The sequence below is a fragment of the Anaerolineaceae bacterium oral taxon 439 genome (assembly GCA_001717545.1).
Lineage (GTDB): Bacteria > Chloroflexota > Anaerolineae > Anaerolineales > Anaerolineaceae > Flexilinea.
On record CP017039.1, the window covers coordinates 1,093,235 to 1,150,905 of the forward strand.

Consider the following 57,671-nt stretch of genomic DNA (forward strand, 5'->3'; position numbering starts at 1 on the left):
GGGCGGCTGCGTCGGAATCTCCGTCGGCATTCGGGTTGGAAGCTGCGTCGGGATTTCAACCGGCGCTTCGCTGAGCTGGATCGGGCTGGCGGTCGGGATTTCGACAGGCGCCGGATCGGAAAGCGCGGCCTTCGGGGCGGCGGCGGATTCGGATTGGATCGTACGGACGAGCGCGAGCGCTTCGGCTTCGACCGCGGCGTTCTCCTCGTTTTCCAGCAGCGAACAGGCGGATAGACAGAGAATCAGCGCCGCGATAAACGCGCGGCGGAGAAATTGAACTCGTTTCATTGGATGGTCAGGTGCAGTTTTTATGCCCTGCCGCTTCGGGCGTGGATCGAGGTTGAGCTGGGATCGTCCTGAAAGAAATTGAACGATGAAAACAGGATTGGGTATAATACGGGACATGGAAATACGGTTTCAGGGTTATTCGGTTGAGCTGATCGATCGGGACGAGGAGCTTCCCGCGATCGTCGACTGGGCGGAGCGTCAGGATTCGATCGCAATCGATACGGAATCGAATAGTCTTTTCGTTTATTTCGAGAAGGTCTGCCTGGTTCAGCTCAGCGCCGGAGGGCGGAACGTCCTTCTGGATCCGGTCCGGCTGGAGACGCTCGAACCGTTTCGGGATCTTTTCGCGTCGGAACGGATAGAAAAAATTTTTCATGCCGGCGAGTACGATATTCTCGGAATGAAACGCGATTTTGGCTTCGAATTCGCGAACGTTTTCGATACGATGATCGCCGCGCGAATTTTGGGTTATAAGGAAATCGGGCTGGGCTCGCTCCTGGGAAACGCGTTCGGGATCGCGCTGAATAAGAAGTATCAGAAAGCGAATTGGGGGAAGCGGCCGCTTAGCGAAAAGATGATCGAATATGCGGCGGGCGACACGATGCACCTTCGGCGGCTCCGCGATCTTTTAGCGGGCGAGCTTTCGGCGCGGGATCTGAGCGAGCTGGCGAAAGAAGACTTTCTGCATCTCTGCGAAACGCGCTGCGGCTCGAATCGTCCGAACGAGGCGACCTGGTGGCGCGTTGCGAAAACGCCGAACGAGCTGACCAGGCGGGAAGCGATCCGGCTTCAGGCGCTGGTCTCCTGGCGCGAGCTGATCGCGGAGCGGGAGGATCTTCCGACGTATTGGATCGCGCGGAACGAGGTCCTGACCGAACTGGCGATTCATCGTCCGCTGACGATCGCCGAGCTCCGGAAGATTCGCGGCGTGGGGGAGACCCTGATCCGGAAACACGCGAAATCGCTCCTCCGGACGCTTCGTGCGCCGCTCGATACGGCCGATCTCGTTTATCCTGAAGCGCGGCCGCTCCCGAGCCCGTCGGTTCTCAACCGGCGGCAGACGCTGCGCGACTGGCGGAAGGGCGTCGGACTGAAATACGACGTGCCGTCGGACGTGATTTTACCGAAGGACGTCATGGAACGGATTATCGCGGCCGCGCCGGAAACGCGGCTTGAGCTGGACGCGCTGATGAGCGATTATCCCTGGCGGCGCGATCGGTTCAGCGAAGAAATTTTTGCCGAGCTGCGCCGGGAGAACGTGGATTCATGGGCGCGGACGGAGCTTGAAAGCGAGGTGCGGATATGAGTTGGGTTTGGATCGCCGGCGCGGGCGCGATTGCCGCGTATTTCTGGGCCTGGGCCGTCTTTTTTAATCGGGCGCGGGAGGAGCCGGAGCCGAGGCTGCGGACGGTTCTGACGGAAGCTTTGGCGTTTTACACGAAAATGACGTTTGTTTTTAAGCCGATGGTTAAGCCTGGCCTCGGCGTTTCGTTCGTTCGCGTCGTTCCGGTCCGCGAGAATCGGTCGCTGCTTTCGGAAGGGCGCGATCGGGAGCCGGCTCAAGCCTCGGAGAAGGCGGCCGATTCGGCGAAGGACGCGCCGGGGGATCATCCATCGGCATAAGCGCGGGCGGGGCTGTCAGGTGTTTTCGCGGAACGTCTCCGGCGAGCGGTGGGAGACCGTATAATTCAGGTTAAGATGATTTTCGGGAGGAAACCGGATTTCGGGCTTGCAGAGAATAGGAGAGATCGTATCGCTGAAACTCCTTAAGCCGAACCGGAGCGTCGCCTGATCCTGTCGATCGCAGAACGGCCTGAAACCGGCCCAGTAGAGCGATCCGGGCCGGCCCGTTACAGCGGAAGCGAACTGCGCAGAGCGCGGCGGAGCGATCCGCCGAATTGAGGTGGTACCGCGGAAGAGAATCGACTTTCGTCCTCAGGTCAGGATGAAAGTTTTTATTTTAAGTCAGGGAGAATAGAGCTATGAGTTGTCCGGAATTACCGAAGACCTACGATTTTAAAGAAACGGAAGAGAAGCTTTATCGCGACTGGAACGACGCCGGTTATTTTCAGCCGTGGAACGATCCAAAAAAGGCAGGCTTCGATCCGTCGGTACCGCCTTACGTTATTTCGATTCCGCCGGCGAACGTAACCGGCGAGCTGCATCTCGGCCACGCGATGTTCGTGTCTATGGAGGACCTGATGATCCGGTATCACCGGATGAAAGGGATTCCGACGCTTTGGGTTCCGGGAACGGACCATGCCGGGATCGCGACGCAGATGGTCGTCGAACGCGAACTGAGTAAGACGGGCGTGACGCGGCAGGGGCTGGGACGTGAAAAGTTTGTTGAGAAGGTTTGGGAATGGAAGGATTTTTATTCGAACCGGATCGGGGAACAGGTCCGCCGGTTGGGCGCGTCCTGCGACTGGACGCGCGAACGGTTCACGCTTGACGAGGGGCTGTCGCGCGCGGTTTCTGAGCTGTTTATCCGGCTGTATGAAGACGGGCTGATGTACCGCGGACCGCGGATGGTGAACTGGTCGCCGAAGCTGGGGACGGCGGTTTCCGATCTTGAGGTTGAATACAGCGAGGAACCGGGCTTCTTATATTACTTTAAATACATGCTCGCGGACGGAAGCGGCGAATATCTTCCGGTCGCGACGACGCGTCCGGAAACGATTTTGGGCGACACGGCGGTCGCGGTTCATCCCGAGGACCCCCGTTACCAGAAATATGTCGGCAGGAACGTCCTCGTCCCGATCGTCGGGCGCGAAATCCCGGTGATTGCCGACGAATATGTCGACCGGGAATTCGGGACCGGCGCGCTGAAAATTACGCCGGCGCACGATCCGAACGACTATAAAATCGGCCAGACGCATGGTCTCGAAAGTATTACGATCCTGGATACCGAGGCGAAGATCAACGCTTTCGGAGCGCCTTATACCGGGCTGGATCGGTTTGACGCGCGGAAACGGCTCTGGGCGGACATGAAGGAGGCCGGGCTCGTCCTTAAGGAGGAGAATTACACGCTGAACGTTCCCCGTTCACAGCGTTCCGGCGAAATTATTGAGCCGATGATCTCGACGCAGTGGTTCGTCCGGATGGAGCCTTTGGCCGAACCGGCGATCGAAGCGGTCCGCAGCGGGAAAATCAGGATTATTCCGGAACGGTTCACGAAGGTTTACCTGAACTGGCTGGAAAATATTCAGGACTGGTGCGTCTCGCGTCAGCTCTGGTGGGGTCATCGGATTCCGGTCTGGTATTGTTCGGACTGCGGCGAGACGATCGTCAGCCGAACGGAACCGCGGGCTTGTCCGAAATGTGCCGGAATGGCGCTGAAGCGGGACGAGGACGTTTTAGATACCTGGTTCTCGTCCGGGCTATGGCCATTTTCGACGCTGGGCTGGCCCGAGGAAACGCCGGATTACCGTTATTTCTATCCGACGACGATGATGGAGACCGGGTACGATATCCTGTTTTTCTGGGTGGCGCGGATGATCATGACGGGACTTTACCTGACCGGGAAGGTCCCGTTTACCGAGGTCTACCTGCATGGGCTCGTACGCGACGAACACGGCAGAAAGATGAGCAAGACGAAGGGCAACGTTATCGATCCGCTGACGGTCATGGACGAGCTCGGGACCGACGCGCTCCGTTTTACGCTCCTGGTCGGATCGACGGCGGGGAACGATACGAATCTGAGCGTGAAAAAGGTCGAATCCAACCGCAATTTCGCGAATAAGCTCTGGAACGCGGGCCGATTCGTGCTGTCGACGTTCGAACGGACGCCGCGCGAGCTGAAAGCGGACGAGCCGGCGGAGCTGACGCGCGCGGACCGCTGGATCCTATCGCGGACGGAAACGCTCGTCGCCGACGTCAACCGCTTATTCGAAGGTCATTCTTACGGCGAGGCGGGGAGGCAGATTTACGACTTCTTCTGGGGAGAGTATGCGGACTGGTATCTGGAGATCGCGAAGATCCAGCAGGCGCAAGGCGGAAACAGGGCGTTCCTGACGACGCGGACGCTGATCCGGGTATTGGATACCTGTTTGCGCCTGCTGCACCCGTTTACGCCGTTCGTGACGGAAGCGCTCTGGCGGCGGCTGAAAGCGGCGGCGGCGGATTTTTCCCCGGCTTTCGCCCCGGCGCAGGGCTGGGAAGAATCGCTGATGATTGCGAAATGGCCCGAAGTGGGGGCGGTTTTCGCGGAGCCGGACGAGGACGCGATCGCGGGGCTGACGCTCGTTCAGGAGGTCATCCGGGCGATCCGGAATATCCGGACGGAAAAGAACGTAAAGGCGGGGCAGAAGCTCCCGGCGCTGATCGCGGCGGGCGAGGATCGGGCGCTGTTCGAGGAAATGCGCGCCGTTCTCGCCGCGTTAGCGTCGCTTGACGCGGGAGCGCTGACGATTGTCGACAAGTCCGAGGACGCGGCTTCGGAAGGAACGCTTTCGACCGCCGCTTCCGGGGTTGGGATTTATCTTCGCGTTGCGGAGGAGATCGATCCGACGGCGGAGCGGGAGCGGCTCGAAAAGGAACTGACCGATACGGCGGCGAGGATCGACCGGCTTGAAAAGCTGCTGAATTCGCCGTTCGCGGAAAAAGCGCCCGCCGCTGTCGTCGGGAAGGAGCGGGAGAAGCTCGATATATACCGCGAAACCGCGGCAAGGCTGCGTTCGCAGCTGGATTCTCTCGGATAAAAAGCGGGAAGCGGCGGGAAAAGGTAAACTCCCGCCGCTTCTTTTGACAGCCAGGCTATTGCAGCACGAATTCGCTTCCGCGGACTTCGAGCTTTTGAATCTGCATGACGCGAAGAACGAGGCGGAAATAGTCGGTTCCCTCGCGCGGAACCATGTCGAGCGTTCCCACGACCCGAACCCAGTCGTTGTCGATTAAATCGTCGCCGCTGTAGTCGATTTCGAATCCGGCGGACCCATCGTTCCCGCAGCATCCCGGTCCATAGCGCATGACGTATTGTTCGACGACGATCCTTCCCTGGAACGGATATTCGGACCGCTTGTAAAGCCCTTCGAGCGAGATGATCTTGCCGATGTAGTCCGGGGCGTTAACGTATATGTCGTTGCATTGCGCAATGAACATTTTTTCGCCGATCTGGATATCGACGCCGGCGACCGGCGTTTCGGTCGGGTAGACTTCGTGACGGACGGTCGGGACGCCGGAAAAGGGCGTTTCGCTCGGCCGGACCGGAATCGCCATCGGCGTCGGCGTTTCGGTTGGGAACTCCGACGTCGGCGTCGCAGTGAAATCGACGAAAGAAACCGGCGCCGACTTATCGGCGCAGCCGGTCAGGAGCATCCCTGACAGGATGCTCATCACGAGGAGCAGCTTAAAGCCGCGAATACGGATCATAATCCCCTCCGATCTCAGGATCCTCGCCGGAGCTTTCCGGCAAGGGCAAACAGGGCGAAAAACGCCAGCTGCATCGTAACGACGGAAGCGCCGGCCGGCGTCGCGGCGAAATACGAGAGCGACAGCCCGGCGATAAAGCTGACGATCGCCAACAGCGCAGCGCAGACGATTACGGCGCGGAACGACTTGAAAACGCGCATTGCGGTCAGCGCCGGCAGGATCAGCAGGCTCGAAATCAGCAGCGCGCCCATCATCCGCATTCCCAGAACGACGGTAATCGCGGTCAGCCCCGCGATCAGCATATTATAGCCGTCGACGCGCAGCCCGGTCGTGCGGGCGAAAGCTTCGTCGAACGTGATCAGGAAGATCCGGTTATAGAAGACGACGTAGAGGATCAGGACGGAAACCGACAGTACGATTGAAAACGTTACGTCGCTTTTACTCATCGCTAAAATTGTCCCGAACATGTAGTTACAGACGTCGGTCGTCATTCCGGTCGACGCCGAGATAATCAGGACGCCGATCGCCAGTGATCCCGTCGAGATCAGCGCGATCGCTGCGTCGCCTTTAATTTTCGCGCTTTCGTTCAGCCGGAGCAGGAGAAACGCGATCAGGACCGTCGCCGGAATCGAAACGCGGAGCGGATCGAGATCGAGCGCCGTCGCCAGCGCCAGCGCCGCGAATCCGACATGCGACAGGCCGTCCCCGATCATCGCGTAACGCTTAAGAACCAGGCTGACCCCTAAGAGAGCGGCGCAGAGCGCGACCAGGATCCCGACGATAAACGCCCGGACCATGAACGGAAACGACAGCATTTGTATAACGTTCCCGAAAAAGGCCTCGATCATAGCTGCGTCCCTTCCCGGTAAAAACGCCCGAGCGGCGTCTCGACATATTCAGCCGTCGGCCCGAAAAAGAGGGGACGGTTATTCAGGTGCAGGATGTGGGACGCGCCGACCACGGCGTTATGAATATCATGTGAGATCATGACGATCGTGATCCGTTCTTCCGCGTTGACCGTCTGGATAATTTCGTATAGCTCCTTGGTGACGAGCGGGTCGAGACTGGCTCCCGGTTCGTCGAGAACAAGGAGCTTTTCGGTGGCGCAGAATGCGCGCGCGAGCAGGACGCGCTGCTGCTGGCCGCCGGAGAGTTCCCCGTAGGGACGGCGTTTCAGCGCGTCGAGCCTGAAACGGCTGAGCGCGCTTTCCGCGCGGCGGCGTTCGTTCGCGCCGAAGAACGGGCGCTTCCCGAGTCGGGACATGCAGCCGGAGCGGACGATTTCGAAGACGGACGCCGGGAAGCTGCGCTGAATTTCGGTTTGCTGCGGGAGGTAGCCGATTTCGGTCGGGCGCAGTCCGTCTCCGAATTCGATTTCACCCTGCGCCGGGGTTTTCAATCCGACGAGCGCTTTAACGAGCGTGCTTTTTCCGGAACCGTTTTCCCCAACGATACAAAGATAATCACCGGGATTGACCGAAAAGGTCAACCCGGTGACGACTGGTCGGCGATCATACGCTAAGGTTACGTCGCGACAGGAAATATATGCCATTTCTGAATTGCGTCTCTTTCTGATTCCTGAGCGCTTTTTTAAATTCCCTGACAGGGGACCCGTTTTTAATAAAGCGCCTCTTTCAACACGATCAGGTTCTTTTTCATTAAATCATAGTAGGTGACGCCGGATTCAAAATCCTGTTTTGAAACGTTATGTGCGGAATGAATTTCGCGCGTCTTCGCGCCTGTCGCTTCGGCGATTGCGTTGGCGATTTTCTGATTCGAGAATTCGATGTAGAAGACGATCGGAATCTGATGCTCCTTGACTTCGTCGATCAGGAACGCGATCGTTCCGGCACTGGCTTCCGTATCGGTCGAGCAGCCGGTAAAAGCGGCGAAGTAATTCAGCCCGTACGCGTCGGCAAGGTACCTGAGTGGGAAGCGGTCGCCGACGATGATCGTTTTCCGGACGGCGCCGGCGACGAGGTCCTTGTACTCTTTATCGAGGTCGGCTAATTTCGCGGCGTAAGCTCCCGCGTTGGCGGCGTAGACGTCCGCGTTCGCGGGATCGAGCTCGCTGAGGGTTTTGCCCAGCTTGTTGACGATAATCATCGCGTTTCTGGGAGACGTCCAGACGTGTTCGTCGAGCTCGATTTCATGGTCATGGTCATGGTCGTCATGGGTATCGTGGTCGTGGTCGTCATGCCTATCGTGGTCGTGGTCGTCATGGGTATCGTGGTCGTGGTCGTCATGCCTATCGTGGTCGTCATGGTCGTCATGTGCGTCGTGGTCACGGTCGTCGTGCACGTCATGGTCGTCATGGTCGTCGTGGTCATGGTCGTCGTGCGCGTCGTGGTCGTCATGGTCATGGTCGTGTTCCATGCCCTCGACGATCTCTTCCGGAACCGCGTCGACCATCTCGATCATGCGGACCGTTTTCGGGGCGGATTCGCCGAACGATTCGAGGATCCGTTCAACCCATTCTTCGTTTTCACCGCCGGTCGCTACGAAAAGCCCGGCCTGCTGGATTTCGATCATGTCCTTCGGCGTAGGCTCGAACGAATGGCTTTCGGCGCCCGGAGGAAGGAGCATTTTAACCTGGACCAGGTCGCCGCCGACGGCGCGGACGAAATCGTAACCGGGAAAGTTCGTCGTTACGACTTTAATCGGGTCCGCGGCGAGCGCAGCCGAGGCGAAGGCCAGCGCCGCAGCCAGCGCGAGAAAAACAATCGTGAATTTTTTGCTGTCTTTATTAAACATGTTCTTTGTCTTACCTTTCTTACAGATCAGATTTGGATTTGTGATTCAAGCTGAACGTCGACGCGGTTTCCCGGCGTCGATATCCAGGGCCGAACCGCTAACCCGTTGATTGATTTCCGCCGGTCTTTGTCCCGGCGCAGTTTTCACAGACGCCGGAAAAAACGCGTTCGGCGCAGGACAGGCGGAAGTGATGTTCCGAACGGAGATGCGCTTCGAAGGAGGAAAGCGCGCTGCAATCCAGCCGCTCGACCTTGCCGCAGGCGCTGCATTTCAGTTCAATCTGGCCGGCGGATCTGGCGCGGTCCGGGTCGAACCGGAACCGGGTCAGCTTTTGCGCGTCGTCGAAAAAGCTGACGATCCGTTTTTCTTCGGCGAGCCTCTTCAGCATCCGGTAAACGGTCGTGCGGCTGACTTTTTCGCCGTTCGCGAGGAGCGCTTCATGCAGCGATTCGACGTCGAACGTCTTCTCCGGATTCGCTGCGAGAAAATTCAGGATGACGGCCCGTTGTCGGGTCCGGTAGGTTAAATCTTTCATGCGCTCCTTTCGGGCTGTGCCTTCGGCTCTCGTTTTCCGATATGAAATTGAAATTCAATTTCATATCGGGAGGTATTGTACCGGAAATTGAAAATTTGTCAACCGGGCTGATCTGGAAACGCGCGGCAGGCCTGCCTCCGTATCACTTGAATTTTTCGCCGTGAACGGTCGGGCGCACGGGCGCGATTATAATTTTTCTGATGACGAAGAGATTTTTATTTGCCGCATGCTTAGTTTGTTTCTTCTTAGCCGGATGCGCTCCGGAGCCGACGGCGACGCCGACGTTAAGCGCGACGCCGGAGAATACGGCGACGCCTGAACCGACGCTGACGCCGACGCCGCTGCCGTCGGTCGCGGTCGTCAACGGGATTTATATTCCTGAAGAGGACCTGGCCCGCGAGACGGAGAACCTTATTCGCGCCGCGAGCGATTTGGGAACGGGCGCGCCGGAAGACGCGCGGAGCGAAGCCCTCGACGGACTTATCGATCAGGCGCTGCTGATCGCTTACGCGCGGGACAGCGGGTATGTTTCCGATCCGGAGGCGATCGACGCGCGGATCCTGACGCTCGTTACGGCGATTGGCGGAGAGGGCGCGTTTCAGGACTGGCAGTGGCGGAACGGGTATACGGCGGAAAGCTTCCGCCGCGCGCTGGACGCTGAGCTGGCGGTCGCGTTCGCGCGGGAGAAACTGATCACGGAGGCCCTTCCGCAGGTTGAACAGATTCATGCCTATCAGATCCTGACCGATTCGAAATCGGCGGCGCAGGGGTATCTCGATAAACTCGCGCTGGGATTCGATTTTGTTTCGCTGGCGCGAACGGAGGACACGATCAGCGGCGGCGATCTGGATTGGATCGCGCGCGGAGTTCTCGTTTACCCTGAGCTCGAAGACGCGCTTTTCGCGCTCGGAACGGGAGAGACGACGCCGATTCTGGAAACGGAGCTGGGCTTTCATCTTTTGTACGCCGCTGAACGGTCGACCGATCGCCCCCTGTCGCAGCAGGTCCGTGAAACGGTGGAGCGACTGATTCTTTCGAATTGGCTGGAAGCGGCCCGCGGAAGCGCGGATCTTCAGCGGCTCGATTAGAGGCCCGGCGCTGCGATGGCTGAGCCGAGGTTTGATCCGGATTTATTGAATCGACGGGCGGAACGGCGCGCGAAACGGCGCCGCGGCCGGTTCTGGCATTTTTTTTCGATCGTTTTGGGCATTCTTGGCGTGGCTTTCCTGGTCCGGCTGATTACGGCATCGGTATCGCGGACGCGGAACGCGGGTTCGCCGTTGGCGACCGCGACCGCGGCTGAGCCGCAGTTTAAAGCCTATCAGACGCTGTATGAAGCGCTGTTCGTGACGCCGACGCGGACGGCGACCGCAACTTTGACGGCGACCGTCCCAACAGCGACAGAATCGCCGCTTCCAACGGAAACGGGAACGCCGACGCCGACGATGACGGCGACCGCGACGGCCCGGATCGGAACGAAAGCCCCTGACGGCGGGAAGCCGCGCCCGGCGGCGGAAACCCCGTCCTCGCTGACGCCGGAGGACGATTATCCGTTTAAAGTTCTCGGAGAACCGGGAGCGATTAACGCGAACATGATCTATCAGAATTCGAACTGCTCCTGGATGGGCGTCGCCGGGCTGGTTACTGACTTGAAGGGCGATCCGCTGGTCGGGTATTTCGTCCAGGTTGGCGGATTCGCGGACGGCGAGGTTCGCGAGACGATGAGCGGGCTGTTCGAGATTTACGGTCCGTCGGGATATGAAATTACGCTGGCGCGTCCGGTTCAGCGGATCGAAGGTCCGCTCTGGATCCAGCTTTATAATTCGGACCGGGAGCCGGTCTCCAAGCGGGTCTTTTTTGAGCCGAGCGAGAGCTGCGAGCGGAGCCTGATCCTGATCAATTTTCAGAAGGATTGAGAGGTCCGGCTCAGGGAGCCGGGACGGAGGTTGAATCATGAATCATCAGATACCAGGGAGCATAAAGCCGTTCGGGCGGAAAACCGTCGTTTTCGCGACGGCTGCATTCGCGTTCCTGATTGCCGGCTGCGGCATCCGGCAGGCGCAGGACGATCAATTAGCGACGCAGGTCGCCGTCGCCTCGACAGAAATCAATCAGACGATTGTCGCTGATTGGACGCTGACGCCGACGGAAACGCCGGTCCCGACCGAGACGGCGACGCCGACGATCACCGAAATCGCAGGGACGGCGACGCCGGACGAACGGCCGCTGGCTGAAAACTGGCAGAGCTGGCCCATCGTTCCGGAAATTTCCGATACCGCGAAGCGGATTTTCCGTCAGGGCGTCGACGAATTCGGGACGAATCCGCGCGTCTTCTCGAAGATTGGCGACTGCCAGTCGGTCCCGAACGTATTTTTAGGGATTTACGGGATGGGTTATGAAGGGATGCTGAGCGCTGAAGACGCGTATTTGCAGACCGCGATCGACTATTTCCATGACGCGTTCCTGATGGAGAGTCTGGCGGTTCATGATGGGATGAGCGTCGGATCGGCGCTGACGACGACCTGGTCGGATCCGAAACGCTGTGAAAAAGGGGAAAATCCGATTCTCTGCGAAATCCGGCTGCATAATCCTTCGATCATGTTTGTGAACCTGGGGACGAACTGGGTCGACGGCCTGGGAATGGACGTGTATTACGAGTATCTGGCGGAGATCGTGGATATCCTGATCAGCCATGGCGTGCTGCCGATCCTGACGAGCAAGGCGGACGACGTCGAGGGTGGGAACTGGATTAATCGCGTCACTGCGCAGGTCGCCCGGGACTATGATATTCCGTTTTATAACTTCTGGGCGGTTGCGCAGCTGTTAGTCAATCAGGGCCTTTCGCAGGAAAATCATATCTACCTGACGGTCGGCGCGTGGGATTACCGGAATTATCATGCGCTGCGCGTTTTAAACAAGGTCGGCGAGGCGATGGGCCTGTTTACTCCCGGGGCTACGCTTGCGCCGGCAGAGGACCCTGCGAAAACGCCCGCCGCTCCGTAGTCGGATCGTTTCGGGCTAAAAATAAAAAACCTTCGTTATCGAAGGTTTTTTATTTTTATAAAAGGCCTTCTTATTTAAAGAAGGCAGAACGACTTGAGCCTTTTTCCCCCTACTGACTGCGAAGTGCGATGTTCCAAAAGGTATGAGGTTATTATAGTGCGTCTGAGTTGCCTGTCAAGGGCCTGCGGCTGAGAATATGTTTAAGCCCATCTTATCGTCGTGGAACCGGGCCGGTAGGATTATGATTAGCGAGGGCGCCGTGCTTCGACTGGCAAAGGGAATCCGATGGCGATCGCAGTAATACGTCAGCTATCATGATGATGAGAGGATTGACAGATATGGATGAAACGAAAGAACAGGTCCCCGCCGCTATTCAAGTACGCGGCGCGCGGGTGCATAACCTGAAAAATGTGGACGTGAACATTCCGTTGAACAGGATCGTCGGGATCGCCGGAGTTTCCGGCTCGGGAAAATCTTCGCTGGCGCTTGGCGTCCTATACGCGGAAGGTTCCAGAAGATACCTGGAGGCCCTCTCTACCTATACGCGCAGGCGTATGACGCAAGAGGAGAAGGCGCAGGTGGACGAGATCCGCTACGTTCCCGCCGCGCTTGCGCTGCATCAGCGCCCAGGCGTCCCGGGTATGCGCAGCACCTTCGGCACTTCCACGGAACTCCTGAATGTACTGCGTCTCATGTTCTCCCGACTTGCAAGCCATCGCTGTCCCAACGGACATTACGTCGCTCCATCTATGAACGTGGCTGCGGGGCTTCCCCTGGTGTGTCCGGACTGCGGCGGGAAGTTCTTTCCGCCGTCCGCTGAGGAGCTTTCCTTCAACAGCGCCGGAGCCTGTCCGAAATGCGACGGCACGGGCGTTGTGCGTGTCGTCGACGAATCTACGCTCGTACCGGACGATTCGCTTTCGATTGATGATGGGGCCGTCCTCCCGTGGCAGACGCTCATGTGGTCGCTTATGAAAGAGATTGCCCGGAAAATGGGGGTCCGGACAGACGTCCCATTCCGCGAACTGACAGGCAAAGAAAAGGATTTTGTTTTTCATGGCGCTGCGGAAAAGGTTCACATGATCTATCAGAATCAGAAGACCGGAGCTTCCGGCGAAATGGATTTCACTTACTTTAACGCTATTTATACGGTGGAGAACGCGCTTGCAAAGGTGACGGACGAAAAGGGCATGAAGCGCGTCGAACGGTTCCTGAAGCAGGGTATCTGCCCGGACTGCGGCGGATCGAGGCTGTCCGACGCGGCCAGAGCGCCTCGGATTCGGGGAATTGGCCTGATGGATGCCTGCCGGATGACCCTGTCGGAGCTTACAGCCTGGGCGGAGACGATTCCGCCCGCGCTCCCGGAAGAAATGATTCCAATGGCGGAAAGCATCGGCGATTCTTTCCGTGGCATGGCGGCTCGCCTGCTTGATCTTGGCCTTGGGTATCTGACGTTAGACCGGGAGGGGGCTACGCTTTCTATCGGAGAACGCCAGCGCGTACAGCTTGCACGGTCTGTCCGAAATCGTACCACGGGCGTTCTCTATGTGCTGGATGAGCCGTCGATCGGATTGCACCCGTCCAACATCGAAGGGCTGAAGGGCGTGATGCGCGATCTGGTAGCGGACGGGAATTCGATCGTGCTGGTAGATCACGATACGCAGCTTTTAAAAGAATCCGACTGGGTAATTGAGCTGGGACCGGAGGCTGGAGCGAAAGGCGGAACGGTCATCGCGCAGGGAACGCTTCCTGATCTTGAGGCGGATAGGAACTCCCGGATTGGCGGTTTTCTCTCCGGTTCGGAAACCATGCTGGTTCGCCGAAGAGCGGGCGCGGCGCATCTGTTCGATCTTGGAACGATCGAAATGAGCACCCGCGAGATTCACACGGTAAAACCGCTTCAGGTAAAAATCCCGAAAGGGCGGCTTATCGCCGTCACGGGAGTTTCCGGTTCCGGTAAGACGACGATGGTATTGGAAAGCCTGATACCAGGGCTTGACGCCGTCTGCAGGGGGAGAGCGCTTCCGCCTCATGTCAGGTCGATCGACGCGCCCGGAATTCATCAGGTAAAGCTGATCGACGCTTCGCCGATCGGGATCAATATCCGTTCCACTGTAGCTACCTACGCCAACGTGCATGATGAGCTTCGTAAGATTTATGCTCAGGCAGCGGACGCGAAGAAAATGAAGTACAAAGCCGGCGACTTCTCTTACAACACCGGGAAGCTGCGTTGTCCGACCTGCGACGGAACCGGCTCGATCAGTCTCGATATCCAGTTCCTGCCGGATGTGGAGATCGTCTGTCCGGACTGCGGCGGATCGAGGTACGGAAAGGAAGCTTCCTTGATAGCCCGCGCGAGGAAAGACGGCGGCGCGGCGTACACGCTTCCGCAGCTCATGGCTATGAGCGTGAACGAAGCTTTGGAAGCCTGCGACGATTTAAAACCGGTGCGCAGCCGTCTTCAGACGCTGTCCGACCTTGGGCTGGGCTATCTTACGCTCGGAGAAGCGACCCCGAGCCTGTCCGGCGGAGAGGCCCAGCGTTTGAAACTCGCGAGCGAGATGGGGAAAGGTCAGGAAGATACGGTATTTGTATTTGACGAGCCGACAATTGGTCTGCATCCGCTGGATGTACGAGTCTTACTTTCCGTGTTCCAGAGGTTGATCGACAGCGGCGCTACTGTCATCGCGATCGAGCACGACCTTGACCTCATTCACAATGCGGACTATGTCATCGATATGGGGCCGGGAGGCGGTCAGGACGGCGGTCAAATCGTAGCTTCCGGCGCGCCGGAAGAAATCGCCGCAAGCAGGAACAGCGTAACCGGAAAATATCTCTGAAGAACCTGGCCCTGAATTTTTCAAGAGTTGAGAAAGATGATTCGTGGTTTCCATTCGTTATTGACAGAGTTTTTAAATCAGAATGATATAAGAGCTTTTATTCTAACAGGAGATTGAAATGAGTACAGTTCAGGAAATAAACGAGATCATTTGCGCACCGCGCATAAATCCTGAGACGGAAATCAAAAAAATAAGCATAAAATCGAAATAAGGGAGAAGCGCGGTTATCAGCTTTTGACGGCCGATCAGCACAATAGATCATTTATAAATTATAGTAAATATATGATAAAGTATAACAAAAAAGATCATTAGCTCGTTCGTATTTGTAAGAATACGCCTGCCTTCGTTTCGGGTACTTGCGCCCAATGAACAGGCGTTTTATTTTTAGCAGGGCCTGCTGAAAAAAACGGAATGATATTCCGTATTTGTCGGAAACGTCTGATATCATATAAGAAACGCACAGCGGAAAGGAGCGGTCCCGCATGTATATTGAGCGAAAAATAGAAAACAGGCTGATCTACCTGTCGGAGCATTTTCCGGCTCTGGTTCTTACCGGCGCGCGCCAGACCGGGAAAACGACGGTTCGGTTTGACGAAAACGCGGGAGCGTGATAAGATATGAACCGTCGTTCTGAGGGCGTATAGCTCAATGGTAGAGCAGTGGCCTTTTAAGCCATTTGTTTTGGGTTCGAGTCCCAATACGCTCACACGAAATCTGAAGTTTCCTCCTTTCGGGGAGGTATTTTATTTTATTGAATGTGCTTTTCAGAGGTGTTATGGACAAAGTAATTCTGACGCAGGAAGGTTACGAGAAATTAAAAAAAGAGTTAAGCGATCTGATCGACGTTAAACGCGTCGAAATCGCAAACCGGCTGCGCGACGCGATCGAGAGCGGCGATAACGATCTGCTCGAGAACGCTGAGTTCGAGGCGATCAAGAACGAGCAGTCGTTTATCGAAGGCCGGATCAACGAAATCGAGCGCATGTTAGCGGTCTCGAGGATCGCCGACGACTCGCCGCATTCGGGCGAAATCGCGATCGGATCGACGATTACGGTTCAGGAGGACGGCGAGGAAGAGGAATCGTACGTTATTGTCGGCGCGGCGGAAGCCAACCTCGAATCGGGGAAGATTTCCTATGAATCGCCGATCGGCCGCGCGGTCATGGGTCATCAAAAGGGCGACGTCGTCGAGGTCACGGCGCCCGCCGGCGCGTTCCGTCTGAAAATCGTCGACGTTAAGTAACGATTGGCACGAAAAGATCAATTATGAAGCTAAACGATTTAGAACAGGTTCGCGTTGAAAAACTCAACGCGCTGGCGGCGCAGGGGATTCCGCCGTATCCGACGCGCTCCGGGGTAACGCTCCGGATTGGAGACGCGATCGCTCGTTTTCAGGCGGCGGAGGCAGCCGGGACCGCGGCGGCGGAGCCCGTCGCAGCGACGATCGCCGGGCGGATGCGTTCGCTCCGCGTTATGGGAAAGCTCGCTTTTACGCATATCGAAGACAATTCCGGGCGGATCCAGCTGTTTCTCCGCGTCAACGAGCTCGGGGACCAGCTGGCTTTCTTCAAGGAGTATTTTGATATCGGCGATTTTATCGAAGCGACGGGAACGATCGCGCGGACGAAAACGGGCGAAATATCGCTGATCGCGACGTCGATCCGGATGCTCTCCAAGGCGATTACGCCGCTTCCGGCGGCGAAGGAGGAGCTCGTCGACGGGGTCACGGTCCGGCACACCGCGCTCAGCGATCCGGAAATCCGTTACCGTCAGCGCTATGCCGACCTGATCGTCAATCCGGACGTCAAACGGATTTTTAAGACGCGGGCGAAAATCGTTTCCGCGCTGCGCGAATTTTTAGACCGTCACGATTTTCTCGAGGTCGAAACGCCGATTCTCCAGCCGATTTACGGCGGCGCGGCGGCGCGCCCGTTTACGACGCATCATAACCAGCTGCATCAGGATTTGTACCTGCGGATTTCGTTCGAGCTGTACCTGAAACGGCTTCTGGTCGGCGGGCTTGACCGGGTTTACGAAATCGGACGCGATTTCCGGAACGAAGGCGTTTCGTATAAGCATAACCCGGAGTTTACGCAGCTTGAATTCTACTGCGCTTATTTTGATTACCTGAAGGTCATGGACTTTACCGAAGAGATGATCCGGTACACGGCGGAACGGGCGCTGGGAACGACGAAGGTCACGTATAACGGGGCTGAGATCGATTTCGGGAAACCGTGGAACCGGGTAAACATGCGCGAGGGAATTCTCGAAAAAACCGGGATCGACTTCGCGGAATATGAAAGCGCGGAAGCGCTCGCCGGGGCGATGGCGGAGAGGGGTATCCCGTCGAAACCCGGAACGCCGCGCGGCAAGCTCATCGACCAGTTGGTTGGGGACTTCCTCGAACCGACGTTTATCCAGCCAACGTTCCTTTACGATTATCCCTGGGAAATTTCGCCGTTAGCGAAGCGGAAGCCGGACGACCCGACGATGACCGAGCGGTTCGAAGGGTATGTCGCGGGGATGGAGCTTTGCAACGCGTTTACTGAGCTGAACGATCCGATCGATCAGGAGACGCGTTTCCTTGAAATGGGGCGAGCGTATGATGCCGATGATGACGAGAATAACCCGATCGACGAAGATTACCTGCGGGCGATGCGGTACGGGATGCCGCCGAACGGCGGTTTCGGAATGGGGATCGATCGGCTGACGATGCTGTTTACCGATTCGAGTACGATTCGCGAGGTCCTCCTCTTTCCGCACCTGCGCGACCGCGGGCAGGGCGGGGACGAGGGCGGATCGGCGGAAGGCGTATGACGCGGTTCGGCGTTCTCTGGGATCTCGACGGAACGATCACTGATTCGTTTAACTGCTTTTATGACGGGCTGATCGAGTTTTTCGACGCGAACGGTTTCGCGATCCGGCCCGATCCTGAAAGCTATCGCGCGGCTTTTTTTGGGAAGACGATGGATACGATTCTTAACGCGATCGCACCGGCTCCGCTCGCTGAAGACGATTTACGGCGGCTCAGCGCCGCGTATACGGATCTCTGCGCAGAGCGGGCGAAGAAGCCGGGAGCGATTACGATGGTTCCCGGGGTTGATCGGGTTATTTCGGAGCTGCGTTCAAATAACGTCCCGCAGGCGATCGGTTCGTCGAGCGTTCTGAAAATGATCCAGGGGGAGCTCGCCGGAATCGGACTCTTCGAGTATTTTGATAATATTGTATCGGGGGCGCTGCTGCCGTCGAAACCGGCGCCGGATATATTCCGTGTCGCCGCGGCGTCGCTCGGACTGCGCGCGGAGGCGTGCGTCGTATTTGAGGATTCGAAGATGGGCGTAGCGGCGGCGAAGGCGGCCGGGGCGCGCTGTATCGCGATCGCGACGTCCAACCCGCCTGAAGCGTTGGCTCAGGCGGATCTCGTTCTTGAATCGTATGATGGACTGGAGTTGGGAACGATTGCCCGTCTGGCCGGCGAATAGGAACGTTCGATCGGCTCCCTGATTTCAGGTTCGTCCGGGGCTTCGCGGTTGCGGGGCCCCTTTTGATCCCTGCTGGGAAAAAAGTCATGTGATTCTTATGACAGGAGTTTTGGGCTCTTGGGCGACGCGCCCTGTTTTTTCTTCGCGCTGCGGATATTTATGATGAACTTATGTTCTCCGAAGAGCATGGAACGGTTTTTTCTTCGTCGGAAAATTCGGTCAGCAGGCTGTTTTTGCGCTGAATTTTCGTTTTTCCGAAAACGGAATATATGGGGGATGATTTTTCGACTGATGCCGTAAAGCTGAAAACGGATGTCATAAATTTATCCCGGTTCGGCTTTTTTTTCGTTGTACCTCCTCGGAACTGCTGATATACTACCTAAATACCCGGGGGCAATACGGCTCCCGGCGAATAACTTGAAAAGTGGAGAATACTAAAATGGAAGGTTATTGTGTGAAATGCAAAGCGAAGCGAGAAATTAAGGATCCGGTCGCGGGCTTCAATAAACGCGGAAGCGCCGTCGTCTATGGTACCTGCCCGGACTGCGGAACGAAAATTTATCGCATTGGTCGCACTCCGTTGCACGACGGAATGGAAGCGCCGAAAAACTAAGGTTCCTCGGTTGACAATTTGCCACGCGGCAGGTCCGTGTGGCTTTTTTTATTCATGGGCGCGGTACGGTAAAATAGGGGCAGGGAATCAGGATGAAAAAGCTTTTTTGGATCATGCATGATTTGGAATTCGGCGGCGCGGAATCGATGACGATTCAGCTTCTTCCGGCGTTTGTCGACGCCGGGTATGACGTGACGCTGTTCCTGGTCCGGACGGGGGGCGGTTTATTCGAAAAACTCGATCCGCGCGTCAGGTTGATTTCGCCGGACGCAGCGTCGCTGCGGCGGGGCCTGCGTCCGTTGGCGGAGGCGCTTCGGACCGTCCGACCGGACGTCGTCGTCTCGAACCTGACGCACCTGAACCTGGCGGCGATCCTGACCGCGCGGCTGCTGCGGCTGGACGCGGCGCTGATTGTAATCGAGCATAGCACCCCTTCGCTGAACAATACGCAGAGTATCAAGGAACGATCCCTCGCTTCATTGGCTTCGCTTGCGTATCGGCTCGCCGACCGTGTCGTGGCCGTATCACAGGGCGCCGCGGAGGACATTCTGCGCATGATGCGCCTTCCCGCGGCGAAGGTCGCGGTCGTCTACAATCCGATCGACGCGGACGCGATCCGAGCGCAGGCGGAGGAACCGACCGGGATCGACGCGATCGATCAGGCCGAAACGCCGCTGATCGTCGCTGTTGGGCGTCTCGAGCGGCAGAAGAATTTTTCGTTCCTGATCCGCGCGTTCCGGCTCGTTCGGGATCGGCGCGATTGCCGGCTCGTCCTCGTCGGCGACGGAAGCGAAGCGGCGGAGCTGAAACGGCTCGCGGCGGAGCTGAAGCTCGCGGACGACGTCCTTTTTCCGGGGTTTCAGGCGAACCCGTTCGCGTTTATCGCGCGAGCGAACGTTTTGAGCTGCAGCTCGGAATACGAAGGCTTTAATCGGACGATCGCTGAGGCGCTGACGCTGGGGACGCCGGTCGTTTCGGTCGACTGCCCGTCCGGGCCGGCGGAAATCCTGGCGAACGGGGTATATGGCCGGTTGACGCCAGTGGGTGAGCTGAACGCGTTTGCGGATGCGCTCCTCGCGGCGCTCGGACCGATCCCGCCGGAGGAGCGGGCGCGGCTCCGGGCGCGCGGGAACGACTTTTCGGTCGGGCGGATTTTTACGGCAATGGAAAACGTGATCCAGTCGGCATCCGGGGATCGTTAACGGTAGGTTAATTTTTCCCGAATGGGGAATGAAATTGAGACTGCCGTCGGGGATGTCTACCGTTTAACGGTACAATTCTGTTTGGCTCCTTGCCGCGCCTGTCGGATCCGGAATCGGATCATGGCGGGGATCGGCAAGGAGCGGAACGGAGAAGGATCATGATCTGGGTATTGATTCAGTTTTTACTGATGTTCAGTCTTATTTTATTTTTGCATGAGTCGGGTCATTTTATCGCGGCGAAGGCGTTCGGCGTTGAGGTCGAGGAATTCGGTTTCGGCCTTCCGCCGAGGATCGTTAAATTATTTACCTGGAAGGGTACCGATTTTACGCTGAACTGGCTTCCGATCGGCGCGTTCGTGAAGCCCAGGGGGGAGTTCGACGACGAGAGCGCGACGATGGAAGGCGGGTTCAAAAGCGTCGGCCCATGGAAACAGCTGATCATTTATTTTGCCGGGCCGCTGATGAATCTACTGACGCTGGTCGTCGTCCTGCTGATCATCGCGCAGCTGGTCGGGATTCCCAATACCCGCGTCGTCATGATCGACCGGGTCCTTCCGGATTCGCCGGCGGCGCATGCCGGGCTTCGGTCCGGCGACGTTTTCGTAACGGTTAACGGGATTCGGGTAGACAGCATGCAGATCGGGACCGGGCTTTTCTACGACGCGGCGGGGCTTGAGAACCGGATCGTTTTTGAGCGCGGCGGCGAGGAATTCACGGTGATGGTGACGACGCTGAAAGAGCCGCCGGCAGGGCGCGGTCCGTTGGGGGTGGTGCTGACGAATCCGATGCGGAAGGTTTCGTTTGGCGAAGGGATCCGGATCGGGATCCAGGATTCGTTCGGAATGATCCGCGGGTATCTTCAAAGTCTCGGGATGCTCTTCTCGGGTCAGGTCGATCCCAACGTCGGACTGGTTGGGCCGGTTGGAATTTTCTCGATGTATCAGGACGTCGCGGAGGACGACGCGGAGATCCTCGAAAAGCGGAAGGAGCGGGAAGCGCTGGCGGCCGCGGGCGAGGATTTATCCGAAGACTCCGGCGCGGATTCCGCGCTGCCATGGTACAACAGGCTGATGTTTTTCGCGATGATCTCGATGGCGGTGGGGATTTCGAACCTGCTGCCGATTCCGGCGCTGGACGGCGGTCGGATGATGCTGCTGGTTCCGGAGCTGATCTTCCGGAAGCGGGTGCCGATGAAGGTTGAAGCCTGGCTGAACGTGGCGGGCATGGTCCTGATTATCGGATTAAGCGTGTACCTGATTTTCAAGGACGTTTTTATCATGGTAACGGGGTCGTAAAACGGAAATGAACGGGGTATCGAAGGAAGAACGGCGGGCGCTGCTGCGTTCCGCGCTGGAGAAGGCGGCGTCAGGCGCGGTGGGCTTCACGTCCGATGAATCGGCCGCGCTGTCGGATCTGGATCGTGCGGAAGCGAGGACCTTCCGCGAAGCCTGGCGCGGGATGAGGTCAGAGAGCCGGTTGTTCCTGTTTCGGGAGCTGCGCGCGGCGTTGGCGGCGGACGATATCCTCGATTATACGACGATCCAATTCGCGGGGCTCGAGGATCCGGAAGAGACGGTCCGGGTGGAAGCGCTGCGCGCCCTTCCGGAGGACGTTCCGGCTGAGTTGGTCCCGGCCTTATGCGACTGTATTCAGGATCGGAGCGAATCAGTGCGAATTGCGGCGATCGAGGCGGCGGTCAAAGCTTTTTCCGCCGGAGCCGGCGAGGCTGATCCCGTGATCCTGAGCGCGCTGGAGAGGGCGCGGGCGCGGGCGGCAGGGCGCGAGGCGCTGGTGATGATGGAGGCGTTCGCCGCCGCGGAGGACCCGCGTGCCGAAGCGATGATCGCGGCGGCGTTCGCGCAGCGCGACCCGTTGTCGATTGCGTCTGCGCTGCGCGCCGTTCGGAATTCGTTCGACGGCCGCTGGGCGGAGAACGTCCTCTCTTCGCTGGACGAAACCGACGCGGAGATCGTTCTCGAAGCGATCCGCGCCGCCGGGGCGCTCGCGCTGGAAACGGCGGCGGAACCGCTGCTGCGGATGCTGCTGTCGTTCGAGCGGTACGAGCCGGCGGCGTTTCCGGAAATTATTCTGGCGCTGGGAAAGATCGGCGGGGATCTCCCGCGGAAAGTTATTCGCTTTTTAGAAGAATCGTTGGCCGAGGATTCCGGGCTGAGCGAGGTTCTCGAACTGGCGAACGAATCGCTGGAGATCAGCGATTTCGAACGCGCGATCGACCGGTTGTCAGCGGCGGGAACGGACGCGTCGGCGTCGGAGTTTTGGGGATCGGACGAGGCCTATCTGGATCAGCTGGCGACGGCGATGGATTTATATCTGGAACGGAACGGCCTGTTCGCTGAGGATGAGGATGAGGAGCTTTCCCCGCTTCATGCGCACGCGCGTTCGCAGGGTCACAGCGGCGGCGAAATCAGCGCCGACGAAATCGATCCGTCGGATCCGCAGTACGCCCATCGCGGCGAGCTGGATTTTACGAGGTTCCGCGAGATCGACGCGGCAGAGATCGACGGTTCCCGGCGGAAACGGACGTTTCTGGACTGGAGCGACGAGGAGGTCGCCGCTTTTCGCGCCGCGACCGCGGGCCGCGATTTCGATTGGGAAGCGTTCCTGCGGGAGAACGAGGACGAGTAAAGGAAGGCGCGAATCTTTTTTTTCACCCGAAATTGGCGGGGCTTCCTTCCGGGGTTGGACGACGCTCTTTCGGCGATCCGGAAACGTATGGCCGGGGTTTTTCCCCGGCTTTCGCATAGGTTCCGTTTGGGGACGGTCTCCTCTTTTTTACATCCTGGCATGAACATTGCAACGTTTGATCATGTCGTTTCGGGATTTGGGGCGGAGTATTCTATCGGCTCGAACGAAAAATTCCGGACGCGCAGGTTTGGCATTGATATTGCAACAAACTGAGAAAGAAAAACATTGGGGAATACTTTCGATAGAAAAAGAGGTAATTGACAATGAAAAAACAAGCGCTTTCCATTTTATTGGCTCTGGTCCTGACCTTGAGCGTTTCCGCTTTCCCTGTTTTCGCGCAGTCGATCAGTGAAGGCGATGCCGTTGAATATTTCGGCGTGATCGATGATTGGGGGATGGACGATCTGAACCTGTCGGGCGTGGATATGACCGGGATCGATCTGTCGGCTTTCGAATCGAAGAGCGCCGACGATCTGACGCTGGAACCGACGATTGTTGAAACCCCGTTCCCGGCGGCGGAGACGGACGCCGACGGGTTATCGGCGAAAACGATCCTGAATCCCGCGGCGGCTGTCGGATCGGGTTCGTTCGTGCCCTGCGGCGACGGGAAGTTGAATATTGAATTAAAAATACCCAAGTTGGCTGCGCAGGTTCCCCCGGAAGGTACGGGCGGGAATATCAAGAACGCGATCATCGTCAAGTCGATTAAGATTAAAAATATTTCCCTTGATCCTGTGCCTGTGTATGATCTGCAGGGCTGCAGCGTCTGCGACGGCGGCGGGAAGCTGAAGCTGAACGCGAGCGGCGACGCGGTTATCAAGGGCTGGGTCCGGGTGCCGGTGATTTATCCTGCCGCTCCTGTGACCTTGGACGCGGATATTGTTTATGCGATGGGACCGTCCGCTCCGGATGTTTCGTTTACGATCGCCGCTGTGACGCTGAATCCGAAGTTGCCTGGCTTTTGTCAGGCGAAGTTAAATCCTACGGCCCAGAAGGCGACGTACGAGGATTGCGGCGGGAAGCTTTCCTATAAGGTTGACGTTAAGGTCCCCGCCAACTTGAAGTATGTTGTGCCGCTCGAGGTCTGGGTCAACGATACGGTGTATGAGGACTATATCTGCCGCTATACGGTCTTCGGCGCGTCGGGTTATCCGTTCGGCGGCGACTACTGCACGCCCGGCTACCAGATCCCGCTCAAGGAAGGTCAGCGCATCCGCTTCGAAGCGATTATTCCGGACCTGGTGAATCCGATCGCTGAAGTGTCGGGCGGTGCGACGCCAGATGTCAAATGGCGCATGGGTGGGACGAAACCTCCGATTCTTACAACGACGGCGAACCCCGTTCCGGGGGACTGCAAGGCGAAGATCGTTCCGCTCCCGCCGTTAGAGCCGACGAATCCGGCGAAGGATAAACCGTTGAAGCCGTCGGGCTGGTACAACACGTACGAAAACGCGGTTGTCGGCCTGTATCAGAAATGCGGACGCTTCGCGGTAATGCAGATCCGCTTGCGTAACGATGGCGGCGAAACCGGGTACGTGACGCTCCCGGGCGCGGTCGCGGTCAACGGCGGAACGCCGATCTCGTACTACTGGCTGTCCTCGACGGAACCGGAAAATGGAAAGGTTGCGATCGCTCCGGACGAAGTCGTGACGCTGCTGGGGAGGCTGTGGTTGACGAATCTGACGAGTCAGACGCATAGCGACAGCCCGGTCAACGTCTCGGTCAATCTTGCTGAAATCGGAACGTTCATGAACGGCAAGCTGTATTCCGATAGAGTGAACTGGCGCTGCTACTAAGATTTCCTCCTTCCCATGTTTTTTTCAGCCGCTCGTGAGAGCGGCTTTTTTTCCGTTGGATCCGGCTTCTTTTTGCGTGGAGCGTTCTGAGCGGAGGCGTGGGATGAGCCGAGGCGGCTGACGATAGGATCCGCCGGCTGCCTGAATTGTTCGGATTACCCCTTCCTCGTGGAGATTTGACCCGCGATGGGGAATGCGATATAATTTGACCGTTAAACTCTCGTGAAAACGCGGGGTTTTTTGAAAGAGGCGATATCATGACCCGGTTTTGCAAAGGGCTCGAAGCGAACGTTTTGGAAAGCCTGATCATGCCGAACTTATCGCGGGGAACCCGTTCGAAAAGCTTCGCTGCTGAAAAAGCTGAAAGGAAAAGAAATGGCAACGAAACGAACTTATCAACCTAAAAAGCGCCGCCGCTTACGCGTTCACGGATTCCGCGAGCGAATGGCTACCGCGGACGGGCGTCAGGTTTTGAAACGCCGCCGCCTGCGCGGGCGACGCCGGTTAACCGTCTCGATGAACAACAGCACGAAACGAATTCGCTGGTAATTTCCGCTTTGGACCTCCCGCAATTCGGTTCAAACGCGCAGAGCAGCTGATCCTTGGAACGAAAGAAACGTCTGCACCGTTCAGATGATATCCAAAGGGTGAGACAGAAAGGGAAATCCTTTCCTCACCCTCAATTTGTATTAATCGTTTCGAGCGGCGCGCCGGGCGCGGAGACGCTCGTCGGCGTTATATCGACGAAATCGGTCGGCGGGGCGGTCGAGCGCAATCGGTCGAAGCGTCTCCTTCGGGAGGCGGCGATCTGCCTCTTCCCGCGCATCCGTCCCGGACTCCATCTCGTCCTGATCGCGCGGAAAAAGATCCTCGACTCGGATTCGGGCGAGATTGCGCGCGAGTTGGAAAGAGCATGCGGAAAGGCGGGAATTCTTCTCTGACCGGATCCGGCTCCGTTCCCAGGCTCCTCGGCGATCGTCATGTCCCGGCCGCGGCGGAATGCGGCTGTGCCGTGAATAACGATGAGTACGCGTCCGAACCGAAAATACGCGACATGCGGATTGGTCTGTCGACGTTGCCGGCGTGGTTCGGCTGTGTTCTGGTTCGCGTTTATCAGGCGACTTTATCCAAAATGCTTCCCTCAAATACCTGCCGCTTCTATCCGTCCTGTTCGCATTACGCCTATCAGGCGATTTATAAGTATGGCCTGATTCTCGGGGGGACGATGGGTGTGTGGCGCGTGATGAGATGTAACCCGTTTAATCCCGGCGGTTTCGACCCGGTTCCGTAGGAGCTTCCGGCGAAAAGAGAACTATGAAGAATAAGTTTACGTTAACGATTTTAGTTGTAATCCTCGGGGCGGTCCTGATGACCGGCTGCGGAGGAAATTCGGCGTTAAGCAACGCTTCGAGCTGGCCGGGACTTACGGAGGCGGACGGCGTCGTTTATACGGCGAACGCTTACACGGTCGAAGCGGTCCGCGGCGGCGAACGTCTCTGGTTTTATCCGAACGATCCGGAAGAGAAGGCGCGAGAGTTATTTTTCGCGAATCCGGTTATTGACAGCGGGCTCGTTTACGCCGGTTCATATTCGAACCGTGTCCACGTTTTAGACGCGGAAACCGGTTCGCTCGAAGGGAAAATAACGCTTCCCGACGATAAGCATAAGCTCATCGCCCCGGTTGTCGTTACGGACGCGCTCGTCCTGATCCCGTCGAGCGATTCGACGCTTTACGCGTATCGGAAAGGCGAATACGGCCAACCGATCTGGAAAACGGCGCTGACGAACGAGCTTTGGCAGGCGCCGACCGTTCTTGACGGGACGGTTTACGCCGTCACGCTGGATAAGAAGATCCATACGATCAACCTTGCTGACGGGAAACTGATCCGGTCGGTCGGGACGGACGGCGCGATTATGGATGGGTTCACGGCGTCCGGCGGCAGGCTTTATTTCAGCACGTTCGGACGTAAGGTCGAGATTTTGGATCCGGCGACGGGCGAGATAAAAACGCTCCTGAACGCCGAATCGGAATTCTGGGCTGCGCCGCTCGTGATCGGGGAAGCGCTGATCGCTGTCGATTTACAGGGGACGATTTATGCCCGTTCGCTCGACGGCGCGGAGCTTTGGACGCGGACGAAGGCGTTCGGTGAGAGCGCGCGTGTGATCGCGCGTCCGGTTGCGCTTCCGAACGATCGGATCCTGATGATCAGCGCCGCTGGGGACATGAAGATTTACGATCTGGAAGGACGGTCGGAGGACGAGCGCTCGATTAACGCAACCGTCCAGACCGCTCCGGTATCGGACGGGGACACGATTGTCGTCGCGCTCGTCGGCGGGGACGCGCTCCTGAAAGCGTACACGCCCGACCTGAAGGAAGATTGGGTTTACGTCGGAACGGTTGACGCTAAGACGGAAGCGACGCGGACCGCCGCGGCGGAATCGAGCGCCGCCGGATCCACGTCCGGCGCTCCGGAAGCGATCGGGACCGCGGAAGGGAAATAGGGCGACATGTGGGAATCATTCGTAAATATTTTTATTAACATCCTCTTATATATCTATAAGCTGACCGGGAACTTCGGGATCGCGATTATCCTTTTCACGATTTTGATTAAGGTCGTGATCTATCCGCTGATGCGGTCGCAGATCAAATCCTCCGCCGCGATGATGGAGCTGCAGAAGTCGCCGGAATATATCGAGATGCAGGAGCGGTTCGGCGGCGATAAGGAAAAATTAGCGGAAGAGCAGATGAAGCTGTACCGTAAGGCGGGGGTGAATCCGACGGCGTCCTGCCTCCCGACGCTGATCCAGCTGCCGATTATTTTCGCGCTGTATCAGGCGATTATCGCGGCGATCGTCTCGACCCCGCTCGGAATGCTCGATTTATCGGAGCGCGTTTACACGAACTGGATCCGGATCGGCGAGATTTTCCCGATCAATCCAACCTTTTTATGGATGAACCTTGGACAGCGCGAGCGATTATTCGTCGAAGGCATTCCGTTCGGCATCCCGGTCCTGGCGATTCTGGTTGTGCTGACGACGCTGCTGCAAACGCGGCTGACGCAGAATCAGACGCCCAGCGGCGGCGACGGGGGCGGAAGCGGGATGATGATGAGCGGGATGATGAATATTTACATGCCGCTGCTGATGGGGTATATGTCGTACACGCTGGCTTCCGGGCTGGCGCTGTACTTCCTGATTTCGAATATCTTTACAGTTTTGCAGTACGGCGTTGAAGGAAAGCTCGACTGGGCGGCGCTGAAATTCTGGGTCAGGCGGGAAGCGCCGAAGGCGGTCGCGAAACCGGTTCGCCGTCCCTCGACGGCGGGTCAATCGAAAGCGTCGACGGCAGCGCAGAAGCCAGCCGCGCCGGCCGATCCGATGAAGATCGATCCGAGCGAATTTAAGAATAAGAAGAAACCGAAGAAGAAGGTTCAGTAAGCGGGTGACGATATGCAGTTAAGAAAATTGGATTTTTTAGGCTCAACCGTAGAAGAAGCGATTGAAAAAGGGTTATCGATTTTTAATCGAACGCGCGACCATGTCGACGTGGAGGTTATCGATACGGGTTCGAAGGGGATTTTCGGGATTGGCGCGAAGCCGGCGAAGGTCCGGATGAGCCTGAAACCGGGCGACAGGCTTTTCGACGACCCGGAAGAGGCGGAATTCGCGCTGGAGCCGGAGCCGGTCCCAGCGAAACCGGCGAAAAAGGAGGCCGAGCCTGCGCCGAAGAAGGAACGCGCCGCCGAAGCGCCGCAGCCCGAAGCCAGGACGGTTCCCGTCGGGAGCGTTTCCGCGCCCGTTGAGGACGAGGATGGGGATGACGAAGAGGTCAGGACGTATCCTGAGCGTATCGTCAACGAAAATTCGGTCGCGATCACGATCGGTGTGGTAAAGGACCTGCTGGACCACATGCGCGTTAAAGCAACGGTCGAGGGCCGCATCGGCGTTCAGGAAATCGGCTCGAATCAGCCGTGTATCCTGATCGATATCAAGGGCGACGATTTATCCTACCTGATCGGGCGGCAGTCGGAAACGCTGAACGCGTTCCAGTATATTACCGGCCTGATCGTTGGTCGCGAAAACGGCCACTGGGTCCCGATCCAGATCGATATCCAGGGTTATCGCGCCCGCCGCGAACGGCAGCTGCGCCAGATGGCGGTGCGCATGGCGGATCAGGTCGCGAAGAGCGGCCGGAAAATTTCGCTGGAGCCGATGCCCGGGCCGGAGCGGCGGATTATTCATATGATCCTGCGCGATCGGACGGACGTCTTCACGGAGAGCATGGGCGAGGAACCGAACCGGAAGGTCGTGATTTTACCGAAGCCCGCGGCCTGAGGAAGATTTAAGGCATGAAGGAGAGAACAACGCATCGTTCTCTCTTTTTTTATAGCCAGAAGCTGAAAGCGTAGCGGAGCCGTTCGAATTCCAGCGGATTGAAGGTTTTCAGCCAGACGTCGTCCCCGCTCAGCGAGAGCAGCGCGCCGATCATGACGGTCGTTACTGCGGCGGCAAAGAACAGGCGGTCCCGATCCTTCGCGCTCCCGCTCCCGCCAGCGGCCCCAACGGTACGTTCAGCAGGATTTTCAATCCAGGCCAGCCAGGCGCAGGCGGCGATGACGGCCAGAATCCAGCCGAAATCGATCAGGTAGCGGTAGATAACCGCCACCGCTGATGCCGTCAGCAGCATGCCTCCCGCGGCGAGCAGTCCGCCGATAATCAGCGGAGTCAGCTTCTTTTGGCGCAGCGTTTCCCAGACCGGCCCCAGCAGCGGCAGGCCGAGCATTAGCGGAAAGCCGAAGATTCCCGCCATGAAGGCTTCATGCACAAGGTAGCCGTTAAAAGGAAGCGGAATGAAACGCGCGGGTGCGATGAACGGGAATTCATAGCTGATCGCGAACGGATGAAACAGGTAGGCAAGCGCGCTGAGCAGCAGCGCGCCGGGAGCGGCCGAAAACGTTTCGCGCGATGCGTTGGGGAAGGAAAGCTGGTATCTGAAACCGAATTCGAGGATTGAACCGAAGCGCCGATCGTTATACCGCATTAAGACCGCGGCAACCATGAGAACGGGCAGCGCGAACGCGGCCATCGCGGCGAGCAGCCATTTTTTCGCCGTCGGACGGGAACGCAGCCTGAATCCGATCTGGATCGCCAGGATCCAGAGAAAGGCGAAGACTGTCGTCGGACGGCAGCCGACCGCTGTCGATGCGCAGCACCCCGCGGCAAACGCGCTGAGGATAGCGGCGACGGTTTTCCGTCCGGAATCCTCAGCGCGGAAGAGCGCCGCCCCGCCGACCAGCGCGAAGTAAACCGCCCAAATCGAGAGCGCCATGCCGCTGACGATCGCCAACTCGTAGGTCAGCCCGCGGCGGAGCGCCCAGGCGACGTTGGACAGCGCGGTCACGGCAAGCGCAGCCAGGATCAGCGTCCCAAACGGCGCGCGCGGAAAAAAGATCGCGGCGATGCGCCTCATCAGCGCGAACAGCCCGATGATCGTCAGTATCGAAAAGATCAGGAGCGCGAATCCGACCGGGAGGTTCAGCCCGGTCAGCAGCTTGAACGGCAGGAACAGGAAAACAACCGGTATCGCGCCGAAATACGAATAGTAACGTCCGTTGTAAAAGGCGCGGTCCCAAAAATAGGTAACGCCGTATCGCTGACGATAGGTAATATCGTAAGGACGTTCCGCGCTCAGCAGGGAGTTGCTTGGACGATGCAGCAGCGAGAGGCTTCGTTCGAGGAACGCGTCGGTCATTTCGAAATAGATATCATAGCTTCCGTTTTCCGCCGCGTTGAGCCGGTTGATCTCAGCGATGACCTCCGCCGGTTCGGCTCGAAAATTGACGAGTCCGTCGCAGGTTGAGAGAAGCGTCCAGCCTGATCCGACGCAGACTGCTGCGCAGCTCAACGCGTAAAATCCGTTCTGGAGACGGCTGCGCGGGTCATACGGTTGACGGTACAGCGCGCTTCCCGGAGCGACGAGCAGCAGGAACCAGCAAGCGAAAAAGCAAAGCAGCAGCCGCGGCAGCGACAGATTGAGCGGAACTTTAACGTTCAGCAGGACGCGATTCAGCTCAAATGCAAAATTGCTGGATTCGCTGACGTCCGGAAATCTCAGGCTGATCTTTCCGCTTTTCCCGACCGTTCGTACCGGGACGATCAGCGAGCGGGGGATCTCCGGCGTCAGCTGGACGGGATACGACTGATCGGCGAATTCGAACGCTTCATCGTTGATCCGGATTTCGGCGCGGGTCGTCGGCGCGTCGGCCCTGAATTCGAGTCGGATATTCCGGACTTTGGTTTCGTCGAAGTACATGACCAGCTGAAACGGACGGTCGAACGGACTGTAATTCGTGTAGCGCTGCGACGCGCGGTTGAAGTAGAAGCCTTCCGGGGCGAAGTTCCCGCGTTCGAGGGTGACCGTTTCGAGCCCTGGAACGGCGAGATGCTCGTAATGGCGCATGTTAAACAGGAAAAGCTCCAGATAGAGCGAAACGATCAGCGCGGCGAGCCCGGCCCGGAGGGCGAAAGAAAAAACCGAGGGGCAGGGCCGCGCTTTTTTTCGCCATACCCGGAAAAGGAAGCGCGCGCCCGTGAAAAAAGCGCTTCCGGTCAGCGCGCCGGCGAGAAAGATCTTCAGCGATGCCGGGTTGGGGAGACGCGTAAAACAGGAAAGCGTCGGCCGTCCGCATTTATAAATCGCTTCGAAGACGGCGATCCCGATCAGGCTGGCAGGAACGCCGGCCAGGCACGCGATCCATTCAGATCGCCGCCGCGCTTCCGGCGGCCCGTTGAGAGGGAATTGCGTCCGGAAAAAAGCCGCGCCGGCTGACGAAAACCCGGCGCAGATCAGGGCTAAGACCAGAAATCGCATACGCGCTGTGCCTTGAACACGCTCAGATTTTCAATCTTTGTGCGAGATGTAGCTGCCTGCCACGCGCAGCCATTGCGTGCTGGAAAATTCGAGGTCGTCGATTGCCTCGCGGATCCGCGCTTCAGACAGCGACCCGTCAAGGTCGACGTAAAACATGTATTCGTACGGCTGGTTCGGGAGCGGGCGCGATTCGATTTTGGTCATGTCGATCCCGCGGTCGGAGAACGTCTTCAACGCGTTCGTCAGCGCGCCGGGCTGATGCGGAACGGTGAAAACGATCGTCGTAATCGCGCCTGCGGACGGCTGGACCGGTTCGCGGGCGAATACGTTGTAACGGGTCAGGTTCGCGCCCTGGCTGTCCTCGATATTATCTTCGAGGACGGCGAGGTCATGATACCCTGCGATCGAGCGCGACCCGATCATCGCGGTTTCCGGATCCGAAAAATTCAACAGCATCTCAACGCATCCGGCCGAATCGTAAACGGTCTCGATATTGGGTTTGGATTTCAGCTTTCGCAGGTAGCCCCGGCAGACGTCCAGCGCGCCGGGATGCGCGATGATCAGCGAGAGTTCGTCGATCTTCGCGTCGGGAAGCCCGATCAGCGAATAGCGGACCGGAACGTAAACTTCGTTGACGATGTACAGAAATTTTCGCGCCAGCAGGTAATAATTCGAATGAATCGAACCCTGAAGCGAGTTTTCCATCGGGATCACGGCGTAGTCGCAATCTTTTTTCTCGACGGCTTCCAACGCCAGTTCGTAAGTCGGAAAGACGACGGCGTCGTATTCCTGGTCGGGAAAAGCTTTTTCGATAGCGGTTGTGGTATGGCTGCCGGGGGTTCCCTGATAAGCGACGGTAATTATGCTCATGAAAAGTCTCCGAGTCGTCTGAGCGGGCGCGACGCCCGCCGGGTTAATAATTATATTATAGCTGAATTTTGCTTTCCGCCCGGGCCGTCGTCCTTTTCCTTTTTTTCCGTGCGCGCCGAACGCGTCCGATCGTAAACCGCCAGCAGCCCGATCCAAGTCGCCAATCGCAGCATGAAGACGCCGGAAAGAACGTGCCGCCAGATCGAGCGGACTTCGCCGAGGTAAGCGATTCCGGTCAACGCGATTCCGCCGACCGTCAGCAGGCAGGCGAAGACCGTCCACAGCGGATTCCCCGGGGCTGCCCGCGATCCGATCAGGATCAGGCAAAGCGCGGGCGCGATCAGGAGGAGCGCGGAGGTCAGCGGATGCAGCAGGTTCCCGAGCGGTTCCGCCCAACGCGGTTTATCTTCCTTCGCGCCGTAAAAGAACGGCTGGACGTTTTCGGCGAAGAATTCGTCGGCCGCGTTATAGATGCTGAGCGCTGTCAGGAGCGGATGATCCACCAGAAACGCGGTATACGTTTTCGTCCCGTCGTTCCGGAGCCATTCGATAAATTCTTTTTCTTCAGCGACGCCGTTATATTCGGCGGATCCGGTTCTCGTCAGGAGCGTTTCCGAAACCGGCATTCCCCGTTCCGCGAACCAGGCGACGCGCGTTTCGTACGGGAAGACGTTCCCGACATAATTATTCATCATCGGCAGCAGCCAGCGTTCCGATTCCCGGAAGGCGCTCTGCTGGAAGAGGAAGAGGACGGCGAGCGCGATCGTCAGCGCGCCGGGGACGATCGCCGCGCGCAACGCCCTCCGGCGAAGCTTCGCGGCCGTCAGTCCGAAGCAGAGCAGCGCGATCAGCGCGACGTAATAGGCGTTCGTATCCCGGGTAAAAATCCAGCCCGCCGCGCTCAGGAACGTCAGCGCGGCCGCGGCGGCCGTTTGGACGGTTTCACGGCTGTTCCGCGCCGGACGACTCAGGGCGAACCGGAGGAACCACAGGAAAAACGCGCTCATCAGGATAAAGAAAGAAAACGAAAGCGATTCGGAGAGCAGGATCGAATCCCAGTCCGACTGCTGCGGAACGAAGGCGAACGCGAAGAGGATCAGCGCGGCGAAGACGCGCGCGCTCGGATTTTCGAAGAGCGACGCCGCGGTCCAGACGAAAAGCACCCAGCTGACGATACTGAAAATCAGCTGGAATAAAATGATCGCTTCCGTTCCCGGCTGAACCGCTAAACGCGGCGTGCTGCCGAAAAAGGGCTCGGCCAGAACGGTCAGTTCATGATCTCCCGTCGGATTCAGGAGCGAATACAGAAACGGGAGCGCTGCCGACCGGCTGCACGTGTACCCGGAGCGGGTCAGGAAGTTCCGGTCGGCGCATTGAAAATAGGACTCCGTGTCCTGAGCGGCGACCGAATCGGTCAGGATTCCGTTCGTCCGGATCCGCAGCGTGACGAAAACGGCCGTCAGGATCAGGATCGTCAGCAGGACGATCCCGTCTGCGAGACGGTTCGGTTTCCGGGCTGGCGTCGGGGTCGGTTCGCCCGGACTCATTTTTGGATCAGGACCAGCGCCTGGTCGCCGTTCAGGACGAGCTCGCCTTTTTCGCTGAACGCGGCGATTTCTTTGTTCGAGAATTTCTGAACGAAGCCGGTTTTCGCAGTTATTCCCGGAACGACGCAGGTCGCCGGAAGCTGACTGAAATTCAGCAGGACGAGCACGCTTTTTCCGTTCAGGCTGCGCTTGAACGCGAGGACGTTTTCGTTCTTTTCGTCGACGAGCTCGATCGAGCCGACCTGAAGGACGTGGAACTGACGGCGCAGCGCGATGAGCTGTTTATAAAACGTGTAAAGCGAGCGCGGATCGTGCAGCTGCGCGCTGACGTTCCGGGTTTCGTAGTCGGGATGAACCGCGTTCCAGGGCTCGCCGCTGGTAAACCCGGCGCAGTGCTGATTGTTCCATTGCATTGGCGCGCGGCAGCCGTCGCGGCCTTTATTGATTGGCCAGAAGCGCTTGCCGACCGGGTCCATGAGCTTCGACCGCGGGACGTTCGTTTCGCGCTGGCCGATTTCTTCGCCATAGTAAAGGAAGGGCGTCCCGCGGAGGAGGATGACCAGCGCGGCATGGACCTTCAACCGGTCGTCGCTTTCGCCCAGCCCATACCGCGAGGCGGAGCGTTGGGTATCGTGATTATTGGAGACGTACGTCGGCCAGATTTTATCTCCGCTTTCGGCTTCGATCTGACGGATGATCTTCCGGAAGGCTTCGGGTCGATGGGGCGCGAAGAGGAACGCGAAGTCAAAAATTGCGTGGAGTTTATCTTCGCCGGCGTACCGCTGAAGCTTTTCTGGGCTCGACAGGAACGTTTCGCCGACGACGTAACGCTGCGGATAGGCGTCCAGGATTTTCCGGATATCGCGGACCGCGGTCAGCATTTCCGGCCGGTCGCAGTCGTATATATGGTCCTGCCAGTTGAACGGCATGTAATTCCCGAACCTGAACGGGTTCGACCGGAAGGTTTCGTCCTTGAAGTAAACGTTGAAGACGTCGAGACGGAAACCGTCGGTCCCCAGATCCGACCAGAAACGAAAAACGTTCATCATCTCTTCGTAGACTTTCGGGTTCCGCCAGTTCAGGTCGGGCTGTTGTCTGACGAACATGTGGAAATAATACTGATCGCGGTCCTTAACGTATTCCCAGCCGGTCGCCTGGTCGAAGATAGAGAGCCAGTTATTTGGTTTCTTCCCGTTCGCGCCGTCACGCCAGAGGTAATAGTCGCCGAATTTGTTATCGCGCGACTGTTTCGAGGCCTGGAACCAAGGATGTTCAGATGACGTATGGTTCAGGACGAGATCGAGGATGACGCGGAGGTTCCGGGAATGAGCCTGACGAAGGAGTTCTTTATAATCGTCGAGCGTCCCATATTTCGGGTCAACGTCGAGGTAGTTCGAAACGTCGTAACCGAAGTCGTAATCGGGCGACGGGTTGATCGGGGAAAGCCAGATCGCGCTGACGCCCAGCCCGGCGATGTAATCCAGTTTGGAGATGATCCCCCTGAGGTCGCCGACGCCGTCTCCGTTTGAATCGGCGAACGAACGCGGGTAAATCTGGTAGATAACGCCGTCGCGCCACCAGCATTTTTCAGTTTCGGGTTCGGGGTAATACGTATTCGGCATGGCGGTTTGGTCTCCTTTTTGAACGTACGTCAGCGCGCGGATGGGGGCTGCGTTTCGATCGGGACGATAATAAAAAACGCGCGCCGGAGCGAACCGTCCTGCGCGGCTGAATAATCGAGCCCCCAGATGTTGTCGAACGTCTGCCAGGCGATATCGAGCGGCTGATTCAGGTTGGGATCATAGACGATCAGGCGGTCGCTTTCGGCGTTGTAGGCGGCGACGACGCTCATGTGGTTCGCGCCGGTCGGCTTCCAACCCAACTTGCAGAGGACGGCGATCGGGCCGAATTCTTCGAGCGCGTCGAGGAGCGATTCTTTGTCGCCGCCGCGCAGGATCGCAAGCTCATATCCTAAGAAAGCTAAATCGTCGGCGACGTTTTCGATCGACAGGCCACTGTTCGGGTTGAATTGGCCTTGAAGCGTGTTGCGGTCGATGAGCTCCTGCGCGCTGAGGGTCTGGTTCGTTTCCGACTCAAGGTTCCAGTATCGCAGGATCATAGCGACCGACGCGGCGGTGCACCCGCGGGCGGTCGGTGTGCCGAAGCAGGTCAGGCCGCTCTGCCGGATCAGCGGGAACCGGTAAGATACGCTTTCCGGTTTCGTGTTGGGTAAAAGAAGCGTAGGCGTGGCGCTGAATCGCAGGATCCCGTTTTCGTCGATGACCGCCGGTCCGAATTTTCCGGGAGACGGGGTGGCGGCGCTGGGCGTCATGGTTGTCGTGGGGCCGGGCGCTGAGACGGCGCGGACCGGGCGCTGAGACAGCGCGTGGAGCCAGACTCCCGCGATCAGCATGACGACGAAGGATATTGCCCGTTTCCGGATTAAACGATGCCGCGAACCGACGTTCATGCCCTAATTATACAGCGTGTCAGGCGCTCATTGATGCGCCGCTAATTTAGCCGGATCCCGCGAGACGATGACGAAAAACGTCCGCATCAGCGGATTTTCCTTCCGTCCGGTGAAGTTGATTTTCCAGATGCTGTCAAAAGTTCCCCAGTACAGTCGCAGCGGCTTATCCAGATTGGGGTCGTAGATCGTAACGACGTCGGATTCCGGGTCGTAGCCGGAAAGGATCGCCATATGGTTCGCGCCGTTCCGTTTCCAGCCGGATTTGACGAGGACCGCGACCGGGCCGATCGTTTCGAGACTGTTCATCAGGGTTTCTTTATTGCTGTTTTTGATCACGAAGAGCGCTAAATTCCGGTCGTCCAGCTCGTCGACCGTGTCGGTAATCAGCAGCCCGCTGAATTCGTCAAAATTGCCCTGCTCGGTGTTGATATCGATAATCGACTGGGCGAAAAGCTGGCCTTCGGTAAAATCCCCGTCCATCCAGAATTCGCTGATCATCCCGATCGAGGCGGCGGTACAGGCGCTCAGCGTCGGATATCCGCGATAGGTCAGGTCGGTCTGGCTGATCAGGCCCAGTTCGTAATTGACGTTCTTGTACGCGTACGCCTGAAACCCCGGCTCGTACGAGAGGTTGATCGGTTTCCCGACAGAAGCGACGTTTTCGGAGGAATCGGCCTCAGTTTCCGTCGTGCTCTCCGCGAAAGATGATCCCGGATGCAGTATGATTAGAACGAACGTGAAAAAGATCGCCGGCAGGGTCCGCCGGAGTATAAAAAGAGGAAGTTTTTTCATAGAAAACTCGTTTGGTTTTGAAATTGCGTCATCTTTTAAACCCGCGTGATCTATATATTATCACATTTCCGGGATTAAGTGAATGCATTGTTGAAAAAATCGAAAGAATTCTGAAAAAAATCCAGAGAAGGTTCAAATGCAGAAGAGAACGGTGAAAAGAGAAGACGATCTGTCGGGTAAAAGGCGAACAGACGGACGGGGGCGCGCCGGGGCGGCGCCTTTTTCGGGCGCCGCTGCTTTCCCGAGGTCGGAGCGGCCGGTTCAGGAGATCCGGAGATCGGAGACGGTGTCGATTCGGGGGTACTGTTCTGACGGCCGCGGGATCGGGCGGGTCGAAGACGGACGGGTCATTTTTGTCCCCGGCGTGATCCTCGGGGAATCCGTTCGCGTTCGTTTCGTGGACCGCGGCGATCGTTTTCTGAACGGCGTTGTCGAAGCGGTCCTCGTGCCTTCTGAAGACCGGATTCCGCTTCGCTATCCCGGGTTGGAGGCTCTCGGTCTGGGCGACTTGCAGTTTCTTCCTCTGGAGCGGCAGCGGTTGGTCAAGACGGAGATCCTGCGCGACCAGCTGGCCCGGATCGGGAAACTGGCGCTGACGGGGAACGAGATTCGCCCGATGATCGCGTCGCCGGCGGAATGGGGCTATCTGGCGGAAGCGGGCGCGGCGCTGGGCGCGGACGGCAGGCTGATCTTCGCTGAAACGCTTGACGGGAAGAGCGGGATCCCGCTTGCAGACCGGGCGATCAACGAGGTCCTCAGTGAAATTCAATTTGAGCCGGATTCAGGGCTGAGCGCGGTAACCGGGCGTGTCGATCAAGATGGCGGGGTTCAGCTGATCCTGACCGGAACGTCGGAGGCGCCGGAAATCGAGCTGGAAACGGATCTCCCGCTCTCGATCGTTTACACGGGCGGAAAGGGCAGTTACGTTCTCAGCGGCGACAGTACGATTGTTCAGGATGTCGGCGGGATTGCGATCGCTGTCGGCGATCGATCGCCCTGTTTCCTGAATCCACGAATTTATGCGTCGGTTTTCGAGGCTTTGGCGCGCGAATGTCCCGGGATGGAGGGGAAGGCTGTCCTGACGATTCAGCCGGGACCCGGTCTCTGGGTAAAGTGGGCCGCGCTTCGCGGGGCGCGCTGTTCCGCGATTCTGGAAAGCGAAGCTGAGGCTGACGAGTTTATTTTGAATCTGGAAGACGCGGCGACGGCGGACCGCGACGTCGAGCTGTATCTCGGATATCCGGATGAGGTTCTGGCGGGACTGCCGTTTGTTCCGGATTGCGCGATTCTCGATCTGACGTCGGGCGGTCTTCACGTCCGAACGGTCGACGCGCTGGCGAGAAGCGGCGTGAAGCGGCTGATGACGGTTGGATCGGAGGCAGGGACGACGGCGCGCGATGTCGGGCGGTTAGCGCGGGCCGGATTCCTGCCGCGGGCGATTCTTCCGTTTGATACCTGCCCGCAGACGGCGTCGTTCGGAGCTGTGGTCCTGATGGAAAGAGGATAGAAAAGTCGTTCTTGCCTGGCTGCGTGTTCTATGAAATCTGATATAATAGAACGTATGAAGCGGGAGCGAAAAATTCTGCATGTTGACCTGGACGCATTCTTTTGCGCAGTGGAAGAGCTGGCGGATCCGAGCCTGAAAGGGAAGCCGTTCGCGGTCGGCGGAAGCGCCGACGGGCGCGGAGTCGTCAGCTCGTGTTCCTATCCTGCGCGGAGGATGGGGGTCCGTTCGGCTATGCCGATGGCGCGGGCGATCCGGCTCTGCCCGGGGCTGATCGTGATTCCGGTCCGGCATGGAGATTACTCGGCGAAATCGCGCGAGGTGATGGCGATTTTGTCGGAGATGACGCCGCTGATGGAGCGGGTTTCGGTTGACGAGGCGTTTCTCGACGTGAGCGATCTTCCGGATCCTTTGGAAACGATCGCGGCGGGGATCCAGCGGCGGATTCGAGAAGAGACGAATCTTCCGTCTTCGTTCGGCGGGGGGACGAATCCGCTGATTGCGAAGATCGCGAACGATATTGGAAAGAAATCGAAGGGCGGTCGGGATTATCCCTGCGCGATTCAATGCGTCCCCGCGGGGCGGGAAAAAGCGTTCCTTGCGCCGATGGAGACGGCGGCGCTCTGGGGGATCGGGGAAAAGATGGCTGCGGCGCTCCGGAATATGGGGATCGTTACGATCGGTCAGCTGGCGGCGACGTCGGAAAGAGCGCTGGTCGAGCGGTTCGGCCGATATGGGGCCGAGCTTTATCGCCATGCGAACGGGATCGATTTCCGGGAAATTCGGACGGAAGCGGAGGACCCGAAGTCGGTTTCGCAGGAAACGACGTTTGAGACAGACGTCAGCGACCGCGCGGTCCTTCTCCGGCGGATTCGCCGGCAGTCGGATCAGGTTGGCTATCGTCTTCGCCGCGGTGGGCTGGCGGGAAATACCGTGAAGATCAAGCTTCGTTGGGCGAATTTCGTGACGATCGTCCGCCAGACGAAGGTTGACCCGCCGATTAATCAGGATTCGGCGATTTACGAAGCGGCCGCAGGACTTTTTTCGGCGGTTTGGGAAACGGCGGGAGACCCGGTTCGCCTGATTGGGGTCGGCGTTTCCGGGTTCGAGCCGCGCTGCGGTCAGCTGACGTTCCTTGATCCGCCGAAGGCGCGGAAGCGGGAAGCGGAGCTGCTCAAGGCGGTCGACGAGATCCGGCTGCGGTATGGGCGGGGATCGCTGCTGCGCGCGTTCGAGCTCGGCGGGGACCGTTGCGTGTCCCCCGACGGCGCCGATGGATAGGCGCCGCAGCGGTGGAAAAGTTGTGTATGAAAAACAGGCGGGTCTTTGCAGAATTCGGAAATTTGGTATAATTCAACGCGTCAGGGAAGGATATCCCTGACCGAGACGCCAACATAGCTCAGCTGGTAGAGCAGACGATTCGTAATCGTCAGGTCAAGAGTTCGAATCTCTTTGTTGGCTCTTTTTTTTTCCCTGTTTCTGGATTCGCGGGTTCCCGAGCGGTCAGAGAAGCGGATGGTGAATTGTCGAGCGTTTTTACCCGCTCGGCGCTTAAAAGAAAAACACCTCCGGGTGGGGGAGGTGTTTTTCCTGCAATGGTTTTGGTTGACCGATTGGGAATATCGGGAACCTGCGAATATCAGTCCTCTTCGAGGAGGGTTTGGGGATCGTCGTTCGCGGCTTCCGAACGGGCGACTTTGGTTTGGACGAGCGGCTTTCTGGCGATCCCGAGCGAATTTGCGTAGCGGTATAAATTGAACTCATCGCCATTAAAAACGTTCATGTCCAGACCGTTGGATTCGACGCCGAAAGTCCGTCCGTCGCCGGTTGTTTTGTATTGCCAGAAACGCCAGCGGGGCCATGATCCGATTTTCGGCGTGCGGGATTTCGTGTAGTACCATGCGATCCAGAGTTCTTTGGTGGAGAGGAACTGGCTGAGCGGGGTGAGCCGCTGGATACCAGACAAGTTCGTATAGAGCATGGGGTAAATTTCCATCTCTTTTTTGAAGGTATTCATGAAGTCATAAACATGCCGGACGCAGGTATCGTGATCCGGGAGGGTCGGATAGCCGTTAACACCGGGACTTTCAAAATCGAAGACAGGGCGGAGTTCGCCCATATCGCCTTTGAGCAGGCTGGCAAAATAACGAGCCTGTTCTTTCGCCGATTTGGAACCGTCGCGCATGTCGAAGAAATGATACGCGCCGCGGAGGATGCCCGATTCGCGGGCGTTCGCCCAGTTCTGTTGGAATTTTTTATCGTGCCAGACGTTCTGGCTGGCTTTGATAAACGTGAACGACGCGCCGGCTTTTTTCATTTTGCGGAAATCGACGTTTCCTTGCCAAAAACTTACGTCTGTACCAAATGCGCGCCGCAATGCCATCTCGCCAATCCTTTCTGTGCCGGTCTTTTTTTTCTTCTCTGTTTATTTTTGCAATTTTTATGCCATTCACTGCATGGCGAAAAAATAAAGAATCATGATTGATTCTTTATTATACACGAACTTTCATTTTTCGTATAGGCCAACTTACACAGATTCTATATTTCGTCGCTTTCTTCGACGGGTCCGTCTTCATCCGAAAAACTCATGAACGGGATCTCGCCGCATTTCGCGAGGTTCCGGATCTCGGTTTCGATCTCGGCGCAGAGCTCCGGGTTCGCTTTCAGGAATTCCTTCGCGTTTTCGCGCCCCTGGCCTAAGCGGAGATCGTTATAGGAGTAGAACGCGCCGCGCTTCGTGATAATTTCCAATTTGGTTCCGAGGTCGATAATGTCGCCGGTTTTAGAAATTCCTTCATTGTACATGATATCAAATTCAGCGGAGGCGAACGGCGGGGCGACTTTATTCTTGATGACGCGGACGCGGACGCGCGACCCGATCATGTCGGTTCCGTTTTTGATGACGTTGACGCGGCGGATATCGAGACGGACGGAGGCATAGAATTTCATCGCCAGTCCGCCGGGGGTCGTTTCCGGGTTCCCGAAGACGACGCCGATTTTCTGCCGGAGCTGGTTCGTGAAGATTACCGACGTTTTGGTCTGGTTGATTGCGCCTGAGAGCTTGCGAAGCGCCTGCGACATGAGCCGCGCCTGAACCCCCATTGAAGAATCGCCCATATTGCCTTCGATTTCGGATCGCGGGACGAGCGCGGCGATCGAGTCGACGATCAGGACGTCGACGGCGCCGGAGCGGACGAGCGTTTCGGTAATTTCAAGGGCCTGTTCGCCGGTATCCGGCTGTGAGACGTAGAGATCGTTGATATTGACGCCGATTTTCTGCGCGTAGATGGGGTCGAGCGCATGTTCCATGTCGACGAAAGCCGCGGTTCCGCCCTGGCGCTGCGCTTCGGCGACGATATGCAGGCAGAGAGTCGTCTTTCCGGAGGATTCGGGCCCGAAAATTTCGGTCATGCGCGCGCGTGGGATGCCGCCGACGCCGAGGGCCAGATCGAGCGAAAGCGATCCGGTTGGAATCGCCTCGATCTGCATGTGTTTCGCTTCGCCGAGGCGCATGATCGCGCCTTCGCCGTACCGTTTGGATATGTCCGTGAGCGCTTTGTCGAGGAGGGTGCGCTTTGCCTCGCTGTCCATGTTTTGCGTGTTGTTGATTGTTTTTTCTGACGTCTTTTTTGCCATTCGTTCGTTCTCCCGGGCGCGCGATTATTCTTCGATGAGCCAATCCGACTTCGCTGTATTGTAGCACGGATGTTCGGACTTTGCAATGGGGGCGCCGTTTTTATGGGACAATGATAACAAGAAAATCAGCTTCTTACGAGGGATCGCCGGATACCTGATTTTCCCGTTTCTGTTTTTCTGAAGCCTATGCGGTTGGCTTTTTTCTCATGCCCAGAAAGGCTTCAGGGAGCATCTGCACCCCGATCGCTAATAGTAAGATTCCGCCTTTAATCGTGTCGTTGATCAGTGGATTCAATCCGAGCGCGGTAATAATTTTATCGATGATGGTGAAGGACATTGCGCCGAAGAGTACGCCGGAGAGCCGTCCTTTTCCGCCTGACATGCTGATTTCACCGATAACTACGCCGGCGATTGCGTATAGTTCATAGTTTTTTCCGGAGGTCGCCGGATCGACCGACCCAACGTTCGCGACGTAGAGGAACGTAGCGAACCCGATCAGGATTCCTCCGATCGCATAAACGACAATTCTTGTTTGCCAGACGTTGATCCCGGACAGGTGCGCAGCTTTTTCGTTGGATCCGATCGCGTAGACTCGCTTTCCGAATTTTGTATTTGTCGTAACGTAAGTCATCAGGATTACGACGATCAGGAAGATGATAACCATGTATGGGATCCGGATCGCAGGCATGGAGGCGTTCCCGATTTTCCACAAGGTTTGCCATTGACTCAGCTTTGCGTTGAGCTGATATATCGTCCACTTATTGGAATTCATGATGGTCTGTGCAATTGATCGGAACATCAGCATTGTCGCAAGCGTGACAATAAACGCCGGCATTTTAAGCCGTCCGATCAGAAAACCGTTGAAGAGGCCCAGCAGTCCTCCAAAAGCGACGCCGAACAGCAAAGACAGGAAAATACTGTTTGTGTTGTTAAAAACCATGACGATGGATCCGCCGATGAAGGCTAACTGCGATCCGACCGATAGGTCGATATCTCCGGTCAGGATGATCAGCCCCATCGCGAGCGCAATGATTCCGATAACTGTACTGTGACGCGGAATGTTCATCAGGCTGACCCAGGTGGTGGCGGAGCCGTTGATCCCTAAAAGGACGATCAGAATGACAAAAAAGATCAAAACGTAATTGTATTTATTCCAAATCCTGCTGAAGTATGTGCTTTTTGCTTTCATCCTTCTACCTTCTCATGTGCAAGGCTTGCGTTGCTTGCGTAGCGTGGAGCATGACGTTTTGTTCCGTGATTTCGGAGCGATTGAGGATCGTCTGGATTGTTCCATGATAAAAAACGATGCATCGATCGGCGACTTTCTGAATTTCCGGGATTTCCAGCGAATTTACGATAATCGTCTTACCGCTTCTGGACAATTCAAGGATCAATTTATAAATTTCCGCTTTTGCGCCGACGTCGATTCCCTGCGTTGGATTATCGAGCAGTAATATTTCCGCATTGGTATTCAGCCATCGTGCAAGAATGACTTTTTGTTGGTTGCCGCCGCTCAGGCTGGTGATAAGCTCTGTGCAGCGGTTCGCTTTGATATTGAGCATGCGCTGATAAGCTTCAAATTTAGCGGTTTCATTTTTCTCGGAGATGATCTGATTTCGGTTATTTAACGTGTGCTCGGCGAGATAGGTATTCTCGAGCAGGTTCATATCGGGGATCACCGAGTTTTCTTTCCGGTTCGCGGGCAGCATTCCGATGCGGTGACGCATTGCGTGATGGATCGAGCTGCTGTTTATTTCTTCTCCGAAAATGCGGAGCCTTCCGCCCGCTGCGGGCTTGACGCCGAAGATCGTTTGGAGAATATCGCTGGCGCCCGATCCCTGGAGTCCGGTAAAGCCTATGACTTCGCCTCGTCTGACGCTCAGGCTGATGTCGTGGAAGCCGCTGCCCGAGTAGTTTTCCAGCTCGAGGATGGGTTCTCCTAAACTCCTTTCCTTGTAAATTTCGTTGCTGGAATAACTTTCCCCGACCATGAGCCGTGTAATTTCTTCCGGATTGGTATCGGCGAGTTTTCCGCTTTTAATGAAAAAAGAATTGCGAAGAACGGTATAACTTTGAGCAATTCGGAAAACCTCGGGCATCTTATGTGAGATAAAAATAAAGGTTTTTCCTTTTTTTCTTAGGTGTTCGATAATTTCAAAAAGGTGGTCGATCTCATCGTTGTTGAGCGCGGTTGTCGGCTCGTCGAGGATCAGCAGCTTCGCATCGGCGAAAAGCGACTTGGCGATTTCGAGGAGTTGTTTCTCGCTCGTGTCAAGGTCCGAAACGAGCGCGGAAGGATCGATATTGACGCCTAAGCTGCTGAAAAGCCCTTCGGTTTTTCTGATCATTTCTTTTTTTCGGATTGAACCGAGGAAATTAACCAGCTCTTTATTCAAGAACAGGTTTTCATAGACCGTCAGGTTATTGATAACGTTTAATTCCTGATGGACAAAGGCGATTCCAGCTTTTTCGGCAGATTTGATCGATTGGTGATGAAGTTCCTGACCGTCGAACTCAATCGTCCCTCCGTCGCGGACGTAAACGCCTCCCAGTATATTCATCAGGGTTGATTTTCCAGCGCCGTTTTCTCCCAGGAGCGCATGGACTTCGCCCTTTTCAACGTTCAATTCAACGTTACTCAGTACCGTTACGCCGAAGAACGATTTTGATATGTTGCTCATCTTGAGAAGAGACATGCCTGACCCGGTCCTTTGCGTTTGTAAGAATCTCGCAGCAGGCTGCATCTATGCTGCGAGATTCTGTTGAAGGCAGGTTATTCGTTACGGAAGTTTGAAATCAGAAGCCCTGGAATTCGTTGACATTCGAAGCGTCGACGACATGGACCGGGATGACATGTTCGGATTCGAAAGTTGTCCCGTTTAAGGCATCGACCATGTCCTGGATCGCGGTTTTTATCATCGCCGGATCGTAGGTGACCGTGAAGAGATCGAAATTCGAAACGATCCCGGGGAACGCTGGATTATCGTGTTCTCCTTTGAGAACGAGATACATTTCATTTAGCCCTGAGGATGAGGCAAAGCTGATAATAGCGTCGTAAAAAGCTTCCTTTTTCGCTTCCTCGATTTCAGTTCCGCTCAACGCTTCGAGAATCCCCATCCCAAGTTCGTCGTCATGCGTGAAGATAAACTTATATTTGGCTAATTCTTCGGTTGTTTTACTGTTGATCCAGTCAATAAAGATCTGTTTGCCAGTGGATCGGCTCCATCCGGTCGAGTCGGAGAATTCGATTGTCGCGATTTGTTCTTCGGTCCAGCCAGCCTCTTTTAATCCTGCGATAAATCCATCGTTCCGCATGCCGGGGACGGATGAGGTATCGCCGATCATGACGTAAATTTGATCCTCGGGTTTTAACCCTTTTTCGACAAAACGTTTGGCGGACTCGTTCCCGATTCCAAAGTTGTCCCCTTTTACGTTTGTAACAACTTTAGACTGAACGATGTCCGAATCGATGATCCGGTCGAACATGATAAACGGAATATCCTGCATGGCGACATTGACAAGCGATGATTCCATTGTATTGTCGTATGGAAGAATAACGATACCGTCGGGAACCGAACGCGCGGCGAGCAGGTCGTCGATTTGTTCCTGCTGGTTTTTAGGGTCGGTTGAAGCCAGGACGGTGACATTGTAACCCTCCGCGTTGAGTTCTTCCGCTTTTTCGTTCGCATAATTTAGGACGGCGCCGGTCCAGCCATGATCGGCGCTGGGAACCAATACAACAATAGATTCGCCTTTCGCGAAAACCGAGCCGAACGCGCTGAGGATCAGCGCAAAAATGACAAGAATCAGGGACAGCTTTTTCATTTTTTCTCCTTTTATAGTTCAATCCATTTTGAATCGCAGGCTGCGCTCTCGATAACGGCATGGATAAATTTCACGCCGTTCAGGCCGTCCTCAGCCTTTTGAAAATCGAGTTCCGTCCCGGTCGGTTTTTCCCCGCGTTTCAGGCTGAGAACCGTGCTGATAATATTTCGATAATTATTGGCGAAGGCGATATAATAGCCTTCCGGATGGCCGGCGGGAATACGTCCGGTCGCCGCCGCTTTTTCGCCGATATAGCCGCTGCTTCGCGAGAGGATTCTCGAGGCTTCGTTCCGAGGCGTAAATTTCAGCAAATCGGGCGTTTCTTCTTCCCATTCAAGGCTGCCTTCGGTTCCGAAAATCCGGACGGCTAATCCGTTCTTATGTCCTGACGCTACCTGGGAGCACCAGTACCCGCCGTTGGTCCCGTTTTCATATTCGACCAGAATATTCGCGTTCAGGTCTGATTCTTTCCCGAAGCGATTCAGGGTTGCGAGCAGCCGTTTGATTTTGAGTCCTGTCAGGTAATGGATCATGTTTTCCATATGCGAACCGATATCGCCGGTGCAGTTGGAAATTCCGGCGATTGCCGGGTTCATTCGCCACGTCGAGAACTTATTCCCGCCGGCTTTACCTTTTTCCGCGACCTCGTCCAGGAGCCAGTCCTGCGCGTATTCGGCGTTGACGTTCAGGATTTCGCCGATTTTCCCGTTCGCGATCATCTCGCGCGCCACTTTAACCATGGTGTAACCCGTGTAGGTATAGGTGACGCCGAAAATCAGGTTCTTTTCTTTCGCCGTTTTAACCAGGTCTTCCGCTTCTTCAACCGTGAAACAGAGCGGCTTTTCACAGACGACGTGGAACCCCGCGTCAAGAAAGGCTTTTGAGATAGCGTAATGCGTATAGTTGGGTGTTGTAACGATGACGAAGTCGATTTTATCGCTGCGCGCTGCCTCTTCTTTGGCCATCGTTTCGAAATCCGGATAGACGCGGTTCGGGTCGAGCCGCCAGGTTTCGCCAGTTTCGCGATTTGCTTCCGGATTTGTCGAAAAGCATCCGGCGGCCAGCACAGCGCGCCCATCCAGGCTGATCGCTTTGCGATGAACGTCGCCGATAAAGGCGCGGTTATGCCCTCCGACCATGCCGTACGTTAATCTTTCGTTCTTCATCCTTTTCCCTCCGGCCTAATTCGCGATCGCGTCGTCAAATTTGACGGCTGATTTACTGAAATTGAGCTTTTTGACGAATGCCGCCGCTTCGGCGGCGCCGAAGATCCGGTCCATTCCGCTGTCTTCCCATTCAACGGAGAGCGGTCCGTCATAGCCGAATTCGTTCAAAACGCGGATAATTTCTTCAAAGTTGACGTTCCCATGTCCAAGCGAGCGGAAGTTCCAGCCGCGGCGGGAATCGCCGAAGTCGATATGCGAGCCGAGGAGCCCGGACCTGCCGTCGAGCGTTACGGCGACGTCTTTCATATGCACATGATAGACGCGGTCGATAAAATCGCGCAGGAACAGATGCGGCTGGATTCCCTGCCAGAGTAAATGACTTGGATCAAAATTCAGCCCGAATTCAGGGTAATCCCTGAACTTGTCTAAGAGCTTTTGCGTCGAATAATAGTCGAACGCGATTTCGCCGGGATGAACTTCAAGGGCAAATTTAACGTCATATTTTCGAAATTCTTCCAGAATTGGGACCCATAACCTGACGATCTCGTCAAAACCGGCTTCGATCATGGCTTCGGTCGTTTGAGGGAACGAGTAAAAGAATTTCCAGATCGGCGAGCCGGTAAACCCTGTAATAATATGAACGCCTAATTTACTGGCGATTTCAGCGGCTTTTTTCATGGATTCGATCCCCCATTCGCGGATCGCTTCGGGTTTCCCAGCGAGCGACTGGGGCGCGAAGTTATCCAGCCGGGGATCGGGGGCGTCGCCGACGCATTGTCCGATAATATGCGTCGCGAGCGCTTTGCATTTCAGGTTGTTTTTTTTCAGCGTGTCGCGGATAAATTGAATGTAGTTCTGATCTGCGCAGGCTTTTTCGATATCGAAGCTGTTGCCCCAGGTCGCGATTTCGATTCCGTCGTAGCCCATCGACGCCGCGGTTTTGCAGAGTTCTTCGAACGATAAATCGGCCCATTGGGCTGTACAAAGCGTAACAATTCTTTCTCCCATAAAATAACTCCTTTTTTATTTTCGGGTGATTGTTGATGATATATGAATTACTATTTGAGAATAGCGTATCTGGATCGTCTTACGTTGGCAGAGTGCCTCCTTTGACCAATGCTTATTAAAATTTTGGATAATGAAAATTCTTCTTTCGCTGGATGAAAACGTTTTCTATTCTTCTTGTATTACCGGGCTCCTTTTATTTTTTCCTCACCTTCTTCCTTAAGTAATATTTAAATATGAAGCCTGTTCCTTTTCCGTTTCAATTTTACCATGGGAATTTCAGACCAGACCTGAGGGTCGGTCGTAATTTCCGTCAGGCCCGATCGAGATACATGCTGCGGATTAGAGGGATTCGGAAGTTTAATCGCTGCGCTGGTTTGGTTGGCGCTCCGCTTTAACCGGAGTCAGCGCGAAGGCGATCGTCTCATTCGTCGGCGCGATACCCTTGCCGCGTTCTTCCAGCTTTTCCCGTCCGATCGAGAGCATCAGTTTGATCCGGTTTTCCTGGTTGACCTGCGTCGCGCCGGGATCATAGTCGACGGCGACGATATTCGCTTCGGGATGATTTTCCCGGATCGCGCGGATCATTCCTTTCCCGACGATATGATTCGGGAGGCAGCCGAACGGCTGGGCGCAGACGATATTTTCGTATCCCGATTCGATCAGTTCGAGCATCTCGGCAGTCAGCAGCCATCCCTCGCCCATTTTACAGCCATGCCCGATATAGGGCGCGACGATTTCCTTCAGATGCGCATAGCTCGCCGGGGCGATATAGCGTTCAGAGGTTCGCAGCACGCTGAGCAGGTCTTCTTCAAACTGCTGCAGGTAGTTGAACATGACTTTGACGCCGATTTTTTTCAGCCCGCTTCCGCCGTAAAGCTCAATATCCTCCAGCCGGTTGTCAACCTTGAAAAGCATGAACGCGAGGACGCCCGGAACGTTCACTTCGCAGCCCTGGTCAAACAGGAATTTTTCCAGGTTATTATTCGCGAGCGGGGAATACTTGACGTAGATTTCGCCGACGATCCCGACTCGGACTTTTTTTCGATCGGCGATTTGAATCTTTTCGAACGATCTGAGAATTTGCGTCAGGAGCGAGCGGATCGATTTCCGGTCGACGGCGCCTCCCTTTTCGAACAGCCCGCAGATCGTTTTCACCCAGGACGCGACGAGGTTTTCCGACTCGCCATAGTTGATTTCATACGGCTTGGTCTGATTATTCAGGAGCGTCAGGCAGTCGCCGAAAATCAGCGCCGCGAACGCCTGACGGAGCATCGGGAGCGTAAAGCTGAACCCCGGGTTTTTTTCCATTCCGGACAGGTTGACCGAGATGACCGGGATATGGCCCATCCCGGCGTTGACGAGCGCCTTTCGCAGCAGGTGAATATAATTCGACGCGCGGCAGCCGCCGCCGGTCTGCGACATGGCGAGGGCGACTTTATTCAGGTCATATTTTCCCGATTTAAGCGCGCTGATCATCTGCCCGATCGTCAGCAGCGCGGGGTAGCAGGTGTCGTTATGGACATACTTGATCCCCTGGCTGCGGACGTCCTGGTCCGAGTTGGTCAACAGCTCGACGCGATAGCCGTTCCGGCGCAGTACGTAAACCAGGAACCGGAAATGAATATCGAGCATATTGGGAATCAGGATCGTATAATCCTTTTTCATTTCCTTGGTAAATTCAATCCGCTGGATCGGTTCAGCCATGAAGCACTCCGGTTTTCTGCCGTGCGGCGGCGAATAAGGAACGGATACGGATTTTTACCGCTCCGAGGTTGGTAATTTCGTCGATTTTGATTTGCGTATAGATTTTATCCCTTGCTTCGAGGATCGACCGCGTTTCGTCGGTCGTGATCGCGTCGACGCCGCAGCCGAACGAAACGAGCTGGATCAGGTTCAGGTTCGGGTCGTCCGCGTCGGCGACGAATTTCGCCGCGCCGTAGATCCGGGCGTGATAGGTCCACTGGTTCAGGACGCGGGTCGGGAATTTTTCGTAATGCCGAAGGAGCGAATCGTCGGAGAGGACGACGGCGCCGGTATCGGCGATAAAGCGGTCGATTCCATGGTTGATCTCGTTGTCGAGGTGATACGGCCGGCCGCTCAGGACGATCGCCTGAAGATTTTTTTCGCGGGCGAGAGCTAAGAACTCGTCGCCTTTATCCATGATCGCGGTCAGGTAACGGCGCTCTTCCGCGTAGGCTTCCTTCGCCGCGCGCTCGACGTCCCTGAGCGGGACAGGGCCGAATTCGCGTTCCAGGATGGCCCGGATTTTTTTCGGGAAGTCTTTCGGCCGGTGGATCCCGACGTAATCCTTGATAAAACGGGTTTCCCGGAGGCGTTTCATATTGCTGTTGACGACTTCGGGATAATACGCGACGACGGGGCAGTTGTAATGATTATCGCTGATTCCTTCGTCGAAGTTATAGCTCATGCAGGGGTAAAAGATCGCGTCGACCTTCCGGTCAAGAAGCTCTTCGATATGCCCATGCGCGATTTTCGCCGGGTAGCAGGCGGTATCCGACGGGATCGAATGCTGTCCCTTGAGATAGATATTGCGGTTCGAGGGCGGCGAGACGACGACGCCGAAGCCGAGCGACGTGAAAAACGTATGCCAGAACGGCAGGAGCTCATAAAAATTCAGGACGAGCGGGAGCCCGATCATTTCGCGCCGCAGTCCCGTTTCGTCGCGATATTCGCGCAAGAGCGTTTTCTTATACTCGAACAGGTTGTATTTCGGCCTGGCGGAGGCGACCGTAATCGGCCGGTCGCATTGGTTCCCGCCGATAAAGCGCCGGTTGCCGTCGAACGTGTTGATCGTCAGTCGGCAATGATTGGTGCATTTATTGCAGACGGAGGTGCGGACGGTATGCGTGAAATTCGCGAGTCCGTCGCGGTCTATCAGCCTCGAACGCGTCTGGCCTTCGTCCTCGGCGAGCCGCTTCGCGTAGAGCGCGGCGCCGAACGCGCCCATCAATCCGGAGATTCCCGGACGAATGACTTCGCGTCCGATTTCCTGCTCAAAGGCGCGGAGGACGGCGTCGTTCAGGAACGTCCCGCCCTGGACGACGATATGATCGCCGAGCGATTCGGTATCGCGGACGCGGATAACTTTATACAGCGCGTTTTTGACGACGCTGATCGAGAGCCCGGCGGAGATATTTTCGATGGTCGCGCCGTCCTTCTGCGCCTGTTTCACGGATGAATTCATGAACACCGTGCAGCGCGAGCCGAGGTCGACCGGCTGGTCCGCGGTTAATCCCAGCCTGGCGAATTCGTCGATCGATTTCCCGAGCGCGCCCGCGAACGTCTGCAGGAACGATCCGCAGCCGGAGGAACAGGCTTCGTTCAGGAAGATATTATCGATCGCGCCGCCGCGAATCTTGAAGCATTTAATGTCCTGTCCGCCGATATCGATAATGAAATCGACGTCAGGGTCGAATTTTTTTGCCGCGTTAAAATGCGCTACGGTTTCGACGACGCCATGATCGGCGTGGAAAGCGTTCTTGATAATTTCTTCTCCGTAGCCGGTCGTCGCCGACGAGACGAGATGAATCTCCGGAAATTTTTCGTAGACTTCTTCGAGGAACGCTTTGACGAGCGGGACCGGGTTGCCGCTGTTCGAGAGGTATTTCGCGAACGCGATTTCCTCGTCTTCGTTCAGCACGACGGCTTTCAGCGTCGTCGAACCGGCGTCGATCCCGATATAAGCGCGCCGGCTTCCGGTCAGCGGGCAATCGGTCCGTTCGGAGCGGCTGTGATGCCGTGCGTAAAAATCGCGGTAGGCCTCCTCGTTTTCGAAAAGCGGCGGGAGGCTGTTGTAATCCCGGTTTTTCCCTGACATCTCGATTTTCCGGATCGTGTCTTCGAGGACGACGGCGTCGCCGCCGTTTTCGAGCGCGGCGCCGAGGGCGACGTAGTAGAGCGAATTTTCCGGGCTGGTTCCCTCGGTTTTCAGCGCGTCGTCGAACGCGCTCCTGAGTTCGGAGAGAAACGTCAGCGGTCCGCCCAGATAAAGGATATTGCCTTCGAATTCGCGTCCCTGCGCGAGGCCGGCGATCGTTTGGTTAACGACGGCGGAGAAAATCGAAGCGCAGATATCTTCTTTACTCGCGCCCTGATTCAAGAGCGGCTGAATATCCGATTTGGCGAAAACGCCGCAGCGGGAAGCGATCGCGTAGGTTTTCTGACGCGCCCTGGCGGCCTCGTTCATCTCGCCAGGGGTCATCGCGAGCAGCGTCCCCATCTGGTCGATGAACGCGCCGGTCCCCCCCGCGCAGCTTCCATTCATCCGCACTTCCATTAAGCCTTTCAGAAAGAGGATTTTCGCGTCTTCACCGCCAAGTTCGATAACGATATCGGCTTCGGGGTTGAAGGCGCGGACGGCCGCTTTTGTCGCGAAAACCTCCTGGACGAACGGGATCCTGACCTGTTCGGCGAAGCCCATGCCCGCCGAGCCTGAGACGCTTAGCTGCGCGAAGGATTCTTTCGGGAAGGCGTGCGCGATATCTTTGAGCATGAAGATAACTTTTTCCGCGATCTGGGAAAAATGACGCTCATACTTTTTGTAAACAATTTGACCCTGATGATTGAGGACGACGCTTTTCAGCGTTGTTGATCCGACGTCTAATCCGATTTTCAGCAAAAAACGCAACTCCTTCTGGATCTGGCGGACGGGTTGGGCTTCTCCGGATTCGTCCGCATTCTCGCGGCTGCGTCCGGCGTAAACAACCTTGAAGGTACTTCATCTCTGAAAATAATACTCGTATTCACGGCGAAAAACGGCTGGTCATGACATTCAAATAATGAAAAAAAGGCGGAAGAGCTGCGAAATCCTTGTTGTTCGTTCCGCCCGTACGGCGGTTCAGGAGATCCCGATTCGAAAATCCATTTGTGAAGAAAAACAGTATCGATTGATAGGATGTCTTTATTCACATGAAAATTTCGAAGTTCCGAATTTTGGGATACCCTCCGTTTCGTCAATTTTCAGAATGGTATTTGCGTTGTCGACTGGTTCTTATCCTGACTACGGAAATTTGGAACACAAACTCAGGATAAACGTCATATCTTCAAGCGCTCTGGCAATGATAAAATGTAAACATGGACAGTTGTTGAAAGATTTGTCAAAACGCTTCCTGATAGGGGCGGATTTGGAAAAGGAGTATGCGAATGAAAAGGAATCCGGCGCTTTCGATCGTTATATTTACCGTGGCGGCGGTTTTTTTTTACGCCGCCGTTGCGTTTGCGCAGTCGGAAGCGGATCTCATCGCGACGGGCCTTCAGCAGACGCTCGATGCGCTGATCACGTCGACGCCGGCGGTATCGGTTAAAGAGATTAAGATCGCGATTATCGTCAACGAAACGCTCGATACGTTCCGGACGGGGACGCCGACGCCGCTCCCGAAACCGGGGAATATCGAAACAGCGGTCTACGCTACGCTGGCGGCGCTGGAGCCGACGGCGTCGCTTTCGGCGGAGGACGTCGAAATCGCGGCGGCGGTCAGCGGCACGGTTCAGGCGCTGCTCCCGACCGCCATGGCGTCCGCGTCGTTGATGCGGACGATCGATGCGTATCGCGCGAAGATAACCGCGATCGCGTCGACGCCGGCGCCTCCGCCCGCACCCCCGGCCGTTCCGACGGCGCTTCCGCCCGCGGCATCGGCCGTCCCAACGGCGCGGGAAATCCCGGACCCGGTCGGCTGCGAAGACGCGAAGCTTGTCAGCCATGTTTCGATCCCGGACGGGACGACGCTTCTTCCCGCCCAGCCGTTTAAGAAGACCTGGCGGATTCAGAATTCGGGCAGCTGCGCCTCTCCCTGGACGCCGTCGTATCAGCTCGTTTATTCTCGCGGCGAACGCATGAACGGTCTTTGGGGCGTCCATCTTACCAAGAACGTCGGCCGCGGCGAAACGGTCGATATATCGGTCGATCTGACCGCGCCTTCGGCTCCGGGCGAATACAGCGGAATTTGGATGATGGCCGACGGGGAGGGCAACGTTTTCGGCCGTCAGTTTCAGGTCCGGATCGCCGTCGTCGACAAAGGGCTGTTCGCCTGCGCGTTGGTCGGGACGCGGCCGGACGGGCCCGGCGTCGTCGTGACGCTCAGGAATACCGGGACGGAAAACTGGTCCGAGAACGACGTCGATCTCGTTTATTCTTCCGGCGAAGCGCCGACCGCCGAGACGCGGCTCGACCTTCCCGGGAACGTCCCGCCCGGCGGGACGATAACGTTCCCAAAAATTGATTTCAATTCAGGCCGGACGCCGGGAAATTCGGTTTGGACGCTGTATAACAACGCCGAAGCGATCTGTTCGTTTGGGATCTGATCCGCCGCGGGTAAAAATATGAGGTCCATTTTTAATAGAAAGGAAAAACAGAAGGAAAAATGCGATGAGAAAAAACATATTTCGGGCCGCTTTTGCGGTTCTGAGACGGGGGTATCGGAGCGAGGCTCGTACCTCATTAAGTTTGGAAAAGATTAAAAAGGAGTCCGACATGAAGAAAAAAATATTCTTTTTCATTGGAATACTGATTATCGGATTGATAACGTTTGGGCCGGCGAGCCGGGCGTTCGCGCAGGATTTAATCGCGACCATGGTCAGACAGACGGTCGACGCGATGATTACGCCGACGCCGACGGTCTCGATCAAAGATATTAAAATCGGCGTTTTCGTCAACCAGACGGTCGAAGCGTATTATACCGGGACGCCGACGGCGACGCCGTTCCCGAAGCCGGGGAACGTCGAGACGGCGGTTTACGGGACGCTGGAGGCGATGAAGCCGACGGAGACATATACGGAAGAAGAGCGGGAGATCGTAACCGCAGTCCAGGGCACGGTTCAGGTGCTCCTCCCGACCGGGACGATCGTCCCGACCGCCGACGCGGCCGCGCCGCTGCGGTTGACGCTCGCGGCGTACGAAGCTGCGGCGCGGGGAACGGCGTTCGCGAACGAGGCGGAACCGCTCCTGCGGACGATCGAGGCTTATCGAGCGGAAATGACCGCGACGGCGTCGGCGCTGAACGATCCGGCGGCGATTGCGCAGACGATGATGAGCCGGACTGTATCGGCGCTTCAGGCGACGGTTTCCGCGCCGCGGCCGACGGTATACCCGACCCAGCCGCCGCCACCGCCGGCCTATTATTATCCGGCGACTGTTACGGTGATTGCCCCTCCGCCGCCGAGCGTACCCTGCAACCAGTTCAGCTTTGTTCGGGATCTCAGTATTCCCGACGGATCGTACATGAAACCCAACGAGCGCTTTACGAAAATCTGGCAGGTTCAGAACACCGGAAGTTGTACCTGGAATCCGGGGTACTATCTCGCCTTATTCAAGGGGACGCAAATGGGCGCGGATCGGGTCAACGTCGACCGTTCGGTTCCGCCGGGCGGCGTTATCGACCTTTCGATCAAGCTGACCGCGCCGCCAAGCGAGGGTAGTTACCGCGGTCATTTCACGATGTATACGCCGACCGGGATCCGTTTCATGACGTCGAGCGGGTCGCAGGACGGGATCTGGGTCGATATCCGGGTCCAGGGTTCTGGCCCCGCTCCCAGCCCGACGCCCGCTGTCCCGGCGTCGCCCACACCTCCGCCGGCGCCGGAAACCTGGAGCGTCAATATCTATCATGACCTGAACGGCGGGCACTGGGGCGCGGTTAATATCGATCCGCATACGATCACGGCGCCGATCAACCAGAGCATGCCCGCGGACGGATTAGAGCAGGAGCGGAACATCGAGCCGCTAAAGGAGAACGCCACGTTCAAAGGCTGGAGCGTCCGTTTCACCAACGCGGAGAATGGCGATGTGGTTCATGACGGCGGCGAAGAGATCTGGGATTTGGATCATCCTTTCGATTACTACCCCGGCAATCCGCGGGAGATGGACTGCCTGATGACCGCCCGCTGGGAAGCGGCGGCGCCGGAAATCTGGACCGTCCATATCCGTCATGACCTGAACGGCGGAGACTGGGACTTGGACTGGATCGATCCGCATACGATCACGGCGCCGATCAACCAGAACATGCCCGCGGACGGATTAGAGGAGGAGCGGAACATCGAGCCGCTAAAGGAGAACGCCACGTTCAAAGGCTGGAGCGTCCGTTTCACCAACGCGGAGAATGGCGATGTGGTTCATGACGGCGGCGAAGAGATCTGGGATTTGGATCATCCTTTCGATTACTACCCCGGCAATCCGCGGGAGATGGACTGCCTGATGACCGCCCGCTGGGAAGCGGCGGCGCCGGAAATCTGGACCGTCCATATCCGTCATGACCTGAACGGCGGACACTGGGGCGCGATTAATATCGATCCGCATACGATTACAGCGCCGATCAACCAGAACATGCCCGCGGACGGATTGGAGCAGGAGCGGAACATCGAGCCGCTAAAGGAGAACGCCACGTTCAAAGGCTGGAGCGTCCGTTTCACCAACGCGGAGAATGGCGATGTGGTTCATGACGGCGGCGAAGAGATCTGGGATTTGGATCATCCTTTCGATTACTACCCCGGCAATCCGCGGGAGATGGACTGCCTGATGACCGCCCGCTGGGAAGCGGCGGCGCCGGAAACCTGGAGCGTCAATATCTATCATGACCTGAACGGCGGGTACTGGGAGGGGGGAGGAATTCCCAACCGTACAATAACTGCGGGGATCGGTCAGAACATGCCGCACGGTGCGTTGGAGCCTGAGCGAATAACAAAGCCCAAGAGATTCCCTGCTTCTTTCCGTGGCTGGACCGTTCGTTTCTCCGACGCTGAGACTGGCGATGTGATTTATGCCGGCGGCGAGGTCTGGGATTTGAATCAGCCTTTCGGTTACTATCCCAACAATCCGTTGGAGATGGATTGCCTGATGACCGCTCAATGGAGTTGGTAAACCGATCTCGGATCTCAGAGCAGATAGAAAGGATAAAGGAGACGGTCTGCCCGCATGAATCTTCATGCGGGCAGATAGGTATGATTCAGAAATTGATTCACGGAATCGAACGGAGGGAAGAGGTGGAAAATGAAAACGAAACGTTTTGGATGGGGGATCGGATTGGCGGCGATCGTCCTCATTGTCGTCGGATTGGTTTTCAGCGGTGCGTCTGCGGCGCAGTGGATACCGGATTCCAGCGAAGACGGGACCTGGCGGGTGTACGTCAGCCATGATCTGAACGGCGGGCACTGGGGCGCGGTTTCGATCGATTCGCATGTGTTAACGGCCCCCGTTGGTCAGAGCATGCCGCCGGGCGGGCTGGATCAGGAGAAGAGTATTGAACCGATAAAAGTGAACGCCTCGTTCCGCGGCTGGAGCGTCCGCTTCACCGATTCGTCCAACGGCAACGTGATCTACGACAGCGGCAACGAGGTCTGGGACCTGTATCATCCGTTTGATTACTATCCAAACAACCCGCG

49 protein-coding genes and 2 tRNA genes (2 of these 51 running past the window's edge) are annotated in these 57,671 nt (G+C 56.8%); 29 read left to right on the plus strand and 22 right to left on the minus strand.

All coding sequences use genetic code 11. From position 1 onward, the window contains the following. On the minus strand, positions 1 to 288 hold the 5' portion of the coding sequence (locus BEQ56_04930; GenBank protein AOH42874.1) for a hypothetical protein. 888 nt of this gene lie to the left of the window's left edge; only the first 288 of its 1,176 coding nucleotides appear in the window; it begins with the start codon at positions 286 to 288; its stop codon lies off the left edge, out of view. A 115-nt stretch (positions 289 to 403) separates the two neighbouring features. Here BEQ56_04930 and BEQ56_04935 point away from each other — a divergent pair, with 115 nt between their 5' ends. The 3 genes from BEQ56_04935 (at position 404) to BEQ56_04945 (ending at position 4,988) form a co-directional block, all read left to right on the plus strand. After that, positions 404 to 1,594 (plus strand): hypothetical protein, encoded by a 1,191-nt coding sequence (locus tag BEQ56_04935; protein AOH42875.1) that lies wholly within the window; start codon positions 404 to 406, stop codon positions 1,592 to 1,594. Next, positions 1,591 to 1,911, plus strand: a complete 321-nt coding sequence (locus BEQ56_04940) for a hypothetical protein (protein ID AOH42876.1) — start codon at positions 1,591 to 1,593, stop codon at positions 1,909 to 1,911. The genes BEQ56_04935 and BEQ56_04940 overlap by 4 nt, the downstream gene beginning before the upstream one ends. Positions 1,912 to 2,270: 359 nt before the next feature. Next, a complete protein-coding gene (locus BEQ56_04945) occupies positions 2,271 to 4,988 on the plus strand; it encodes a valine--tRNA ligase (protein ID AOH42877.1) in 2,718 nt (905 codons plus the stop codon). Between the two features lie 55 nt (positions 4,989 to 5,043). Here BEQ56_04945 and BEQ56_04950 read toward each other — a convergent pair whose 3' ends face one another. From BEQ56_04950 to BEQ56_04970, 5 genes are all read right to left on the minus strand, one after another. Continuing rightward, positions 5,044 to 5,658 carry a hypothetical protein gene (locus BEQ56_04950; protein ID AOH42878.1) on the minus strand — a complete coding sequence of 205 codons (615 nt, stop codon included), beginning with the start codon at positions 5,656 to 5,658 and terminating at the stop codon, positions 5,044 to 5,046. A 14-nt stretch (positions 5,659 to 5,672) separates the two neighbouring features. After that, positions 5,673 to 6,506: an ABC transporter gene (locus tag BEQ56_04955; GenBank protein ID AOH42879.1), complete on the minus strand. Its 834-nt coding sequence runs from the start codon at positions 6,504 to 6,506 to the stop codon at positions 5,673 to 5,675. After that, positions 6,503 to 7,210, minus strand: coding sequence for an ABC transporter (locus tag BEQ56_04960; protein AOH42880.1), 708 nt, complete (start codon positions 7,208 to 7,210; stop codon positions 6,503 to 6,505). Before BEQ56_04960 ends, BEQ56_04955 begins: the two co-directional genes overlap by 4 nt. Before the next feature lie 65 nt (positions 7,211 to 7,275). Next, positions 7,276 to 8,412 carry a hypothetical protein gene (locus BEQ56_04965; GenBank protein ID AOH42881.1) on the minus strand — a complete coding sequence of 379 codons (1,137 nt, stop codon included), beginning with the start codon at positions 8,410 to 8,412 and terminating at the stop codon, positions 7,276 to 7,278. Between the two features lie 97 nt (positions 8,413 to 8,509). Then, positions 8,510 to 8,947, minus strand: a complete 438-nt coding sequence (locus BEQ56_04970) for a hypothetical protein (GenBank protein AOH42882.1) — start codon at positions 8,945 to 8,947, stop codon at positions 8,510 to 8,512. 200 nt (positions 8,948 to 9,147) lie between these two features. Between BEQ56_04970 and BEQ56_04975 the strand changes: the two genes are divergently transcribed. The 4 genes from BEQ56_04975 to BEQ56_04990 all read left to right on the plus strand — a co-directional run bounded on the left by BEQ56_04975 (position 9,148) and on the right by BEQ56_04990 (position 14,790). After that, on the plus strand, positions 9,148 to 10,035 hold the full coding sequence (locus tag BEQ56_04975) for a hypothetical protein (GenBank protein ID AOH42883.1): 888 nt from the start codon (positions 9,148 to 9,150) through the stop codon (positions 10,033 to 10,035). Between the two features lie 15 nt (positions 10,036 to 10,050). After that, positions 10,051 to 10,863 carry a hypothetical protein gene (locus BEQ56_04980; GenBank protein AOH42884.1) on the plus strand — a complete coding sequence of 271 codons (813 nt, stop codon included), beginning with the start codon at positions 10,051 to 10,053 and terminating at the stop codon, positions 10,861 to 10,863. 37 nt (positions 10,864 to 10,900) lie between these two features. After that, positions 10,901 to 11,950 (plus strand): hypothetical protein, encoded by a 1,050-nt coding sequence (locus BEQ56_04985; protein AOH42885.1) that lies wholly within the window; start codon positions 10,901 to 10,903, stop codon positions 11,948 to 11,950. Between the two features lie 338 nt (positions 11,951 to 12,288). Further along, positions 12,289 to 14,790, plus strand: coding sequence for an excinuclease ABC subunit A (locus BEQ56_04990; protein ID AOH42886.1), 2,502 nt, complete (start codon positions 12,289 to 12,291; stop codon positions 14,788 to 14,790). Positions 14,791 to 15,052: 262 nt separating this feature from the next. On the opposite strand, the gene BEQ56_04995 is transcribed toward BEQ56_04990, so the two are convergent. Then, the gene (locus BEQ56_04995) at positions 15,053 to 15,274 is read right to left on the minus strand and encodes a hypothetical protein (protein ID AOH42887.1); all 222 of its coding nucleotides are present in this window, start codon (positions 15,272 to 15,274) and stop codon (positions 15,053 to 15,055) included. Between the two features lie 150 nt (positions 15,275 to 15,424). Here BEQ56_04995 and BEQ56_05000 point away from each other — a divergent pair. From BEQ56_05000 to BEQ56_05075, 16 genes are all read left to right on the plus strand, one after another. Continuing rightward, a tRNA-Lys gene (locus tag BEQ56_05000) sits at positions 15,425 to 15,496 on the plus strand. A 69-nt stretch (positions 15,497 to 15,565) separates the two neighbouring features. Continuing rightward, positions 15,566 to 16,033: a hypothetical protein gene (locus BEQ56_05005; GenBank protein ID AOH42888.1), complete on the plus strand. Its 468-nt coding sequence runs from the start codon at positions 15,566 to 15,568 to the stop codon at positions 16,031 to 16,033. Between the two features lie 23 nt (positions 16,034 to 16,056). Continuing rightward, entirely contained in the window at positions 16,057 to 17,607 is a 1,551-nt protein-coding gene (locus BEQ56_05010) for a lysine--tRNA ligase (protein ID AOH42889.1), read from the plus strand. Beyond that, positions 17,604 to 18,272 (plus strand): hypothetical protein, encoded by a 669-nt coding sequence (locus tag BEQ56_05015; GenBank protein AOH42890.1) that lies wholly within the window; start codon positions 17,604 to 17,606, stop codon positions 18,270 to 18,272. Before BEQ56_05010 ends, BEQ56_05015 begins: the two co-directional genes overlap by 4 nt. Before the next feature lie 117 nt (positions 18,273 to 18,389). After that, positions 18,390 to 18,572 (plus strand): hypothetical protein, encoded by a 183-nt coding sequence (locus BEQ56_05020; GenBank protein AOH42891.1) that lies wholly within the window; start codon positions 18,390 to 18,392, stop codon positions 18,570 to 18,572. A gap of 405 nt (positions 18,573 to 18,977) precedes the next feature. Further along, positions 18,978 to 20,087, plus strand: a complete 1,110-nt coding sequence (locus BEQ56_05025) for a hypothetical protein (protein ID AOH42892.1) — start codon at positions 18,978 to 18,980, stop codon at positions 20,085 to 20,087. A gap of 158 nt (positions 20,088 to 20,245) precedes the next feature. After that, positions 20,246 to 21,382: a hypothetical protein gene (locus BEQ56_05030; GenBank protein ID AOH42893.1), complete on the plus strand. Its 1,137-nt coding sequence runs from the start codon at positions 20,246 to 20,248 to the stop codon at positions 21,380 to 21,382. A 7-nt stretch (positions 21,383 to 21,389) separates the two neighbouring features. Next, positions 21,390 to 22,733: a hypothetical protein gene (locus BEQ56_05035; GenBank protein ID AOH42894.1), complete on the plus strand. Its 1,344-nt coding sequence runs from the start codon at positions 21,390 to 21,392 to the stop codon at positions 22,731 to 22,733. Positions 22,734 to 22,787: 54 nt separating this feature from the next. Continuing rightward, on the plus strand, positions 22,788 to 23,006 hold the full coding sequence (locus BEQ56_05040) for a hypothetical protein (protein ID AOH42895.1): 219 nt from the start codon (positions 22,788 to 22,790) through the stop codon (positions 23,004 to 23,006). A gap of 50 nt (positions 23,007 to 23,056) precedes the next feature. After that, positions 23,057 to 24,589, plus strand: a complete 1,533-nt coding sequence (locus tag BEQ56_05045; protein AOH42896.1) for a hypothetical protein — start codon at positions 23,057 to 23,059, stop codon at positions 24,587 to 24,589. A 375-nt stretch (positions 24,590 to 24,964) separates the two neighbouring features. Then, complete coding sequence (locus tag BEQ56_05050) at positions 24,965 to 25,138, plus strand: 50S ribosomal protein L34 (GenBank protein ID AOH42897.1); 174 nt, start codon at positions 24,965 to 24,967, stop codon at positions 25,136 to 25,138. Between the two features lie 98 nt (positions 25,139 to 25,236). Continuing rightward, positions 25,237 to 25,530: a ribonuclease P protein component gene (locus BEQ56_05055; GenBank protein AOH42898.1), complete on the plus strand. Its 294-nt coding sequence runs from the start codon at positions 25,237 to 25,239 to the stop codon at positions 25,528 to 25,530. Positions 25,531 to 25,643: 113 nt separating this feature from the next. Beyond that, positions 25,644 to 25,880 (plus strand): membrane protein insertion efficiency factor YidD, encoded by a 237-nt coding sequence (locus BEQ56_05060; protein ID AOH44416.1) that lies wholly within the window; start codon positions 25,644 to 25,646, stop codon positions 25,878 to 25,880. A 23-nt stretch (positions 25,881 to 25,903) separates the two neighbouring features. Then, positions 25,904 to 27,091 carry a hypothetical protein gene (locus tag BEQ56_05065; protein ID AOH42899.1) on the plus strand — a complete coding sequence of 396 codons (1,188 nt, stop codon included), beginning with the start codon at positions 25,904 to 25,906 and terminating at the stop codon, positions 27,089 to 27,091. A gap of 6 nt (positions 27,092 to 27,097) precedes the next feature. Further along, on the plus strand, positions 27,098 to 28,027 hold the full coding sequence (locus BEQ56_05070; GenBank protein AOH42900.1) for a hypothetical protein: 930 nt from the start codon (positions 27,098 to 27,100) through the stop codon (positions 28,025 to 28,027). A gap of 12 nt (positions 28,028 to 28,039) precedes the next feature. Then, positions 28,040 to 28,924 (plus strand): hypothetical protein, encoded by an 885-nt coding sequence (locus BEQ56_05075; GenBank protein ID AOH42901.1) that lies wholly within the window; start codon positions 28,040 to 28,042, stop codon positions 28,922 to 28,924. Positions 28,925 to 28,973: 49 nt separating this feature from the next. Here BEQ56_05075 and BEQ56_05080 read toward each other — a convergent pair whose 3' ends face one another. The 6 genes from BEQ56_05080 to BEQ56_05105 are packed head-to-tail and all read right to left on the minus strand — an operon-like array spanning position 28,974 to position 37,139. Continuing rightward, complete coding sequence (locus tag BEQ56_05080) at positions 28,974 to 31,460, minus strand: hypothetical protein (protein ID AOH42902.1); 2,487 nt, start codon at positions 31,458 to 31,460, stop codon at positions 28,974 to 28,976. Between the two features lie 30 nt (positions 31,461 to 31,490). Next, complete coding sequence (locus BEQ56_05085) at positions 31,491 to 32,330, minus strand: hypothetical protein (GenBank protein AOH42903.1); 840 nt, start codon at positions 32,328 to 32,330, stop codon at positions 31,491 to 31,493. Positions 32,331 to 32,380: 50 nt separating this feature from the next. Next, a complete protein-coding gene (locus BEQ56_05090) occupies positions 32,381 to 33,877 on the minus strand; it encodes a hypothetical protein (protein AOH42904.1) in 1,497 nt (498 codons plus the stop codon). Beyond that, a complete protein-coding gene (locus BEQ56_05095; GenBank protein ID AOH42905.1) occupies positions 33,874 to 35,499 on the minus strand; it encodes a hypothetical protein in 1,626 nt (541 codons plus the stop codon). Before BEQ56_05095 ends, BEQ56_05090 begins: the two co-directional genes overlap by 4 nt. Before the next feature lie 29 nt (positions 35,500 to 35,528). Next, positions 35,529 to 36,347, minus strand: coding sequence for a hypothetical protein (locus BEQ56_05100; GenBank protein AOH42906.1), 819 nt, complete (start codon positions 36,345 to 36,347; stop codon positions 35,529 to 35,531). Positions 36,348 to 36,374: 27 nt separating this feature from the next. Then, positions 36,375 to 37,139 (minus strand): hypothetical protein, encoded by a 765-nt coding sequence (locus BEQ56_05105; protein AOH42907.1) that lies wholly within the window; start codon positions 37,137 to 37,139, stop codon positions 36,375 to 36,377. A gap of 136 nt (positions 37,140 to 37,275) precedes the next feature. On the opposite strand from BEQ56_05105, the gene BEQ56_05110 reads away from it, so the two are divergent. The 3 genes from BEQ56_05110 to BEQ56_05120 all read left to right on the plus strand — a co-directional run bounded on the left by BEQ56_05110 (position 37,276) and on the right by BEQ56_05120 (position 40,104). Further along, positions 37,276 to 38,646, plus strand: coding sequence for a hypothetical protein (locus tag BEQ56_05110; protein AOH42908.1), 1,371 nt, complete (start codon positions 37,276 to 37,278; stop codon positions 38,644 to 38,646). A 54-nt stretch (positions 38,647 to 38,700) separates the two neighbouring features. Beyond that, positions 38,701 to 39,924, plus strand: coding sequence for a hypothetical protein (locus BEQ56_05115; GenBank protein ID AOH44417.1), 1,224 nt, complete (start codon positions 38,701 to 38,703; stop codon positions 39,922 to 39,924). A gap of 107 nt (positions 39,925 to 40,031) precedes the next feature. Then, positions 40,032 to 40,104, plus strand: a tRNA-Thr gene (locus BEQ56_05120). A gap of 178 nt (positions 40,105 to 40,282) precedes the next feature. On the opposite strand, the gene BEQ56_05125 is transcribed toward BEQ56_05120, so the two are convergent. The 9 genes from BEQ56_05125 to BEQ56_05165 form a co-directional block, all read right to left on the minus strand. Continuing rightward, a complete protein-coding gene (locus BEQ56_05125; protein ID AOH42909.1) occupies positions 40,283 to 40,960 on the minus strand; it encodes a hypothetical protein in 678 nt (225 codons plus the stop codon). Between the two features lie 221 nt (positions 40,961 to 41,181). Next, the gene (locus tag BEQ56_05130; protein ID AOH42910.1) at positions 41,182 to 42,279 is read right to left on the minus strand and encodes a recombinase RecA; all 1,098 of its coding nucleotides are present in this window, start codon (positions 42,277 to 42,279) and stop codon (positions 41,182 to 41,184) included. Positions 42,280 to 42,463: 184 nt separating this feature from the next. Beyond that, positions 42,464 to 43,468 carry an ABC transporter permease gene (locus BEQ56_05135; protein AOH42911.1) on the minus strand — a complete coding sequence of 335 codons (1,005 nt, stop codon included), beginning with the start codon at positions 43,466 to 43,468 and terminating at the stop codon, positions 42,464 to 42,466. Positions 43,469 to 43,472: 4 nt separating this feature from the next. Continuing rightward, entirely contained in the window at positions 43,473 to 44,975 is a 1,503-nt protein-coding gene (locus BEQ56_05140) for a sugar ABC transporter ATP-binding protein (GenBank protein ID AOH42912.1), read from the minus strand. Between the two features lie 100 nt (positions 44,976 to 45,075). Further along, positions 45,076 to 46,104 (minus strand): hypothetical protein, encoded by a 1,029-nt coding sequence (locus BEQ56_05145; GenBank protein AOH42913.1) that lies wholly within the window; start codon positions 46,102 to 46,104, stop codon positions 45,076 to 45,078. 11 nt (positions 46,105 to 46,115) lie between these two features. After that, entirely contained in the window at positions 46,116 to 47,270 is a 1,155-nt protein-coding gene (locus BEQ56_05150; GenBank protein ID AOH42914.1) for an oxidoreductase, read from the minus strand. A 15-nt stretch (positions 47,271 to 47,285) separates the two neighbouring features. Further along, on the minus strand, positions 47,286 to 48,278 hold the full coding sequence (locus BEQ56_05155; GenBank protein AOH42915.1) for an AP endonuclease: 993 nt from the start codon (positions 48,276 to 48,278) through the stop codon (positions 47,286 to 47,288). Positions 48,279 to 48,635: 357 nt separating this feature from the next. Continuing rightward, positions 48,636 to 49,982 (minus strand): 2-hydroxyglutaryl-CoA dehydratase, encoded by a 1,347-nt coding sequence (locus BEQ56_05160; GenBank protein ID AOH42916.1) that lies wholly within the window; start codon positions 49,980 to 49,982, stop codon positions 48,636 to 48,638. Next, on the minus strand, positions 49,975 to 52,926 hold the full coding sequence (locus BEQ56_05165; protein ID AOH42917.1) for a hypothetical protein: 2,952 nt from the start codon (positions 52,924 to 52,926) through the stop codon (positions 49,975 to 49,977). Before BEQ56_05165 ends, BEQ56_05160 begins: the two co-directional genes overlap by 8 nt. Positions 52,927 to 53,441: 515 nt before the next feature. Between BEQ56_05165 and BEQ56_05170 the strand changes: the two genes are divergently transcribed. The 3 genes from BEQ56_05170 to BEQ56_05180 all read left to right on the plus strand — a co-directional run. Further along, positions 53,442 to 54,599 (plus strand): hypothetical protein, encoded by a 1,158-nt coding sequence (locus BEQ56_05170; GenBank protein AOH42918.1) that lies wholly within the window; start codon positions 53,442 to 53,444, stop codon positions 54,597 to 54,599. A 169-nt stretch (positions 54,600 to 54,768) separates the two neighbouring features. Next, a complete protein-coding gene (locus BEQ56_05175) occupies positions 54,769 to 57,150 on the plus strand; it encodes a hypothetical protein (GenBank protein AOH42919.1) in 2,382 nt (793 codons plus the stop codon). A gap of 129 nt (positions 57,151 to 57,279) precedes the next feature. Beyond that, positions 57,280 to 57,671, plus strand: the 5' portion of a protein-coding gene (locus tag BEQ56_05180; protein ID AOH42920.1) for a hypothetical protein. The gene runs 2,074 nt beyond the window's last position; only the first 392 of its 2,466 coding nucleotides appear in the window; its start codon is at positions 57,280 to 57,282; its stop codon lies beyond the right edge, outside the window.

Bases quoted from the DNA above. Each gene is read 5' to 3' on its own strand.
- BEQ56_04935 (AOH42875.1), top strand. From the start codon at position 404: ATGGAAATACGGTTTCAGGGTTATTCGGTTGAGCTGATCGATCGGGAC.
- BEQ56_04940 (AOH42876.1), top strand. From the start codon at position 1,591: ATGAGTTGGGTTTGGATCGCCGGCGCGGGCGCGATTGCCGCGTATTTC.
- BEQ56_04945 (AOH42877.1), top strand. From the start codon at position 2,271: ATGAGTTGTCCGGAATTACCGAAGACCTACGATTTTAAAGAAACGGAA.
- BEQ56_04950 (AOH42878.1), bottom strand. From the start codon at position 5,658: ATGATCCGTATTCGCGGCTTTAAGCTGCTCCTCGTGATGAGCATCCTG.
- BEQ56_04955 (AOH42879.1), bottom strand. From the start codon at position 6,506: ATGATCGAGGCCTTTTTCGGGAACGTTATACAAATGCTGTCGTTTCCG.
- BEQ56_04960 (AOH42880.1), bottom strand. From the start codon at position 7,210: ATGGCATATATTTCCTGTCGCGACGTAACCTTAGCGTATGATCGCCGA.
- BEQ56_04965 (AOH42881.1), bottom strand. From the start codon at position 8,412: ATGTTTAATAAAGACAGCAAAAAATTCACGATTGTTTTTCTCGCGCTG.
- BEQ56_04970 (AOH42882.1), bottom strand. From the start codon at position 8,947: ATGAAAGATTTAACCTACCGGACCCGACAACGGGCCGTCATCCTGAAT.
- BEQ56_04975 (AOH42883.1), top strand. From the start codon at position 9,148: ATGACGAAGAGATTTTTATTTGCCGCATGCTTAGTTTGTTTCTTCTTA.
- BEQ56_04980 (AOH42884.1), top strand. From the start codon at position 10,051: ATGGCTGAGCCGAGGTTTGATCCGGATTTATTGAATCGACGGGCGGAA.
- BEQ56_04985 (AOH42885.1), top strand. From the start codon at position 10,901: ATGAATCATCAGATACCAGGGAGCATAAAGCCGTTCGGGCGGAAAACC.
- BEQ56_04990 (AOH42886.1), top strand. From the start codon at position 12,289: ATGGATGAAACGAAAGAACAGGTCCCCGCCGCTATTCAAGTACGCGGC.
- BEQ56_04995 (AOH42887.1), bottom strand. From the start codon at position 15,274: ATGCGGGACCGCTCCTTTCCGCTGTGCGTTTCTTATATGATATCAGAC.
- BEQ56_05005 (AOH42888.1), top strand. From the start codon at position 15,566: ATGGACAAAGTAATTCTGACGCAGGAAGGTTACGAGAAATTAAAAAAA.
- BEQ56_05010 (AOH42889.1), top strand. From the start codon at position 16,057: ATGAAGCTAAACGATTTAGAACAGGTTCGCGTTGAAAAACTCAACGCG.
- BEQ56_05015 (AOH42890.1), top strand. From the start codon at position 17,604: ATGACGCGGTTCGGCGTTCTCTGGGATCTCGACGGAACGATCACTGAT.
- BEQ56_05025 (AOH42892.1), top strand. From the start codon at position 18,978: ATGAAAAAGCTTTTTTGGATCATGCATGATTTGGAATTCGGCGGCGCG.
- BEQ56_05030 (AOH42893.1), top strand. From the start codon at position 20,246: ATGATCTGGGTATTGATTCAGTTTTTACTGATGTTCAGTCTTATTTTA.
- BEQ56_05035 (AOH42894.1), top strand. From the start codon at position 21,390: ATGAACGGGGTATCGAAGGAAGAACGGCGGGCGCTGCTGCGTTCCGCG.
- BEQ56_05045 (AOH42896.1), top strand. From the start codon at position 23,057: ATGAAAAAACAAGCGCTTTCCATTTTATTGGCTCTGGTCCTGACCTTG.
- BEQ56_05050 (AOH42897.1), top strand. From the start codon at position 24,965: ATGGCAACGAAACGAACTTATCAACCTAAAAAGCGCCGCCGCTTACGC.
- BEQ56_05060 (AOH44416.1), top strand. From the start codon at position 25,644: ATGCGGATTGGTCTGTCGACGTTGCCGGCGTGGTTCGGCTGTGTTCTG.
- BEQ56_05065 (AOH42899.1), top strand. From the start codon at position 25,904: ATGAAGAATAAGTTTACGTTAACGATTTTAGTTGTAATCCTCGGGGCG.
- BEQ56_05070 (AOH42900.1), top strand. From the start codon at position 27,098: ATGTGGGAATCATTCGTAAATATTTTTATTAACATCCTCTTATATATC.
- BEQ56_05075 (AOH42901.1), top strand. From the start codon at position 28,040: ATGCAGTTAAGAAAATTGGATTTTTTAGGCTCAACCGTAGAAGAAGCG.
- BEQ56_05080 (AOH42902.1), bottom strand. From the start codon at position 31,460: ATGCGATTTCTGGTCTTAGCCCTGATCTGCGCCGGGTTTTCGTCAGCC.
- BEQ56_05085 (AOH42903.1), bottom strand. From the start codon at position 32,330: ATGAGCATAATTACCGTCGCTTATCAGGGAACCCCCGGCAGCCATACC.
- BEQ56_05090 (AOH42904.1), bottom strand. From the start codon at position 33,877: ATGAGTCCGGGCGAACCGACCCCGACGCCAGCCCGGAAACCGAACCGT.
- BEQ56_05095 (AOH42905.1), bottom strand. From the start codon at position 35,499: ATGCCGAATACGTATTACCCCGAACCCGAAACTGAAAAATGCTGGTGG.
- BEQ56_05100 (AOH42906.1), bottom strand. From the start codon at position 36,347: ATGAACGTCGGTTCGCGGCATCGTTTAATCCGGAAACGGGCAATATCC.
- BEQ56_05105 (AOH42907.1), bottom strand. From the start codon at position 37,139: ATGAAAAAACTTCCTCTTTTTATACTCCGGCGGACCCTGCCGGCGATC.
- BEQ56_05110 (AOH42908.1), top strand. From the start codon at position 37,276: ATGCAGAAGAGAACGGTGAAAAGAGAAGACGATCTGTCGGGTAAAAGG.
- BEQ56_05115 (AOH44417.1), top strand. From the start codon at position 38,701: ATGAAGCGGGAGCGAAAAATTCTGCATGTTGACCTGGACGCATTCTTT.
- BEQ56_05125 (AOH42909.1), bottom strand. From the start codon at position 40,960: ATGAAAAAAGCCGGCGCGTCGTTCACGTTTATCAAAGCCAGCCAGAAC.
- BEQ56_05130 (AOH42910.1), bottom strand. From the start codon at position 42,279: ATGGCAAAAAAGACGTCAGAAAAAACAATCAACAACACGCAAAACATG.
- BEQ56_05135 (AOH42911.1), bottom strand. From the start codon at position 43,468: ATGAAAGCAAAAAGCACATACTTCAGCAGGATTTGGAATAAATACAAT.
- BEQ56_05140 (AOH42912.1), bottom strand. From the start codon at position 44,975: ATGTCTCTTCTCAAGATGAGCAACATATCAAAATCGTTCTTCGGCGTA.
- BEQ56_05145 (AOH42913.1), bottom strand. From the start codon at position 46,104: ATGAAAAAGCTGTCCCTGATTCTTGTCATTTTTGCGCTGATCCTCAGC.
- BEQ56_05150 (AOH42914.1), bottom strand. From the start codon at position 47,270: ATGAAGAACGAAAGATTAACGTACGGCATGGTCGGAGGGCATAACCGC.
- BEQ56_05155 (AOH42915.1), bottom strand. From the start codon at position 48,278: ATGGGAGAAAGAATTGTTACGCTTTGTACAGCCCAATGGGCCGATTTA.
- BEQ56_05160 (AOH42916.1), bottom strand. From the start codon at position 49,982: ATGGCTGAACCGATCCAGCGGATTGAATTTACCAAGGAAATGAAAAAG.
- BEQ56_05170 (AOH42918.1), top strand. From the start codon at position 53,442: ATGAAAAGGAATCCGGCGCTTTCGATCGTTATATTTACCGTGGCGGCG.
- BEQ56_05175 (AOH42919.1), top strand. From the start codon at position 54,769: ATGAAGAAAAAAATATTCTTTTTCATTGGAATACTGATTATCGGATTG.